Source organism: Siphonobacter sp. SORGH_AS_1065 (assembly GCF_030818595.1).
GTDB lineage: Bacteria > Bacteroidota > Bacteroidia > Cytophagales > Spirosomataceae > Siphonobacter.
Genome location: NZ_JAUTAM010000007.1, coordinates 1 through 57,671, shown reverse-complemented (window position 1 = coordinate 57,671; position 57,671 = coordinate 1). Strand labels below are relative to the sequence as shown.

Genomic DNA, 57,671 nt, shown 5'->3' with positions numbered 1-57,671 from the left:
TGCTTTTTGGGCATTGAACTCACTCGAATCAAAATACATTTTAATCAAGAAAATCAAAAAGCGTGGGCAAAAAAGAAAAGGGAAGTTAGGCCGAGAACTAAATTATTAGTTTATTCTTTCTAAGTTTGATTAACCCTAAGCGTAGGAGGAGATGCTTTATTTCTTCCATAAATCGTTCCTAAGGCCTTTTCTATACTATTCATAGGAATTAGGCCGCCAACACAAGTTATGCTGAATCTGAGAGGAAATTTTAAGGCCCTTGCTTCTAAGATAAAAACTAGTTTGCCAACCAAACCACATTTTATTATTCGAGTTTCAGATGGAATGACTTGGAATTATAATGTTCGGCTAACTTTAACCTATTGATAGACAGGAGACTCTGATAATCAAAGCCAATCACCAACCAAAATACATTTAATTACTAACTTAATCCATTAGCTTAGAAGTAAAAGGATCTGATAATCAGCAATTTAATTACTATACTCTGTACTCCAGATCAACACCAATCAAAATACATTTAATTACTGCTTGCTCATCAGATTTACTGATCGTTTTAACTCAATACCGACCAAACCACATTTTATTAATGCTCTTTTTGTAAAGAATACTGATACTGAGAAGTAAAAGCACCAACCAAACCACATTTTATCAAATTCCTCTCTTGAATAAATTTTACCAATCAAACTACATTTTATTGAATCAACTTTTATCAATAAACCCCTCTCTATCTGATCATTGCCTTAGTTAAACCGAAAAACTGATAGTAAAATTAAATGTACTTTGGTTGGTAAAACTCAGCCCTATGTCATAAGCCCACTTCGACGGCATTATCATAAGAAATTCTACTACCAACGAAAATACATTTAATTCACCTTATTCATATTTAAGTATCTGGTATACAGTGTACTGCAATCAATAAATAAAGTAAAGCTTTAGCATCACGATTGTAAAGTTGATCAGCAATATGTTATTCCCCAAAGCACACTAACCAAAGTACATTTTATTAGGGATACCTTCTGAGAAACGTCCAATCAACGTATAATAACTATGGGTAGTTGTTTCAAGTCCGAATTGCTAGGATGATCCTAAGCATTTTCTGCCCATTTAGGATTTTTATTTAATGTATTTTGGTAGATGGGACACGTTGACGCGTGAGCTCCGGGTAGATAACCAATACTCATTAGAAAGGAATGTACAATCTCGCCACCCGTAAAACGAAACGTCTTTTTAAACAGCTTTACCCACTCTTCCTTCTTTTTGGGATGATGTGACGCTAGCCAATTTTCAAAGGAACCAAACTCTTTTTGAAGCTGAAGAATCGTTTTCGCATTTTCGATGGCAGCATTAATCTTCAATCGATTACGAATAATGCCCGCATCACCCATCAATCTTTCCCGATCCGACTCAGTATAGGCAGCCACTACTTCAAGATTGTAATGATCATAGGCTTTCCGAAAATTAGACTCTTTCTTCAAAATGGTTTCCCAGCTCAGTCCTGCCTGATTGATTTCCAGTAGCAGTCGACCAAAAAGTTCGTTATCATCATGGATTGGAAACCCGTAATGATGGTCGTGATAGGTTTTATGCAGAGCCTTTTTTTCGCCGTCCAGGTTTTCGATATACGTACAGTAAGACATAGGGAATATTCTATAAATGGTTTGAACGTATAAAACAGAAAAGGAAAGAAGGGTTCCTCCTTTCCTTTTGCTAATTGTAAATGAAGCTCCCTATTTCGTATCAATGTTCATAGACATCGCAACCGCAGGGCTTACTTCAACACCCGGTGGAACCTCAGCATTTTTACCTTTCATAGTCAGAAACAGGATACAAATAAACACGCCTAGCACGATGGATAAGGTCTGTTTATCTTCTCCTTCGTTATAAAGATTTCCTCCGGTAAGAAAAATTTCCTGACCATCAACGGCTTGCACAGATTTAATCTGGATTTCAACGAAACCTTCTTTACCTAAGCCTTTTGCTTTCTGAGCACGCATTACCTGACCTTTCGCGATGGTACCAGCCGCAATGACTACCTTATCGTCTGATTTCACATCATACCGTACCCGAAAGTCGATCACCTGGCCGGGAATAACCTGATCGGAACGAATGAGTGAAATGGTCTCCAGCGGAATCACAGTTCCGGCATTGAGTGGGACTCCATTCCCTCGCATTTGGAATGACATACAGGTAACAGCCACCACTAATACTAAAGCGATGTGCTTTACATACGTTGATTTACAGATAGAATTGATCATTGGTTTGTATTTAAAGGTGAGAATTGAATTCGAGTTTATTAATCAGTTGTTGGGTTTGCTGCTCGTTGTAACGTTTCGCACTTTTAGCAGCCCCTGTCATATTACCCAAGTAAAAACTCAGGTTAAATACACCAGTTAAGGCAGTCATTCCATAGGTTTCCTTCTTAATATTTGAATAGGTAGCGAAGCCTAATAATCCATTGATTAAAAAGGAAGTAACTGCCGTTTGCTTATGCCCTGTGTACCAATAACCGGCCCCGGGAATAATGGAAAGGGCACCTGCTACTAAAGGGTTCTTCTTTTTTTGATTATTAACTTTGGTAATGAGCCGAATAGCCGAATTAGATAGAGCCGTATAATTCTGAAAAGCAGAAAGTTCCCGATAACTTTGGACAGCTAGATCCCAGTTTTTCTGTTTAGAGTAAAGTAGAGCCTGTAAGTTAAGTAGCTTAGGTTTGGTTGGACTTGAATCAGCCTGTTGAAGGGTACGTGAAATCAATTGAATCGCCTGCTCGTTATTATGTAACTTATCCTGAATCAATGCTATTTGATAGACAAGTTCAGGTTCTTTTTTGAGGGATTCAGGTACTTTGGTTTCATACTCAAAAATTGCTTTCTCGTAATCATTGGTGGCTTTTAGACAGATTATTTTATTAATAATTAATTCATAACTAGGGGTATTATATTGATTTTCAATGCGATGTATTTCCAGTAGAGCTTCATGATAATAAGCGTTATTAATTAATTTCTTGACCAGTTTAAGCGTAGAATCAGGAGCGGTAAGGTTTGTAAAGGCGAAAGAATAACCATTTTTAGTGTAATACAAATTTTCAGGAACAGGATCATAATCAGGATAATCGATGTATTTAAAGCCTGAATTACTGAGCGTCAACGCATAATAGTTCTGATCATGGCCGCATCTTAAAAGGCGATCTGAAGTCAGTAAAAATGCATTAACAAAAGAGGTTTCCCTGAAAACTTTTAAACCATAATTAGAACAACTAGGGTACATTGGACACTGGTGTCCACGAATACCACTTATATAGGTTTGATATACCCCGATGTAATCACTAACGGCTGATTTTTTGCCAACGTTCTGCTTATAAAACGATTGATTACTAGTCAGCGTCTGACCATCAGATTGGTAAGTAAACGTCTGGGCACTACAGTAATAAGAAAAAAGCTGGAGTGCTAAAAAATATAAAAAATGATTCATACTAATCACTTACTCATGTACCCTTCAAATGTATATGCTAGTAAGTAACGAAGTGGCATCTAAAAGCTTAAAGAAAGTTAAATTATATAATAAATTTTTTTAATTTATGGGAGTGAAGGATTCCTGATCTAAGCAGATTCTACCATCTATTTAAAGCCCTGCAAGTTGGATTGGGGAAGTCTGTCTACCTAATAAACTACTTTTAGAATGGGACAGCGGAAGCTTTGCATTACCTTCCAGTATGTTCGTCTTTAAGAAGAAAGCAGATTGCTATAAAAGAAAATGAATACAAACAGGTTGATTACAGGCAAATGCAGGAAGTAATACGTCTGTTAATCTCACTATTAATCCCTTATACTTATAGGGATCATTAATGCTTAAACCCGGTAAACATTCAATAACGATTCGAGAATTTATAAGGGTACTCTTTTTCCTTAACTAATATATTCTTACCTTAAAAAAGAGCTCGGGCCACTAGTCTCCGTCTAGGAAACTAGTGGCCCGAGTTCTAATAAAACTATTTCAAGTACTACGAACGAGAAGGCTTATACCCAATGAATCCGTAGAATGCAATGTATACGTAGCAAATCAGCGGTAACAGGAAGGACAATTGTAGGTTGTGTGTAACGTCCGCGAAAGCTCCCTGCAAAGGAGGAATAATGGCTCCACCCACGATTGCCATTACCAGTAGAGAAGACCCCTGGCTGGTGTGAATACCCAGATTTTTAATCGCTAAATCGAAAATGGTGGGGAACATGATGGAGTTGAATAACCCGATGGAAATCACTGCCCACATGGCCACCGAACCCTGACCGAAGATGGCAACGGCTAATAAAGCCACTGTAATCGATGCAAAAAGCCCTAAAGAACGGCTGGGATTGGAGGCTCCTAAAATGAAGGCGAAGATGTTGAAAGCCATTAATCCCAGTACAATCATTGCAATGGCGGGATCGTACAAGGTGTACACCAACCCGAAAGCTACCAGCCCAATAACAGCCATGATGCCGTATTTAGTAACGGCTGACTGATACTGAGCTAAAGCGACGGCTCCGAAGAAACGGCCTACCATGGCTCCACCCCAGAAAAAGGAAAGGTAATACGTAGCCTGAGCTTCATTATAGCCAGCAATGTTAGGCAATTCGAGAAAACCAATAATGCTGGAACCGATGGACACCTCACCGCCTACATAAGCGAAAATACAGACGATACCGAGTACTAAATGACGATACTTCAAAGCACCCGCATCACTAACAATGGTGCCTTCGCTACCTACTTTGGGCAGGGGAGAAATTTTAATAATTCCGGCAATGAGCAACAACATCACGGCCAGGGCCACATAAGGTACCCGAACCGAGTCAGCTCCCGAAGAAGCATTAGCTCCGGCAAAAATCAGATAACCGCCAATAATGGGGGCTACCGTGGTGCCCAGAGCGTTCAGGGCCTGCGTCAGGTTCATCCGGCTGGACGAACTTTCTGGTGGCCCCAGGATGGACACGTAAGGGTTAGCCGTGATTTGAAGCAGCGTGATTCCCGAAGCCAAAACGAATAGAGCCAGTAAGAAGAAACCGTAGCTTTCCAGACTAGCGGCGGGCAAAAACAGTACACATCCAACGGCCGCGATTAACAATCCGAGGATGATTCCGTTTTTATAACCAATCCGCATGATGGGATCACCTTTGGTTACGGACAGAATAAAATAGATGAGAGATACGATAAAGTAAGCCCCAAAGAACGCTGTTTGAATCAGCATGGCCTGCCAGTGCTGAAGATCAAACACCTGCTTCATTTTCGGAATCAGAATGTCGTTGAGACAGGTAATTAACCCCCACATGAAAAAAAGAAGCGTGACGGTAATGAGCGGCCCACGGTAATTAGCTCCGGCGGAGGAGACATCACTACGGGCGGCCGATGTAGAAGAAACGGGTACTCCAGCCATATTTAATAATTCAGTAATGTGTTGAAATGGAAAGAATGTGATGGTTACGCCGATGTCAGTCCTACGATGGGTTCCCCGCTTGTAACGCTGAAAGAAGAAAATGATGGGCAGGAAGATGTAATAAAAACTTCGTAACCTACTTCAAATCAGTATCTTATGGGGTTTCGAAGCAAGTCCGAACACCAGAAATAGTTTTCATGTGGGTCATTGACCATCAATCAACTATATAGCATAATCCTTTAAAAGTATGACTGTTTTACGTCTTAAGTCAAGCTTTTACTTGAAAGTTAATGTGTGTCAACGGGCCAAACAGTTACTAAAATGGCTTTCCAGACCTCTAATACTTTCCCTAAGCTATTGAACAAAAGGAATGAATTTTCGTATATTTTCTACGATTCACGACACCATAAAATTGACTTCATGTTCAGGAAACAAGGCATGACTATCTTCGGAAAGTGGTCTGTGTAGAACCTCCCCTAAATCAACCCATGAAATGGCCTCAATCTCTAAAAGTCAGTTAACCGAAATATTTGAGCGTTACCAGGAAATTCAGAATCAAACCTTTCTGCCCCTGGAGCCGGAATTAACCACCGCCCGACTTCAGGTGATGGTGGAAAACTCGCTAGATAAGCCGCAGGAAGCTCTGGAGAAAATTCGGGGAACGAATAACCTTACTTCGGTAGCGACTTTTCTGCGGGGTTTTGAAGTGAGCATGTCCGTGGGCCTAATCTATGATCGCCGAAAACCGGATATAGATCGTGCGGCCATCGGCACCGGGTTCCTGGTGGCTCCAGGCGTGTTAATTACCAACCATCACGTCGTCGCTTCAAAAGAAGAAGCTCAGCAGTTTGGTGTTTTGATGAATTACCAGCGAAATCTCGAAGGTAACCTTTCCACTTCCTACGCATATGCCTTTGCTCCCGATGAGCTTTTTTACACCCATGCTCATCTGGATTTCACGGTAGTAAAAGTGGTGACCCAGGAATTGAAACAAGCCAGAAAGCCCATTACTGATTTTGGCTATTTACGATTGATAGAAGAAAGTGGCAAGATTACCAGGGGTGAATTTGCTGCCCTGATTGAGCATCCCAATGGCAAACCCAAGCAGGTTGTGTTGTTCGAAAACGCCATTTTGTATGACCGCCATCCCGACTTTTTATTATACAGCACCGATACCGACGAAGGAGCTTCCGGTTCTCCGGTTTTCAATTACGAATGGGTTGTGGTGGCCTTGCATCACGCGGGCGTTCCTTCTTCACTGGATGATTTACAGCAACTGGGTAAGGGCGAGATTGACGAAAATGAATACCCTAAAGCCGCTAATGAAGGAATTCGGATCAGTGCAATCATGAAGCATTTGAAGGAAAATCATTCACTGGCGTATGAATTAATTACTAAGGCGGCCCTGGCTCCCTTAACCGAAAGCATTCCCGTCCAGCCTTTTCTGGATGCCCGTCCGCTGGCGGCTCCGCTTCCTTCACTGGAATCACTAAAAGAAACCAAACCTATGTCAGAAAACAAAGAGTCTATTCCTTCGGTGACGAATGCATCTTCCGAAACAGTGATTCGTCTGAATATTCCCCTGGAAATCAAAATAGGACTGCCTCAGGTGGTTAATGCCGAAGCCATAGTCGTTTCTAATGAACTAGAGAAAAAAACGGCTGTGGTGAGTGATTCGGTAAATCGAAATATCAAAAATCGGGAAGGGTATAAAGCCGATTTTCTGGAAGGGTTCCCCATTCTTCTTGAAAGTCTCTATAAACCTTTTGCCGATAAAAAACTGATTGCCCCAACGCTCCAGGAAGAATCGGAGCTTAAGTATGTGCACTTTAGCGTAGTCATGCACAAAGTTCGCCGGATGTGTCTGTTGACGGCGGTGAATATGGATGGACAGAAAATGGTAAAAGTGCCGCGTAATGATAATTGGCAACTGGATGGCCGAATGGATGTGAAGTATCAGTTGGGCAATGCCGTGTATGCGAATAATGATCTGGATCGCGGGCACATGGTTCGGCGAGAAGACCCTAACTGGGGCCCTGATGCAAAAACAGCCAATGACGATACCTTTCATTACACCAACTCCTGTCCGCAGCATAAAGATCTGAATCAGAAAACCTGGTTGAATCTGGAGGATTATGTATTAAACAGTGCAAAAGCCCACCAACTGAAAGTATCCGTTTTTACAGGGCCGGTTTTAGATGAAAACTATGTGCATTACCGCGAAGCTTTGGTTCCTGCCCAATTTTATAAAATCGTGGCAATGGTGAAAACTGACGGAACGCCTTCGGTCACGGGGTACATTTTGACACAAAAAGAAATGATTAGCGGGCTGGAGCGGGTGATGACAGACTTCGTTTTTGGAGCATTCAAAACCTATCAGATTTCTCTTGAAAAGCTGGAAGAAATCACGGGTCTGGATTTGTCTTCGGTGAAAGCTTACGATCCTTTAAATAAAGCTCTGGAAAGCGTTCCGAGGGAAATTGAAGAAACAGGGGATTTAGTTTTATAGCTTCTTTACCTTGTTATAGCTACTACACCTTCCTGAAAGCTTTAGAGTTTTCAGGAAGGTGTAGTAGCGAGACAAAATGAATGCCTCCCGGCAAAGTCATCATTTCTTATGTTGTCCTTTCTACTGAAGTGTGACTCTGTTACCCTAGTAAACGAGTTTCATCCCCCGGCCAGACGCGATGAAGTTACGTCTCTACCTTTTGACGGCTCTAATCCTATCATCTCGAATGTAGTGAGAAACCTTGCTTAGCGAGTGGTAAAATGGAGTTACAGCAAAGTTAGCTGGCTCAAGAGGTTATGAAATGATGGTAGAGTTTTTCATAGAAGGCTCAATGGCTTCGCAGCCCAAAGTCTCACTTGATTTAGCATTTGAGTCATTTAGTTGAATTCCAGAATATAGTCCTTCCAATGATCGGGCTTGTGATTACCCTCCAACTGCGGATTATCTGAATCGTGAATATGATAGTCATCTTCAGGAATTTGGTAACTATCTTCCCAATAACTCTGCATGAAATTGATCAATCTCGAAAAGAGATACAACTGATATTTTTCTGCGTCTTCACCGTTTTCGGGCTTTGTTCCAATGATATGAATTTGACGCTCATGGCCCTGATCGCCATCGAGGCTGATGTAGGTAAAAGTTAGTTCGTATTCTTCCGTAGAAGAAGCTTCGCAGGCAGTAAATTGATAACGCGGCATAAATACGCAGGTTTTAGCGACTTTCTAAAAATAAGAGTTAAATAAAAGGCTCTCCTTACTTCGGGAGAACTATTAAAGGTTCATGCTTCAGTCTATGATCGAGAGCAAAGTTGCTAGCTTCCCCGGATGAAATCCGGGGACACGGTTGGTATTTAAGGCTATTTCATACTTACAATAACCGCTAACTATTATATTATCAGCGTCTGTCATCCAGAGTGAAGCGAATCTTATGACCTTTTGCGAGCTTGCTGGCTCATGCGGTAACTTAACTAAGCCCGTCCTATTCCACAGAAGGTCTCTCCCTGCGTTCGAGATGACAGAGGGAGGGTTGCTATTTACCCGCAGTCGCTCGGCTCTAGCCGAGTGACCACCTAGCTCTAGGCCTCTGGCCGGTAGGATGCAAACCCATATCTGATTAGAAACATCTTACCCCAACAAAAACAGACTTGCTAATCCCGGCCAGAGGCCTACCAGACTACCTCGTCACTCGGCTAGAGCCGAGCGACTGCGAGGGAAGTGGGTTCATACCCCATCTGCCGTTATCGCTCAGGGTTTCAAAAGCTCTGATTACATGAAGGTTTTCGCTTATAAATTTCAGACAGGCTCTTATAATCCTTACGATTTCTGTTCCTACCAAAAGTCTATGCCTGCCTTTTAAATGTAAAACGCCGTTACTGTATGTCGCATCAAAATTTTATAAGAGACATTTCAAAATAAGAGAGGTGTACGCTTAAGTATAAAAAAAGCGAGGCTCTGGATTCACCCAGAGCCTCGCTTTTTGAAAAGAGCCTATTAGTTGAGCACCGACCCTTCGGGCATAAGTTTCCAGTTGTTATCAAATAAACCAGCCATTTTTACGCCTTTACTACCCGATTGAAGCATATCCAGGCTAAAAATCATGTAGTCAGGAAAGCCACTGGCTCCGGCGAAATACTGGTTGGCCGAAGAGGCCTTGAAACCTTTAATCCCTGTACCCGTAATAACAGATACCGAGGCCTGAGCAGAACCCCGTAAGGGCCATACGAAGTAAGCCGCCAGATCGTCCCCGTTCCAGTTTTGGGTTCCTGCTTTTATCCCGTTTCGATCTACCTGAATCGGACAGTCAGCCAGCAGGGCTTTCCAGGCCCCGTTGGTGCTTGCGTTTCCGTACAACACCACACCCCGGTTAGCGTATTTCTGTAAAGCGTATTCTTTATCCGAAATAACATCAACGGCACCGTTGCCACGATAATACCAGGTTTCCGCATCAAAGCGGGCTTTTTCCACACTCCACTGATTTTCCTCTGTTGTACCCTGCGTTCCATACACGAAGATCATCCGGTGATTAAACCCATCCTTGAAAGTACCATAGCGATGCGGACCTTTTTCCTGAAGTGAAGGAGCCTGTACCTTCGTCCAGCTGCTGGCTTCCCGCCGCAAGTAAATGCTGTCCTGAGCCGATGCGGTGGTAACAGTAAGCGAGGGAAGGCTATCCAGTGTAATGCTTACCTTCGCATTTGAGCCAAAGGCATGAAGAGCCAGTTTTAACAAGTGCACGTTTTCGGTTTTACCCGTAATGGCTTTCTCTGATCGTTGCAGTTGAATACGGCTGTATTCCAGTGGTTTTATTTGTTGCTGAATCCCTGCCCAGTAATAAGACGCAGAAACACCCGGATTAGAAGTAATGAAATCAATGGAATGAACGGTAGAGTCCGCCGGACGCTGGTGCCATTTGAAAAAATCGAATAGGGGTTTCCAGTCTACACTGTGATCTCCGAACCAGTGAGAACCGCCGGGGTACTCATAGTAACTGAGGTCGGGATGAAAACCACCGAGTGCTTTTCGCATTTGTCGGGCATAAGTAACCGGAACGGTCCGATCCGCATCGCCGTGAAAAACGTAGACGCCCAGAGGTTTGTAGTTAGTTACCAGTTTTAAGACATCGCTTTGATTGCCCGAACGCAGCAGCATTTGTTCCATCGGAACTTCGCTGCTCGCAGGAATAAGACCATCGGCAGAACCGTACTCTTTCAAAGTAGGATAACCCGCACAGGGAGCAATAGCCGCCCATTTATCGGGGTACGTAGCTCCAAGAAACCAGGTTCCATGACCCCCCATGGAATGACCGGTCAAGTACACCCGTTGCGGGTCAGGATTGAAACGGGTTTTCGCTAAAGTTAATACTTCCAGGGCATCCAGCCGCCCCCAGTCTTCCCAGTTGAATCCACGGGGACGGCGGTTAGTGGCCGCCACCAGCGTACCCCAGTCTTTGGCTTTATAAGCCCGTGCCTGACCGCTGGCTTCTACGCCAGCCCCGTGTACGGACAAAAACAGAGCTGACTGAGCAGTGGGAGTAGTAGATTGCGGCGTAACTGCATAGTATTGCAAGCTTCCGTCGATGCTGCTGATGAATGTGTTGCTGTAAGATTCGCCCGGAGCAACAGCCTCCAGAGCAATCGTAGCCTGATCAACGGATTTACCCTTGCGAATTAAGCTGAGCGTACCCTCCGTTTTACCCTTGGAGGTGATACCACTGGCATCTAGTGTAAAAGGCACTTTCCGGGTAGTCAGAGCCGGAATGGGCGGTAAGTTTGTCAAAACTTCCTTGCCCTGAAAACTACTCTTTAGTTGTAAATCCGTCAGAGCATTGCTAGATGTATTAATGACGACCACGCCCGCCTGCAACGATTGATTAGCTCCGCCAACGATGGGTTGGGGTAAGGTCAAGTCCTGCGTTTGCAGGAGTATAGGTTTTGTAGGGAAAGTCAGGCTGGCAATAATCGAAGTTCCTCGGACGTAAAAGGTGTTTAGGCCTTTTTTAAGTTTCACGGGAACGTCCATATACCCCATACTATAGGCATCGCCCATGTGCAGTTCCTCGTTTACATACACATGACTGTTCCCTTTGATGTTCAGAATAGCTACTTGTTCTTTAGGAGAATGATAGCTCAGATAAATATAAGCTCCCGTTCCTGCAAGGCCACCCCTCATGCTTCCGGGATTAATACCGGGTCCGGCAGGCCCGCCGGAACTGCTTCGAAAACCAAAACGTCCCCGTAGACGGTGCAGACTATCGGCAGTAATGGTCTGCCACTTGAGTTCATCTCCTTGCTCGCTTTTTCCGAAAACGGAGCCTTCCGCGGGCGTTTTGAGCGTGTGCGTGTACAGTTGATACGCCAGCTGATCAGTATAGATGGCTTCCCGGCCGTATCGCTGTGGCACACTGGTCATCAATCCCTTATCAAAGTAATGAATCTGTTGAGCCTGTACGACCTGACTAAAAGTAGTGATGAGTAATCCTAAAGCACCAAGGCTGGCACGCATAAAGTTGAGGTTTAAGTCAAATGAGAGTTTAATGGTGAGAATAGAAATTAAAAGTAACGTTGAACACACAAAAATGGCCTGAATTGCGATGAAAGACGGATTAGGGACGATTAGAAAAAGGTTTTTGCAAATGCATGGTTATTCCTTCAAGGAATAATAAAAAAGTCGCCAACCTGCGGGTTGGCGACTTATAGTCCAGAAATAAAAACCATTCAGAACGATAGTGAAAGAAAAGTGGAGCGTTACTCAAATACCGCTACCGCTCGAACGGGTGAACCCGTGCCGCCGCGAATTTTCAGGGGTAGGGCAATGAACCGAAACCGCCCCCGACCTACCAGCAAATGCAGATTTATCAGGTTTTCGTAATGCGTAAATCCCATCTCGCCGCAAATGCGGTGAACTTCATTATTCGAAACTTTCGGTACGCCTGGGGACATCATCTCCACACCAAAAGCCGCAATACCCTGGTTACCCAACCAACGAGTGGCTTCAGCGGTTAATCCGGGCCCATTTGCCCAGTTTTCGGTGTGATAAGCCTTACGGTAATGATCTGTGTAGATTAATACGGTATCCCCCTTTTGAATGGTTAATGCCTGGTTCTGGCACGCCTCTTCCAATTCCTCTGCTTTGATAAGCTCTTTAAAACTTTTGTGAGAAAAGTCCAGACAAATGCCTTCGGTATAGAACATGGAAAGCGGCATGGTATCAATGGATTGACCAACAAACTCCCGGCCCATGTGATTAAGAGCATCCACGTGCGTGCCGGTATGTTCGCTCATGTTCAGGTTCAGAACACTGGGGGTTACAGTTTGGGTATCGGTTAGTCCGTCCCACTGCTCGTGCGTGGCATGAATGCCGATATGGACGGGAGGCAAACTCTTGTAGACGGGCATTCCCGCATAAATTTCCTGACTCAGATCAATGATTTCAGGCATGGGAGTTAGTTGGTTGAATGATGTTGTCTTAAAGATTAGAATCCACAATTAGTTCCTGAAAGTTAAAAGCAGCCATAGCATCAGTTACCGCTGCCAGTTTTTTCGCTGGCAACATGACTTTGAGACAACAAGTAACACATGCTGCCAGCGAAAAAACTGGCAGCGGACTTGATAGCTTCTCCTGTTTCCTAGAATAAGACAATGTTTGGCTATAGGAAAGTTTGCTAGCTCAAGAAAGTGACACGATCTCCAGCAAGGTTTTTCCCTCTACCTTGAAGAACAGGCAGGAAGTAGAAAATATGGAATTATGAAAGTTATAGTCGCTGTGCAGTAGCAGGCCTGTGTAATACTTTAACGACTAAGGTGAAAGCAATATATAAAATGGGACCGATGAAAGGAGTAACTAGTAATACAAGAGCTACCGCCCCTTTCAACAACGGAGAGAGCCCTTTTTCTCTTATGACTAGCAGAAAACTCAGTAGATACAACAAAGCATAAATTCCCAGAATTAATGACCAGAGAAAAAGGTTGGAGGAAGGGGTTGTCAAATCCATAGCTACATAAGATTATCAGGAAGTAATGATAGAGCTTTACTGCGGTAAATCAAAGGGATTCATCTTTTGCGAAGGAACCGAAATAGCTTTGAGAAAAGCTTCTAGCTGTAATTGCTCCGGTTTGGTTAGATGAAGTTTCCGCAAGATCGGCGAAGTTACCGGACGAAGCCGCTCATCCACTAGGACCCGCTTCTGAATAGGAGAGGGGTTACCCAGATTGTAATACTCCACCACATCACGAAGGGTGGGAAAGTTACCGTGGTGCATCCAGGGGCCGGTTCGGAACACTTCCCGCAGCGAAGGCGTTCGAAATTTCCCTACATCCTCTGGGTTACCCGTTTGCAGATATTTACCAAAATCCTGCTGGGAAGAACCGTATAAGGTCTGTCCGTCGTTGTGAAATTGGTTATCCGAGAATAGCGGCGAGTTATGGCAGTTAATGCAGCGGGCTTTGGTGCGGAAAAGGTGTAGCCCCATCACTTCATCGTCAGACAAAGCCTTTGCGTTTCCCTGAACAAATCGGTCAAACCGACTCGGCGGACTCACAATGGTTCGCTCAAACGTGGCAATGGCCTGCTGAATTCGTTCGATGGTTACCTGATCGGTGCCAAAGGCTTCCTTAAAGTAAGGTCGATACCCTTTCACCTTTCGAACGTTCCGCTGCATAGTCCTGAGATTTTGAGCCATTTCTTTAGGATCCTGCACCGGAAAGCTTACCTGCTCTTCCAGACTTGCCGCCCGGCCATCCCAGAACAGCGTTTTGTAATGAGCAGTATTTAAAATGGTCATGGCATTGCGTTTGCCATTCTGACGATTATGCCCAAAGGACAAATGCCGACCATCGCCCCAGCCTAACTCTGGATCGTGGCAATTGGCACAGGAAATCTGTTTGGAGGCGGATAATCGGGGATCAAAAAACAGGAGTTTTCCCAGCTTTGCTTTCGCTTCCGAATAGGGGTTATGGGCCGGGAATTCGGCTTTTCCCAGCACACCAATTTCCTGAAAGGTCTTTACCACCGAAGTATCCAGATCGGGTTTGGGCCAGCGGGAAACGTCTCCGCTGCTGTATAATTCCCGAAGTTCTTCGATGCTATATTCCTTCTGAAAAGCAGTAATGATCAGGAAAAAGGCCAGCGAAAGCAGTAATGAAATTCTCATGTGTTTTGCTCTGATTCAACTTCCCGAAAGTGTGGAGCTTTCGGGAAGTTATGGTATTCGTAATCAATCAGTTAAGCGTTAATGCATTGACGCTTAGTTTGTATGTGTGGGAAACCTTTGCTTTTCCACCGATAGCCGTTTCATTAAAATTGACGATCAGGTCAATTACCTTCGTATTCGCATCGTAAGTACCTTCGCCACTAATACCAATTTTAAACGTTGTGCCCACGCTCCGGGTGATGGTGATATCCTGAGTTAGCACTTTGACTTTACCTTTGGTTGAACCTACCTCGTCCGGGAAAAACTGAAGCACTTTTTCCGCGTTAATTTTAGCTGTTTTGATGTTGTTAGATCCAATCTCTGATGTGTATAAGGTTACCATCCCAAACAGATTGACTCCACTATCAACCACGTTGGGGTTGGTAAAACCGATATAGGTTGGATCATCCGCCGGAATGGTTGAAAAATGAGAACCAATCCGGTTTGTCCACTTCGTAGCGGTTGAATCATAGCGGTAGACGTACATCTGATAATACTGTTCAGATTTGTGAAATACGTTAATAACTTCGGTGGAAGCGGCGGCCTCTTCGGGTTCCGGTTCAACGGTCTTATTATCTTTGGAACAGCTGTTCAGCATTAAGACTCCGGCAAGGAAGAAAGGAAGTAATCGCAGCATTTTCATGATAGAAATAATTGGAATGAATAGTTCAACAAATGGGTAATCAGGGGATTAATAGCCTGGGTTTTGTGCTATAAAGGGGTTCACCAAAACCGTTTTGGCGGGTAGGGGCAGAATGAAATAATCCGAAGGGTAGGTTAAACTACAGCGGATTCCCTGACAATCCTGCCGATTCAGGTTTTGCTTGGTTCGGGCGAGGTCCAGCATCAGAAAGCCTTCGAAACAAAGCTCCTTGCGACGTTCCAGATAAATCAGATTCAGTAATTCCTGCTGATTAGTACCCGATAAAGCAGTAGCCGAAGGATCGGCTCGCTGACGAATGGTATTTAAGTCCTGGTAGGCCTGAGTGAAGTTATTCAGGTGAGCTTCAGCCTCAGCCCGAATTAGATACATTTCGGATAAGCGAATCACTTTGATGCCCGTCGAATTCTCATTGCCCCGGTTATACTTGTTGCAAAAAGAATAGACTGTATTCGCAAGCGTGGTAGTCGTATACAAACTTGACTTATTGCGAACGTCAGTCGCTGCGTATAAATCAAGCAGATCATTGGTGGCGGCCATTTGAAGGAAATTATTACTGGCTCCGGCTGAAGTAACATCGAAAAAGCTACCGAGGCTGGTCGTATTGTAATTCGATGGAACAGAAACCTCAAAAATGGCTTCGCTCGTATTTTTCTGCGTCCAGGAACTTACGTAATTCTGGTTGGTGTACAGACTAAACACGTTACTGGTAATGATCGTGTTAGCGTACGTATAAGCCTGTTGCCAGTCGCCTTGATTCAAGTAAACCCGAGCCAGTAATGCCTGAACTACGGATGGGTTCATGTAATTCTTCGTACTTCCCGAACTCCAGATGGCCGTGCTATTTTCAAACAACACCAGTGCTTGATTCAGGTCTTCGATGATCGCTTCATAACATTCCGCTACCGTCTGGCGTGGGCGTTGCGACTCACTGACCAGAATGGGTTTTAGGTTCAGGATAATGCCGGGATGCGAGGCATCCGAAGTATACGTATAGGGCTGAGCGTAGAGTAAAACCAAATCAAAATGAATCATGGCCCGCAGAGCGGTTGCTTCCGCCACTAGCCGTGTACGCGTGCGTGCCGTGCCGTTGGTAATCGCAGGAACTTTGGTAATGATGTTGTTGAGATTATTGAGAATGGAGTATAACTGAGAATAAGTACTGTTCATCCCACCCGAAGACGAACTGGTTTCGGTATCTTCATTACCGGGATCAGCGGCCAGATTATACACATCCAGTAATCGGGCATTGCTCAGCGTTGCATGTTTGATATTACCACCCGCAACGTCTGGATACAGCAGGCGATTGCCATTTAGGTAACTCAAATCAAACAGCGACCGATACGCTCCACTCAAGGCTACGGTTGCCGATTCAATGTCCTGAAAGGTTTCTTCCAGAGAAATCTTATTCTGTGGTTCTTTGTCAAGTAAGGCCTGGCAGTTAGTCAAAAAAATCATCAAACACAGAAGGCTCAGTTTCAAACCTCTGCTTTTGGTCAAGGAAACAGTCATGATTCGTTATAAGCTAAGGTTTAAACCTGCACTAATGGTCCGGGCTTCCGGGAACGTAAAGCGGGTTTCCCGGATACCATTCCGTCCAGCGGGACTTTTTTCCTTATACCAGTAGGCCACATTCGTTGCGTTGACAAAAGCAGAAACCCCCTGCATGCGAAGACGTTTGGTAAGGCTACCCGGTAAGGAATAGTGGAGTGTAATATTTGAAAGCTTTAGATTAGTCAGGTCTCGCAGGTAACGGGATGAATTAGTTACCAGTCCCTTTTTAATTGACAATCTGGACACCTGAGTTACATCACCCGGCTGCTGCCAGCGATCCAGCAGATTGACACTCATGTTGGAATGTTCCAGATTCTTTCCATCGGCAAGAAACCGGGTGGATTCCATCATATTTCCACCGATGTTGTAAAGGAGATTAATGCTCAGGGATACGTTTTTGTAGGATAAGGAGTTAATCCACCCGCCCTGAACTGTGGGTAATCGATCCCCCAGCACGACGTAACTGGAACGGGGATACGCACGAATGGCTGTACGAGTGACTAGGTTACCATCCGGGGCATAGAATTGCTCTTCGCCCGTTTCAGGATTAACACCACCCCACAGAATACCCCAAATGGCCGTAGTACTATAACCTTCCCTTATGGCAGCATTTGCCTCTGCCGTGGTAGTAGCAGGATCATTAAAAATGGAAGTGTAGCCCCCGTTATAGCGTAGAACCTTATTACGATTTAAACCCGCGGTAAAAGTGGACTGCCAGCGAAAGGATTGCTTCTGGAGGATGTCCATTTTTAGCGTCACGTCAACTCCCTGATTTCGCATTTTAGCCGTATTTACCGAAATGGAGCTATAACCCGTTTCCAGCGGAACTTCTACACTAGAGATTAGATCATGAATGGTGTTGTTGTAATATTCCGCAGTGAGCGAGAGCCGATTAAAAAGCGTAGCGTCAATGCCCAAATTCAGCTTGATATTTCTTTCCCATCCTAGATTAGGATTGGAGGCGGAAGCAGATTCAGGAATGGCGGCAACGTAGCCATTGTAGTTACCGTAGCCAAAATTATATAAACCTCGGGCCGCATAAGAACCAATCCGCGAGTTTCCGGTTGAGCCATAGCTGGTTCGGATTTTCAGGAAGTTGATCGTAGAATGATCCTGTAGAAAGGACTCTTTGCTGACAATCCAGCTAAAGCCAACCGCTGAATTAAGAGCCAGACTGAAATCACTGCCAAACATGGAAGACTGATCGGCTCGTAAGCTTGTGGTGAATAGGTACTTCTTTCTGAAGTCATAGTTTCCCTGCGTGTAATAGGAAACAGTGGCATTTTCCTGTCTGGAAGAAGAAGTGGTTCGGTTAGTGGCCTGTCCAAGCTCCCGAATCCGATCATAGGTGAAGTTAGAACCCGAGCCCGCCAGTAATACGGTGCTCTGGTCCTGAGCTTCCATTCCGGCAATGATGTGTATCGAATGATTTTCGAGGAACGTTTTAGAATAATTACCCTGGATATATCCTAACCAGCCGAGGGTTTGACGGTCGAAAATCTGTAAGCGTCCGCCGACGGTACTGCCCGTAGCGTTTTTGGCCGAAAAATATTTAACCTGCTTCCCCTGCGAGAAATTAGTCCCAATCGTTCCCGACAGCGTGAAGGATGGCGTGAGGGCGTAATGAATATTCGAGTTACCATTGAAACTAATGGTATGATTAACATTCTCATTCTGAGCTAATACTGCCAGCGGATTAGGGACTCCCAAAAACGTAGTAAAGTTTCCGTCCGAGTCATAGGGGTTGAGATTGGGAGGTAAATAAGCGTTATTCTCGAAATTATCTATTCCATTCTTTTTGGAGAAAGTAGGCGATAACGTAATGCCAAACTTCAACTTCTTATTCAGGACGCTGTTAACCTTCAAACTCAGATTAACTTGCTGCATATCGTTACTCATGGCACTGGCTTGCTGGTAACGATAGCCCGTCGAAAACCGATAATTTAAACCTTCTTTTCCTCCAGAAACATCCGCGTTGACAGCTGTGTAAGAGGCATTACGTGTCGTTAATCCAAGCCAGTCCGTATTTATGGTCGAACTGCCTGCTTGGGTACTGGCCTGAGATTCTGAAAAACCATCGTTAATCAGAGCTTCTCGTTTAAGCATGTAAAACTCAGGGCCGCTTAATAACTTCATCCGATTAATAAAGCTGGATACCCCCCGCGAGATGGAAACATGGGCAGCCGTTCGCCCTGCTGAGCCAGACTTCGTAGTAATGATGATAACGCCATTGGCTGCATTTGCTCCATAAATCGTAGTAGCGGAAGCATCTTTCAAAATGGAAATCGACGCAATGTCGTGAGGGTTAATCCCGGCAATGGGATTGATAAGCGTTTCGCCATTAAAAATGCTTGCGGCATCCCCACGTTCCTGTTCCATGATGGGTATTCCATCGATCACGTATAAAGGTTGCGTAGAGGTGGTCCTGCCGCCACCAACGGGTATTAACGTACCCTGCCCGCGAATGTTAATTTTTACCGGAGTACCGAGCTGCGTATTAGGTTCGACGTACACGCCAGCGGCTAAGCCTTCCAGCATTTTGTCAATGCTTTCGATGGGGCGATAAGGTTGTAACTCTTTGGCGGTTACCTGAGAAATACTACCGATGACTTCTTCCTTTGGCGTGCCGTTGGTATAGGCGTTTGTAACTACCAGTTCGTTCATCTGCTGGAAGTCAGACTCCATTTCTACGTTAATCGTGCTTTGAGAACCCAGGGGTTTGGATACAACGGGCTTCATGCCCACCATCCGAAATTCGAGCTGGGTATTTTCAAGGTCTGATGCGGCTACAATCGATGAATAATACCCTTCGGCATTCGTAACACCGATGACTTTTCCATGGAGAGATCGAACCGAAACGCCAGGAAGCGGTTTTTTATCCGCTTGGTCCAGCACCGTTCCGGTTACGCGACGCACGCTTTGCGGACGAACCAGAATACGATTTCCTTCCTTGCGGAACGAGAGGCTGGTCAATGCCGACAAATCCCGCAGAATGACGGGCAGGGGTCCTCGACTAACAAACGTATACCGGCGGGTAGCGTGAATATCCTGGGTGTCGTAGTTGAATTGTACACCCGCCTGTTTTTCAATTTCCGAGAAAATACTCGTTAGCCCCGCCTGCTTTAACTGGAAAGAAAGTTGTTGAGCCTCCGTTTTTTGCATAAAACCGAGACCAACCCAAAAGGCTAGGAGTAGCCCTGTTAATCTAACATTCATTTCTCCGCACTTAAATAAATCTTACGATGATGGATGGTATAAGTCAGGTGTTTAGAGAAGGAGATATTTTCAATGACCCGTTGCATTTCTTCGCGGAAGAAGCTACCCGTGTAATGCCAGGTTGGGTTGGGGTTTTTAAGGATTACTTCGTAGCCGTACATTCGCTCAATGGCCTGAGCTACGGTTTTGAAGTCAGCATTTTTGAAGACCAGATACCCCTCTTTCCAGCCACTAACGGCCAGAGAATCGAAGGATGTTCGGGTTAATTTCTGAGTAGTCGTTTGAAAAATCGCCTGCTGACCGGGCATTAATACGAGTCGCTGCCGAAGTGCATTCTCAACCTGAACCTTTCCCCGATGTAGCGAAACGGTAACCTGATCAGCAGGGGAATAAGCCGAAACGTTGAATTCCGTGCCTAATACGCTCGTCGATAACTCGCCCGTCTGTACGATGAAAGGTTTAGTGGAGTCGTGAGCGACGGAGAAAAAAGCTTCTCCTTCCAGCCTAATTTCCCGAACATTCGAATGGAAAGTTTTAGGGTAATGAATTGTACTGGCTGCATTCAGAATAACCGTACTTCCGTCCGATAAAGTAAGTCGTGTTTTCTTACCGTTCGGGTTCGAATGATGAACCCACTCCACTTTTGCAGGAGGTACGGACGGATTGCTACGATTGAAATAGAGTAGTCCGCCTACCAGTCCCAGTATAAGTAATACCGAGGCTGCCGCCAGCCAGGGTTTGCGGCTGGAACGCTGTATGTGCGGAATGACGGGCGTATCTAGGTATTGACGCATCCGTTCTTTTTCCTGCTCAAATTCTTCACTAGGGAGTCGCAGAGCGAGCAAATCCAGCAGATTTTCGGCAGCGACGATTTCATCCAGTTTTTCAGGATGCGTACGAATCCAGTGCTCCCAGAAAGCGACGGCTTCGGGATCTGACTTCAGGTAATACGCAATGAATGACGCTTCGGCTGCAAAATCTTCCGCCTGGTAATGTTCCATGAATATACTCGTTTGCTTACCAGTGCAGAAAAGCGGCTTTTTTTACCGACTAAATTCAATCTTTTTTATAATTAATTTTTAATGGATTGATAATCAGTGAAATAATAAATTTTTTTCTTAGGGAAGGTTTAACCATAAACGTTAAATAAAAGAAAGGAAGCCTCTTTCCGCTTGGGAGATCGTTGGAACAAGGGCTTAGCAACTCTCTGTCGTCGAGAGCGAAGCGTGAATGTCCCCGGATTTCATCCGGGGCTATCCGTATTGAACCCCTCCGGGGTCATTGGTCGTAACCCTATTGTAACAATCTTAACAACAACCCCAGCGGGGTTGAATATGAATAGCCCCAGGCTGGATAGCCCTGGATGAAATCCGGGGACATCGCGGGGACACGGTTGGTCATGACAATTATCTCCTACCTAAAGGATACATCATTACGTAATCATCCGCATCTGTCATCCAGAGCGAAGCGAAGGATCTGATGATCTTTGTCGAGCTGGTTGGGGCAGGTAGTAACTGGATGAAGCTAGTCCCTTCCACCCAGGGTCCGATTCGCGTGCAGGTCTTCATTCTAGATGTCAGACCGGTTTTTAACGAACGAAGATAAAAAGCAACAGGCTGCTCAACACCTGAATATGCTTACGGAGGGTTTTTAGGGCTTCCGAAACCTGATTATACACGGTTCGGGGTTGAAGCTGTAGGCGTTGAGCAATAGCTTCGTAACTTAATTGTTCATAATACTTGAGTCGAATCATTTCCAACTGACCCGGCGTAAGCTTACTTAACAAGTGCTGCACCCGGCGTTTGTTATCGTCATCCGACTGCATCTCCACCAGCGTTTCTTCGTAAGAACGCTCGACGGGCCCTGCCGTTGTATCACTCAGTGAGGCAAAAACATCCTGATTTTCTCTGAGTAATTTTCGCTTGAGAGAAGTGAAGAGATAGGCCTTGACATTGTCAACTTCAGGCAGACGCGAACGCCGATCCCAGAGTTCACAGAAGAGTTCGTGGATGGTATCTTTCACTAACTCGCGGTCGGCAATAACCCGGCAGCCAAAGGCAAATAAAGCCTGATAATGAGATTCGTAGAGAAACATGAATGCCTCCCGATCGCCCATTTTCAAGTGTTGCCAATGTATTTGTTCCGTGCTTGCTGCCATAAGAGGGCACAAAGGTAAATTAATTATTTATAATCATTATAAATAATTTCACTGAATAGTACTCAGCTCCTGGTAATTGATGAATGAACAGGAGTGAGCGTAAGGTTGGCTAGAAGCCTTGAAGTTATCCACGTATAGCCCATGAAAGAAAAGGCAACGTAACTAAATACTAGGCGGGTTACAGAAACGATGAGTAGAAGAGAAAGAATTTTTAGAAGCGGTCTAACCGTTAGATTGAACACTTTCATGCAAATCGGACCTTGGGTGGAAGGGCCTAGCTTCATCCAGTTACCACCTGCCCCAACCAGCTCGACAAAGATCATCAGATCCTTCGCTTCGCTCTGGATGACAGATGCGGATGATTACGTAATGATGTATCCTTTAGGTAGGAGATAATTGTCATGACCAACCGTGTCCCCGCGATGTCCCCGGATTTCATCCGGGGCTACTCATAATTCAACCCCGCTGGGGTTGTTGTTAAAAGGTTTATGACAAAACCCCAGCGGGGTTCAATACGGATAGCCCCGGATGAAATCCGGGGACATTCTTCGCTCTCGACGCAGATGGCTGCGTAAACCCTTGTTCCAATGGTCCTCCAAGCGGGAAGAGGCTTCCTTCCCCTTCTTCAACACTCATGGGTAGCCTTTCGCTAAAATTTTTTTATTCTCTATTGAATTGTAAATCAGTACATTAATAAAATCTTATTAGTCTATCAAATAAATAGATTTAGTAGACTATTGTTTTTAAAAAATACATCCTCTTTCTTTGAACCGTCATTCAAATCTGCGGCTATGTTAGAGAACTACGAATGGGTTTTAATTAACCTCCGGCTTCGCTCCTCTTTGTGTTGTAAATAACCTGCTTTTCTCGATTAAGTACCCTAATCAGCTCTTTCTCAGCGAATAGAGTCGGGGAAGTATTGTTTCTTATCAATTCAAAATCAGGAAATCATGAGTCAGACATTCGTTTTCAATAAAGCTTTAACCGAAGAACAGCGTCAGTATTTTAAAACCCACGGCATCATTCAATTCAAGCAGTTTGTAGACCGGGCTACGGTGCAGGAATTCATTCGGGAAGTAAACCGCGTAGAACAGCATTTACTAAAAACTAACACTGAAAAAGTAAACGGTATTCCCTTGAAATTCGGCGAAAACGAACGCGGTGACCGGATGATTCAACGGTTGGCCTTTACCTCACACTATAGCCAGAAGCTACGTGATTTCCTGAGAGATCCTCGTTTTCAATTATTACTGGAATTACTCGGTCCTTATGAGGGTCGCATTGGAGAGAATGAAAAAGATGGTTTAGTCGTCAACCATTACGTCAATACGCCCACCAGCCAGTTCAAGCAACTAGGCTGGCACACGGATAGCCCCCGCGATTTATTTTTAGGAACTCGAATTCAACCCATGTTGAATGTGGGTCTGCACCTGGATGATTGCTCGCAGGCCAATGGTGGGTTGCGAGTGCTGACGGGCACCCATGAGCAGAGCATCTGGAAGTTACTGTTCCGTAAAAAATACTTCATTGATAATAATCCCGATCCCAAAGAAACAGGCTTTGAAATCGAGGCAGGCGACCTCACCATCCACGATGGCCGCCTTTGGCATCGCGTGCAGCAATCCCCCTTTATCGGTGAAAAAAGCCGCCGCCGGGTTATGTACATCCCGATTATTACGGGAGAATACAGTCCCAAACACGCCGAAAGTCCAACACCGTTTTACCATAAACTAGGCAGTATCAAGCTACCGAAACCCTCTTTATCCGGCTGGTTGAATAAAAACTGGCAACCCGGAATTGCTCGCTTTTTAAGTTAATCCGTTAACGGTCCTTGCTTCTGGCAAGGACTGCTTTTCTTTTCACTCTAGACGTTTTTCATATGCCATACGCCCTAGTTACCGGGGCCGCTCAGGGAATAGGACGGTCGCTGGCTGAGCAGCTTGCTCAGCGAAAGTATGATTTGTTACTAGTTGATTTTCAGGAAGAAAAGCTCTATCAGACGGCTGACTACCTGCGAAATACGTATGCCCGGAACGTCCATGTCTTGACCATTGATTTAGCCCTGCCGGGATTTTTGCGGGTTGTCACCATCTGGCAAAAACAAATCACACCGAATCTGGAAGTGCTGGTGAACAATGCCGGATTTGGGCTGAATGGCAGCTTCGAAGACCTCGACATCAATGAACAACTTGATATAGTCAATGTCAACGTGCGGGCGGTCATGCAGATTACCCACGCGTTTTTACCCACCTTACGTAAACAGGAAAAAGCCTATTTGCTCAATGTCTGTAGCACCACGGCTTATCAAACGGTGCCTTACCTGACCGTCTACGCGGCTTCCAAGGCCTTCGTTCTTTCGTTTACGCGGGGCCTGCGACATGAGTTACGCGGTTCAAACGTGAGTGTAACTATGCTGAGTCCGGGCAGCACGGACACGGGTTTCGTAGATCGGGCTCGCATGGGAGAATCGCTTAAACAGACTGCCAGCAAGGTTCACATGAATCCCGATGTAGTGGCTGAAATCGCCATAAAAGCGTTGTTTTCGGGTAGAGCTGAAGTAGTCCCGGGTTTCCTCAACCAGGTCGGAGCGTGGTTACCCCGAATAGTTCCTATGCGTCTGATTGAACGGGTCGTTGGGAATCTGTATAAGCCCAAAACGGAAAGAACGCTGGTGACAGTATTGTAATTATTCTGATTATCAAAAACGTAACGGTATGTCCATGTTTCAAATACACGCTCCGCCCGGGCCTTGCCTTTCTTAATCTTCCCTTCTCAGTAAATTATTGAATGTAATTATGAATCAACTTTTAATAAAAAACGTCCTGCTTCTGGCAGGATTGCTATTTTTTCAGCCTCTCTTTGCTCAGCAACGCCAGCTTAAAGGCCGCGTTCTTACGCCCGATCAGGAACCTTTAGTGGGAGCTACCGTCCAGATTTCCGGCACTTCAAATGCCACCTTGACGGATGCCAGCGGTTTTTTTCAGTTAACCCTTTCATCAGGAAACAAAACCCTGCGAATCAGTTACATTGGGTACGAAACGCAGGAGGTTCCCATTACTTCCCAGACCAACCTTACCGTACAGCTTCAGCCGGATAGTAAAGTACTGAATGATGTAGTGATTACGGGTTACAGTACGCAGAATCGCAAGGAAATTGTCGGTTCTGTAGCTAAAATCAATGGTGATGATTTGAAAAATATTCCGGCGGCGGCAGGGTTCAATCAGCTTTTGCAGGGAAAACTGACGGGTGTTCAGGTAAATTCCAATTCGGGTGTTCCCGGTGGCGGTATCACTTTTCGTATTCGCGGCAATAACTCCATCAATGCCTCGGTTGATCCTTTATATGTGATTGATGGTGTATTTGTTAGTAACTCCGAACCCATTCGAACCAGTATTGGTCAGCAACAACAGTCAAATCCGCTGGCGGACATTAATCCCGCTGATATTGAGAGCATTCAGGTGTTAAAAGATGCCAATGCAACCGCTATTTATGGGTCGCTCGGAGCGAATGGCGTGGTAATTGTAACGACCAAACGCGGTCGACTGAATACCAAAGCAAAAATCACCGCCAATGTTTCACACGGCTGGTCTTCGGCGGCAAAGAAATTCCAGGCCACGACCGGGCCAGAAACGGCTACGCTGGTAAACGAGTCGGTTCGAAATACAGCGATTGATCGTGGCCTAGATCCTTCGACGGTGACCTTACCTTTCCCAGACCCCAGCAACGTTCCAACGTATGATCGCATCAGCGATATTTTTAGAGTAGCTTCTACGGCTAACTATGATTTATCCGCTCAGGGAGGCTCTGCTCAGAGTACCTACTTTGCGGGTTTAAGTTATACCAATCAGGAATCGATTGTGAAACCATCAGGTTTTGAGCGGTATACCCTTCGCTTCAACTACGACAATTACCTGACAAGTAAACTCAAACTGGGGAATAGCATTAACATTTCCCGGACGTATCGGAACGTCAGTAGTAACGATAATAACCCGACGGGCGTCATTAACTCGGCGATTTTTCCGCGTTCATATCTGCCGATTTATAACGAAGACGGCACCTACGCTCGTTCGGGAAGTTTCGATAATCACATTGCCCTCATCAAGAATCTGAATAACAATGCCGTGGGATGGCGGACGATTGGGAATGTTTTTGCTGAACTGACCATTCTGCCCGAACTGGTCTTGCGTAGTAGCTGGAGCGTGGATAACAGTGATATGTATGAGAATAATTACAGCAACACGCTCATTGCGGCAGGCATTGCATCGAAGGGTTCTGCTTCTTCCTATGAAACCAAAAACCTGATTTTAACGAACGAGCAGGTACTGACGTATATCAAGTCCTTCGGAGAGAAACACCGCATCAATGCCCTGATTGGGAACACGTTTAATACCGTTCGTTATGAAGGAACCAGTGCCTTTGGTCAGAATTTTGCCAGTAACGATCTGACCAGTATTGACGTGGCAGCAACCACGACGGGTTCGTCCAGCCGGAATAAAAATAAGCTGGTTTCTTTCTTTGGAAAAGCGACCTATACCTACGACGGTCGATTCACGTTTGATGCCAGTTTGCGGGCCGACGCTTCATCTAAGTTTGGAGCAGATCGTCGTTGGGGTTACTTCCCCTCCGGCGGATTTGCCTGGAATGCAGGTAACGAAGCTTTCCTGAAAAACCAGAATGTATTGAGTGATCTGAAATTCCGGGCCAGTTGGGGCCTAAGCGGTAATCAGAACGGCATTGGTTCCTACGCGGCTCAGGGCCTGTGGTCTTCGGGTTTCAATTACCTGGATGCAGCGGGGATTGCCCCTTCGCAGCTCGAGAACCGTCGCTTAACCTGGGAAACCACCCGTCAGATAGACATCGGAACGGAGTTTAGTTTCCTGCAAAATCGACTGAGTTTTATCTTTGATTACTATAATAAGTACACCTACGACTTACTCCTGAACGTACCCGTTCCTTCGCGTTCCGGTTTCACGACTTATTTGCAGAACTACGGAGCCGTCAGTAATAAGGGTGTGGAATTCTCGATTCATTCCGAAAATTTTGCGGGTAAAGACTTCCGTTGGTCAACGGATTTCAATATTTCCTTCAACCGCAACCGGATTGAAAAACTGGCTTCGGATATTGCTCAGGGAGCTTCCGGGCGAAACATCTCGATTTTACGTCAGGGCTATTCCGTCAACTCTTTCCAGTTATACAAGCAGTTATACGTCGATCCGCAAACGGGTAATGCCGTGTATGAGGACGTGAACAAAGACGGCATTATTACCTCCGCCGACCGTCAGATTGTAGGGAATGCTCTGCCAAAATTCAGTGGAGGTTTGACGAATACACTTTCCTACAAACGATTTGATCTGAACTTCCTTTTCTACTTCCAGCAGGGTAATAAGATTATGAGCATGCACGATTTCTTCCTGGTGCACGGCGGAACGCAGAACTTCATCGGCTTCATTCCCCGACAACTGGAACGCTGGCAAAACCCCGGTGACGTAACGGACATTCCACGGCTGACAACCTACAGCGGTAACCCAACGGTTAACGGTGGGGCCTCCAATAATTACGGGGGTAATGTAGCCAACCAGAGTTCGCGGTATCTGCTCGACGGTTCCTTCATTCGTCTGCGGAATGTGGCTTTGAACTATAACCTGCCCACTAGTCTGGTTCAGAAAGCCCGTCTTTCATCTGCCCGGATATACGTGCAGGGAGCTAACTTGTTAACCTTCACCAAATTCACCGGGCTCGATCCCGAAGTAAGCTCGCAGAGTAATAACCAGAATACGGCTGGTTACGACTGGGCCACGGTGCCTCAACCCCGTACCTTTTTGGTGGGCTTAAGTCTTACTCTTTAATTGATGCCTTGATGAAAAAGTTATATAAACCCTGGAGTAAACTCGCGGTTGTTTTTACTTTGCTGAGCTTTACTTCCTGCCAGAAATACCTGGAAGAGTATCCTAGTAATGCCCTGCCCGCAGCTAGTGCTATTACCGACGCCGGAACAGCCCGGGCGGCCATCAATGGTGCCTATGCACGCGTGCAAAGTTACTACGCCAGCAGTTATCCGACGTTAGGTACCATCACGACCGATAACGTGGTTTTCAATGGAACGCTAAGCCAATACCTGCAACTGGACCAGAACGCCGTTACCCCCGATAATGCCATTACGCTGGATGTGTATCAGAGTATATACCGGGCAGTAAATACGGCTAACAGCATCATTACCTACGTTCCGCAAGTAAGCGACCCGAACCTGAGTGCGACCGAGAAAAATACCATTGTGGGGGAAGCCTATTTCATTCGAGCTCTAGGTTATTTTGATCTGGCTCGGGGTTGGGGTGGTGTGCAGTTACAGCTTAAACCTACCCTGAATCTGGACGATTTGAAAGGCATTAAACGCTCGACGCTCGAACAGACCTACGATCAGGTATTGGCCGATTTAATCAAAGCTGAAGAGTTATTACCCGAAGATGCCGCCACCCGAAACCGGGCTCAGAAAAGTGTGGCCCGGGCCTTGCGTGCCCGCTTGCACTTGTATCGCAAACAGTGGACCGATGCCGAAACCTATGCTTCGCAAGTGATTGATAACCGAAAGTATAGCCTGGTTAAGCCGTATAAAAACTTTTTTACGTCGCCGTTTTTAAGTCAGGAATCGGTTTTTGAACTTAGTTTCTCCATTAATAACCGAAATTCATACTGGAACCTGTGGTACCCCAGCTCCCTGGGCGGACAGTATACGCTGAAGCCATCCCCTACGCTGATTGCAAAGCTGACTAACCCCAACCAGGGCGGTAGCCGCAGTGCCTTGCTGGCGGGAACGGGTAACAACGTGTACGGCGTTTTATACAACACGTCCAGTACGAGTACCGACCCGGCTTATCTCATTCGGATTGCCGAGTTATACCTGATTCGAGCCGAAGCCAGAGCCCAGCAAAACAAGCTGAGTCAGGCGTTGTCGGATTTGAATACGGTGCGGGCCCGGGTCGATGTGCCGGCTTCAACCGTCGCCACGCAGGCCGAGTTATTATTAGCCATTGAAGAAGAGAATAATCTGGAATTTGCCTTTGAGGCTCACCGCTGGTTTGACCTCGTGCGAACGGGTCGGGTCGGAGCGGTGCTCGGGCTTGCCAATACCAATTACTGGGTATTTCCTTTTCCTTACCAGGACGTACTTTCTGATCCAGATCTGGAACAAAACCCTGGCTATTAACCTGTTGTAACCTTTTCCCAAATGAAAAAACGGAATCTCTTTACCTTCCTTCTGGTATTAACCAGTCCGCTACTCTGGGCCCAGCAAAACTACTTTTTCCCGAAATCCGGGAATTTTGACCCGAAAGTACCTTCACCCGAGCAGTTTCTGGGATATCCCATTGGAACACATTATACCCGTCACGATCAGATTGTGGCTTACTTCAGAGAGCTGGAACGTACGTCGGGGGGGAAAGCTCACGTCGAGGTAATCGGGAAAACCTACGAAGAACGTCCACAGATTATTCTGACGATCACTTCCCCCGAAAACTACGGGAAACTCGAACAGATTCGACAGAAACACCTCACCGTACTGGATCCCTCCAAACCCAATCTGGACAAGAACGATCCGGTGGTGGTATTATTAGGATACAGCGTTCACGGAGCCGAGACTTCGGGTGGTGAAACGGCTTTGTTAACGGCCTATTACCTCGCAGCCAATCAAAGTCAGCAAACGGCTAATTACCTGAAAGAAGCGGTGATTTTGATTGACCCTTCGCAAAACCCTGACGGTCGGGATCGGGCGGCCAACTGGCATAATGCCTATAAATCGTTTCCACCGGTGAGTGACCCTGCCGATCTGGAACATAATCAGGCTTTTCCGGGAGGCCGGGTGAACCATTATTTCACCGATCTGAACCGCGACTGGCTGAGTGCCGAGCAGATCGAAAGCAAAAATCGCGTTGATTTCTCGCATCGCTGGTATCCTAATGTGCACATTGACTTTCACGAAATGGGAACGAACAGCACGTATTATTTCGAGCCTACTCCGGCGGGTCATGAGAGCCCCTTATTACCCCGGGCTTCGTATGATTTCAATGCGACACTGGCGAAATACCACGCCGAAGCACTGGATGAAATTGGTTCGCTGTATTTTACGAAAGAGGCTTTCGATAACCTGTCGCCCATTTACGGTTCAACCTATCCCGACTTTTTCGGGGCGGTCGGCGTTACCTTCGAACAGGGCAGCTCGCGGGGCTTGGTGCAGGAAAGTACATCCGGCCCGGTTACGTTTGCCTTTACCGTACGCAACCATTTAGTAACCGGACTCGCCACGCTGAAAGGAGCATTAGCCGAGAAAGAAAACCTATTCAAACTGCAAAAGGATTTCTTCAAATCCGCCGTGACGCAGGGGAAAGCAAATCCCGCGAAGGGTTTTGTTTTTGGGGATAGCCGGGATGTGAGTTTGACCAACAAGTTACTTTCCCTTGTGCTTCGTCACCGCCTGAAAGTGTATCCTCTGAACTCAGATTTAACCGTAGAAGGCAAGAAATTTGAAAAAGGACATGCCTATGTTGTTCCTTCCGAGCAGCCTTTTTTCCGAATCGTTCACTCTTTATTTGAAGAAACCCCCAAACTCAAAGACAGTGTCTTTTATGATAACACGTCCTGGTCGGTGGCTCATGCCTATGGCTTGGCATACGCTAAACTAACCTCAGTTCCTTCGCTGAGTGAAGCCGTTACAGCCGTTCCTGACGTAAAAGGAAGCGTGGCGGGGGGGAAAGCTTCGCTGGCGTATTTGCTGAACTGGTCGGAATATAATGCTTCGCGGGCTTTGTATTATTTGGTATCGAAAGGGGTATTGGTAAAAACGGCTCTCAAGCCTTTTACCAGTAAAACTACGACTGGAAATCAGAAATTTGCGTATGGATCACTCGTGATTCCCGTGGCTGGACAAACCATTAGTCCCGACAGCCTCTATGCTTTGGTCAGCGAAGCCGCGACGAAAGCACAGGTAACTTTTGCCGGAACGACGACGGGTTTCAGTGTGGAAGGGATTGATCTGGGCAGTAATAACATTGTTCCCATTCGTAAACCCGAAGTAGCCCTGATTACCGGAAGTACGGGTGGACTGGCCGAAGCCGGACAAGTCTGGTTTTTGCTGAATGAACACTTGCAGTTACCTGTTTCCAAACTGGATGTCAATGCGTTGGGCCGGGTTTCGCTGGATCGTTATAATGTACTGGTGTTACCGAATGGAAACTACCGGGAACTCAGTAAACCGACCGCCGACGCTATTAAAAGCTGGGTAGCCCGTGGAGGAACACTGATTACGTTCCGCACGGCTTCAGAATGGGCCATTACTCAGGGACTGCTTCACGAACGGGCTTACGTTGATTCCTCAGCTACGAAAAAAGGAGTAACTACTCGCGTGGATTATGCCTTAAAATCAGAAACGGATGCACCGAAACGAATCAATGGTGGTATTTTCCTGGCTGATATTGACATCTCAAACCCCGTAGCTTTTGGCTTAAGTAATCGCAAAATCTACTTCACTAAAACGGGAACTACGATTCTGTTACCCAGCAAGGACAAATATGCTACGGTGGCTCAATACCTGCCTTCGTCGTACATCAGCGGGTACATTACGAAGGATAACATCGCCAAAATCAATAACACGGCTTCCATTCTCATTGGTCAGAGTGGACAGGGGAAGGTCATTGCTTTTGCGGAAGATCCCACGTATCGCCATTACTGGCACGGCACGAATCGACTTTTCCTGAACGCTATTTTCTACGGAAATTTGATTCAGTTACAATCCGGTTTTCAGGGAGCAGAAGAGAAATAATAACACGATAATGCCAAACATAAAAAGGTTACTTTCACTACGAGAGTAACCTTTTATGTTTGACGTTAAAAACTGAAACGCTTCTACATAAAAATGTCTGGTGAAGACACCAGCCATGGGAACCCATTACCAATCGCCGTGGTTGGTGTCCTCACCAACCAAAACTACTTTCCAATAAAAAACTTGCTTCCAAAAAGGTCTGGTGATGACACCAGCCATGGGAAACGATGTTAGCCTGCCACCCTGGTTGGTGTCCTCATCAACCAAAACTACTTTTCAATATAAAACTTGCTTCCAAAAAGGTCTGGTGATGACACCAGCCATGGGAAACGATGTTAGCCTGCCACCCTGGTTGGTGTCTTTATCAACTATAACTACTTTCCGTTACAAAACTTGCTTCTTAGAAAAATGGCTGGTGTCCTCACCAGCCATGGGAAAAAACGGGTTTGCATTAGTTAATAATAGAAAATAGATGGAATAGTATTCGTCAATATAAAAATACTTGAGTTAAAGTAAATAGTATAAATCTTAGAATAGTTTGGCTCGTTTAGTAAGCTTCACAATTGCATAATATTTACGTTTCCTTCAGATAATATACCCCTTGTTTCTTTGCAGAAGAATGAAGGAGTATGAGCATTACATTACGCATTGTTTTCCTGGGATTACTCGCTCACATAAGTTATAGTCAGCCATCCGTAACCGTGACGCGTTCATTTACGACTGATTCGCTGGGAGCTTGTCAGGGCGTAAGTTGCCTGAATGAGAAGGTGTATTTGTACGGAGATCGGGAGGTGGGAATGATTCGGGAATATGACTGGATCGATGATTCTCTGCGGTACACGAACCGGGAAGTTCGGTTAACAGAGGAGGGAAAGGACGTAATAAATCACCCTACCGGCATTGCTTATCAACCGAATTTACCCGTTTTTATAGGGAACAGCATTCGGCTCAATAAAGAAGGAACCATCTGGAAAGCAGTAATTTATGCCATTGATTGGGAGGGCCTCTGGAAGACCGGAACGCTGGATGGGAATTTGATTCGAACCATTGAAGACGATGCCTGCATTCAGGGTACTCGTCCGCAATACGTGGAGTATCAGGGAAATTGGGTAGTTGCCACCGCCGATTACGGTAGTAAAAATAATAAAGTCCGGCTTTACGATCCTGAGCGGTTAAAGAATGCGTCGAAAACTTCCGAGCCAGGCGTTGTTCTCAAAAAATTCAAATGTTCGCCCTTGGTTCAGAATCTGCACTGGATTCCCGAAAAGAGACAGTTAGTCCTCATTCAAAACCAGACGGAAGGCCGAAAATGGCGATTAACTTTTCTGGATTTTGATCGCTCCGTTGAGCAGGGAAGCGAGGTAGTTTTAAAAGTAATAGATTTCAATAATGCGGATGAGTTAGAAGGTTTTTCCATACTTTCTCAGAAAAATAAAGGTTTAATCGTCACTTCTTCAAAAGCCTTAAATACGCATATGGTAGCACTAGAATAAGTAAAAATAGGCGATACCAATCAGGTTAATTAAGGTTACTTCAAAATCTAATACTCATTCGATCTATAGTTCGTCAATTCCTGGCAGACGTCTGTCAGGCAGGAATTGCTTTACCCTGTTTCTAACCATATTTCAACATTTTTTTTCATGCAAAAACGTCTATTAAAAACGATTCGAAAGACCTCGCTTACCGTGGCTTCGCTGTCGGTACTGGCGGGTGCAACCGTAGAAGTAGCAGTGGCGAATGTTCATCCTCTGCTGGAAGGCATTCACCAGCCTCGTGCCTTAATCCGCGTGACGGGTATTGTTCGGGATGAAAAAAATGAGCCAATTCCCGGGGTGACCGTTTCAAACAAAGGCACCAATCGCGGAACCATTACCGATGCTATTGGAAAATATACGCTAGAGGTAGAGCCTAACAGCAAACTGGTTTTCTCCTTCATTGGGTACGAATCACAGGAAATATCGGTTGGAAATCAGCAGATTATTGATGTCATTCTTCAGGAAAGTGCCAGTCAGTTGAACGAAGTTGTGGCGGTGGGTTACCAAACCGTTCGAAAAAGCGACGTAACCGGGGCTATTTCCAGTGTCAAGGCCAAAGAACTCAACCTCAGCACGCCAACCGTTGGACAGGCTCTGGTGGGTAAAGTAGCAGGCGTTCAGATTTCACAGGTGAGCGGTGCTCCTTACAATAGCACGAAAATTCGGGTGCGTGGGGTCGGTTCAATCAACGCCAGCTCTGATCCTCTATACGTCATTGACGGCTATCCGGCGGGGAATGACGTGTTCATTAACCCCAATGATATTGAATCGATTGACATTCTGAAAGATGCCGCGTCGGCGGCCATTTATGGTTCACGGGCTTCAGGTGGGGTTGTACTGATTACGACCAAACGCGGGAAGGAAGGCAAAGGTCGCCTGGATTATGATTTCCAGTATGGTCTGAATCAGTTGAGCAAGAAAGTGAAATTGCTTAACAGTGAAGAGTTTGCTCAACTGTTGATTGACGGTCGAAACAATACCTATCGGGATCTGATCCGTAATGCGGGTAAATCCTGGAATGATGGCATGTTTTCGGATGATAATGCTACGCGTATCACGAAAGTAGGAAGCGGCAGTAACTCCAACACGTTCAGCATTCCGACGGATCTTTATGACTTTGCCAGTCAGACGATGATTAAGCCCAAGTATAACACCGACTGGCAGGACGAGCTGTATCGACTGGCTTCCGTACAACGCCATAACCTGACGTTTTCGGGCGGAACCAAAGACGTGCGTTATGCCATCAGCGGCGGTTACATGAACCAGCAGGGAATTATCGTAACTACGGGTCAGGAACGACTGAACTTACGTACGAATGTGGATGCTCAGTTAAATAAGCGTCTGAAAGTAGGAGTGAACCTGGCTTTGACTTCCAACCAAAACCGGGAAGTTCAGGAAGGGCGGTTCAACCAGGGACCTATTTTAGGGGCTCTTATCTACATGCCTATTTTCAAGGCGTATAATGAAGACGGCTCTTTCTCCAAATTTGAAGCTTCGTCTCAGGCTCCTTTGTACGCCTATCAGACGATCGAAAACCCGGTGGCTCTGGCGTCCGAGACGATCATTCGTCGCAAGGGTTTACGTAGTACGTATAATGGGAATGCGACGTACGAAATTCTGCCGGGCTTCAATGCCAAGATTAACCTGGGCATGCTGACCTATAATGAGAAGTACGAGTTTTACCTGCCCACGAGCTTAAGTAGCGGCAACTATGCTCCCGGTTCGCCCCAGGCTATGGCAGCAGCTACAGCCACGGCTCAAACACTGACGCAGGTGGATCGGCTAGCCGAGTTTACGCTGAACTACAGCAAGAAAATAGGAAAACATAGCATCGACGCTTTGGCGGGTTATACGGCTCAAAAGTTTCAGAGTGACCAGATTAGCCTGACGGCCCGAGGTTTCCAGAATGACCGCATTCAGGAAATTACGGGCAAGGGAGCCGATCCTTCACTCTTTACCCTGAACTCCAGTTCTGGTAAGTACACCTGGACGCTGCTTTCGTACCTGGCTCGTGTGGGCTATAACTTCGACGAAAAGTATTTCTTAACGGGGTCATTCCGTCAGGACGGTTCTTCCCGTTTTGGTCCGCTGAACAAATGGGGCGTGTTCCCCTCAGTATCCGGTGGCTGGAATATCTCGAAAGAGACTTTCTATGACAACTGGTTAGGAGCGAATTCTTCGCTGAAATTACGGGCAAGCTGGGGTCTGAGCGGTAACAACAACATTGGTAACTACAGCTTCCAGCAGGTGATGAATAGTCCGGGTGGCGTAGTGTTTGGAAATAATACCATCGAATCAGCCATCTGGTCCAATGCCATTCGGGATGCCCGTCTGGGTTGGGAATCGACTTCGCAGTATAACCTCGGGCTAGATGCCGGGTTGTTCAATAACCGACTCTTCGTTATCGCGAACTATTACGTGAGCCGTTCGTTCAACCTGCTTTTCAATCAGCCCCTATCGGCGGTTTCGGGTGCCGCTACGATGTTAACCAACCTTCGGGATTCCCGCGTGCAGAACAAAGGCTGGGATTTTCAACTGGATGCCCGCCTGATTTCTACGCCTGATTTCAAGCTGAACGCTAGTGGTAACATCTCCATTAACCGCAACAAAGTATTGAACATGGGCGGTGCCAGTACGATTATTACCAACGGAGCTGAGCGTTCGTACCTGACCCACATTACGCAGGAAGGGCAGCCCATCGGGATGTTCTACGGATTCAAGGTAAAGGGTATGGTGCGTGAGTCGGACATGGAAAATCTGGCGGCTGATAATGCTCAGTATAATTCCGCTACGCAGTCTTTCCCCGCTGGTTATCAGATCAAAGGCCCGGCTCGTTCTACGGCTTCCAGCAACCCGTTGCAACCCGGCGATTTATACTTCGAAGATGTTAACGGCGATGGTGTCGTGAACGATGCGGATAAAACCGTCATTGGTACGCCTTACCCGAAGTTTACCTATGGTTTTGCGATCAGTGCGACTTACAAAAGCTTTGATTTTAGCTCTTCTTTCAACGGTTCATACGGTAACCAGGTGCTTGACGGTCAGGATTATTACCTGTTCAATATGGAAGGTTCAGGTAATCAGTATTCCGTTGTGAAAGATCGGTACCGTTCGGAAGCTCAGCCGGGGAATGGTCAGGTATACCGGGCCGCTCGCGGAGGTACCCAAAGTAACAGTACGCGTCTGTCTACTTTCTATTTACAGGACGGTTCATTCCTGCGTTGTACAAACCTGATGCTGGGGTATACTTTACCTGCTAAATGGTTCACTGAACGTGGGTTAAGCAATGCCCGCGTGTATGTTTCGGTGGATAATGCCTTTACACTGACGAAGTACAAAGGCTATAACCCGGAAGTGGACTACAACAACGGAGCTAACCTGACGCCCGGTGTAGATTACGGCAAGTACCCACTGGTTCGTGGGTATAACGTGGGGGTAAAACTGAGCTTCTAATTCCGAAAAAGACAGGCTCTTTTTCTTAACGAACGACAATCATGAATAAACGATTTATACAGATGGCCAGTCTGGTGACCTTATTGTCACTGGGCTCGTGTACTAAAAATTTTGTGGTGGAATACGATCCCAATGCGATTCCAACCGAGATTTATTTCCAGTCTGAAAACGACGTAAAACTGGCCGTGAACGGGGTGTATCAATCCCTTCGCAGCTCGAATACAGTAGGAGAAAACAGTGGTTTATTTACCGACGAACGCTCCGACGATACCGGACGAAATGATAGCCAGTCGAACGCCGGAGAACCCTTTCAGTTCAACGATTTCTCGCTGTTACCCAGTAATACCTATCTGAAAAACCACTGGCTGGCTTTATACGAGGCTATTTCCCGCTGTAACCTAGTGCTGGATAACGTCGATAAAGTAAGCTATTCCGATCCGGCCACGAAGGTGAATTACCAGGCGGAAGTAAGATTCGTGCGGGCATTTCTTTACTTTCAACTGGTTCGTAAATGGGGAGATGTTCCTCTGGTGTTACGTCAGTTGAAAACCAAGGCGGAGGTGGATGAACATACCTTCCGTGAAAAAAAAGAGAAAGTCTACGAGCAAATCGTTAGTGATTTGAAGGATGCGGCAGGCAGCACATTGCCCGATCATCAGCCGTCGTCTTCCAAAGGCCATACGTCTAAAGTAGCAATTAATGCTTTGTTGGGTAAAGTATATCTGACCATGGCAACAACGCTGGATCAGACCAACCGTACCACGAATCTGAACTTGGCGAAGACGTATTTGATGGAAGCCTATAACAAAAAAGCGTTCAGCCAACTGAAGGATATTCCTTATACGGATGTGTTTGACGTAGCAAAAAAGTCTACCAATTCCGAGATTATCTGGCAGATTGTAAACCGTCAGGGAGATGTTACCTATTCTTCCAGCATTGCGGCTAATAACCAGGCGAAAGGTGAGACGATTAACTCTCTGAAACCCGGCACGGGCGTTGGAGGAAATGTGACAATGGATTTAGTGAAGGAATACGAAGAGGGCGATCTTCGGAAAGATTTTTCCATAAAATTTGCCAATGATGCTTCGGTCAAAGACTGGTTCATCACCAAGTATCGCGATGCCAGTTCGGCGGCAAGTACGTTGGGGTACGGTGGTAACGACTGGATTTTACTACGTTACGCCGATGTAATTCTAATGCTGGCGGAAGTGCATCAATACCTGGGTGACGAGGCTACCGCGATTCAGTACCTGAACATGGTGCGGGAACGGGCGGGCCGTCCGACGTATCAGAACATGCAGAACGATGCGACGTATAAGTCAAAATATCCGACATTGAAATGGGCCATTTTGCACGAACGTCGGGTAGAATTAGCCTTTGAACACCAACGCTGGTTTGATCTGCTTCGCACCTTTACTGCTCAGGAACTGGTTAGTTACATGAAAAGCAAGTCGCAGGCTGATTTTGGTATTGCCAAGCTTTCCAACTTCGGAACAAAGGATATATATTACCCTATTCCTTTCGACGAAAACAAGTTGAATCCTGAGAAAATGTACCAAAATCCAGGGTATAATTAATTTTTAAGATTTAATAATAGAAAAAACACCCGCTGAGTAATCAGCGGGTGTTTTTTCTTATTCTAAGTTTTTCTTCCAAAACATCCCATGAGCTATGCATGGATGGGGGGCTAAGTGAATTGCTCTACTAGTGAGGGAACCCTCAAGGTTTAAATCGTTCTGCTTCCTCTACAATTGCGTGATTTTTTGGCGATGATTCTTCCCCCATTCTCCCAGCACGTTTACAAGCTCTTTCAGCGTCCCGGCGTATTCAGTGGGTTGGTATTCAACAATGACCGGTATGTTTTCTGCATGCACGACTCGTTTTACTAATCCATTTTGTTCCAGAGCCTTCAATTCACTGGAAAGGACCGTAGCCGAAATGCCCTTGATGGTTCGTTGTAATTCATTGAATCGGGTGTATCCGCTTACCAAAGCGATAATGATGCGGAGTTTCCACTTGCCACCTAATACATAAATAGCATCTTCTACGGCCGCTAAATTCTGGGCACACTGTGTTTCGGAGTAAAATATTAGGGGATCGTTCATCTTCTTTTCAGATAGTATAGTAATATAAACCTTACTGCTAAGGTTTTGTTTAGTACTAGTTTTTGCGTAGTTAATATAAATACATTTGCGATCATCATATAATTCGAAGCAAATGAAAAATATACTGCATATTATTTCCAGTCCTCAGGATGAAGCCTCAGTCAGTCGAAAACTGGGAGCTGCTATTTTGAAAGAGGTTCAGGAAAAATATCCAATCAATCAGGTAAAGGTTCGCGATTTATATAAAGAACCCGCTCCTCATCTGGATGAATCGCATATTAATGCCTTTTTTACGCCTAAAGAAAATCTCTCACCGGAGCAGGAGCAATGCATCAAGTATTCGGATGATGCCGTTGCGGAATTAATGGAAAGTGACGTTATTATTATGGAAGCTCCCATGTATAATTTCAACATCACGTCTACATTAAAGGCCTATTTTGATCACATAACCAGAGCCGGAATCACGTTCCACTACACGGGTAATGGTTTACTTCCCGAAGGACTTCTGAAAAACAAAAAGGCTTATCTGGCCATTACCTCGGGAGGTGTTTATTCCAAAGGAGAACTCAAGCCGTATGATTTCATTGATACGTACGTGCGTTTCTTTTTAACATCAATTGGCATTGAAGTGATGGGCGTTTTTCGAGCAGAAGGGCAGGCCATTGTCGGAAAAGAAGTTGCTTTGGAAGAGGGTATTAAAAGCATTACTATCCATTGATGGGTAGTTTTCGTCGCTGCTTTTTCGAATGGATCAAGAACTTGCTTGAGGATATAAATTTGTAATTTAGGAAGTTGAGTTAGTTTCTTTGGCCCCCGCCAAGAAATGGGCGGGGGTTTTGCTTATTCTTTAGAATGATAGCTTAGAATGTGCCTCAGCACGATGTTTCTTTTCTTCTGAGACGTTACGCTAATTGCCTGTTATCTCGAACGTAATTAGTGGTATAGCACGACAATAACCAAGCTGTTTACTGATAAGAAAGCATTCAAAAGGTAAGTAAGGGCATTCGTTTCGCTATGGATAACAGGTATTTGGGACAATGATATTGAAAAGAAAAGCTGGCAGCAACATTCACTCGTGTCCTGTTTAGTGTGCAGTGAAGTGTCAACAACTATTGCTCCGTTTGCTTCAATAAAGCCTTTCGCTTTTTGTGCTCTTCCACATTCCAGTTAAATCCATAGGCCTTTGTATACACATCCAGTGGCGGTAAGCCAACGCTTTTTCTGCGTTCATCTACCCGCTCGGGCTCTATTAACGGTTCTACATACCACTCCTTCGTAAGTGTATCCATACCAATCTGAGTTCCATAGATTTGTTCGCCGCCGCTTTCGAAAGCAACGCGATCTTCTAATAGAGCCAGATCAAATGATTCTGCTTTCCTTTCCCTGACCGCCTTCCGCATAATAGGTAGATAATGCTTCATGTTCGGTAAATTCGAATGCTGGATCACGAGGAAAAGGGTCTGGTTGGCTTCTTTACCAATCTGCTTTCTACTCAACCAGCCGTATCTATTTAATATAGTCCTTACTTCCTGCATATGAAGGGAGTCTTTGAGGGCTGCCTCTTTCCAAAAGGTTTTAGCCTGAGGAGATTCATAGCCATATTTTTCAGCAATAGGAATGTATGCTTCTCTACATTGCTGATCTTCCACCCGAATTTCAAGCAGTCGATTTTTGACGGACGTTAAGTTAGTTTGAGCGTAGGAAAGGGCAGGGAGTAATAGAAATAAAGAAAGTAACTTCATCAGAAAGGTGTATTAAAGTCACAAATCAAATACACCTTTTCTAAAATGCGGTCTAAAATTTATAATCGAAGGCCTTATTGTCAATCACGGCGTATTCCCTTCGCATGTGGATGCTAGGTTTGAGGGATAACGGCAGGTGGAACCTGCCTTGTGGTAAGAACGAGAAGGAATCTTGCACCAGTAAGTTCGGGGTTTAAACTAGACCCCTCATCTGCCATCTCGAACGAAGTAAGAAACCTTCTGTCGAATGGGGCGGGTTTAGTAAAGTTACCGCATGGCCCAACAAACTCGAAAAGGTCATAAGATCCTTCGCTTCGCTCTGGATGACAGACGCTGATGTAAAGTAGTGAGGAGTCATTTAAGTGTCCCCGGATGAAATCCGGGGCTATCCAGCCTGGATCTGTCCAGACCGGGTTCATCCAGACCGGAGCTACTCATCCAGACCGGAGCTACTCATATTGAATCCCGCTGGGGTTGTTGTTATAAATAGCCTTACGACAAATAACCCCGGAGGGGTTAAACATGAGTAGCCCCGGATGAAATCCGGGGACACTTAAATGACAGATGTTTGGAGCATTTGTTAAAAAAGAAAAGCTGCCAACTCTTATGCTGATAGCTTTTCTTCGAAGATGTTTTCAAACTAGGAATGCTTTACGAAGCCAGACTAACTTCTTCAGTCTGATACAATTCACTAAGGATAGACAAGACTTCGTTGATTTCTTCAAACGTATTATCCGCTCCGAAGGAGAAACGAACGTTTTCTTTCCCAAAACTGGTGGGAATTTCCTGTAGTACGTGCGAGCCTCCGGCGAGATTGGAACAGGCACTACCACCGGAGACGGCAATGCCGCGAGCATCCAGGGCTTCTACCAATGAGCAGGGGCCGTCGAGAATAGGGAAGGCGACGTTAATTAATCCGGGTAAACTTTCTTCGATGCTTTGACATCGACCATTAAACAAAACCCCGGGAATTTGCCGTTGGATTTCGTCGATGAACTGTTGTTTCAATGAATTCAGATGGGCGATGTTTTGCGTTTGATGGGTTATCGCCAGCTCCAGAGCCTTAGTTAATCCCACAATGCCGGGAATATTTTCGGTTCCTCCGCGTTGCCCCCCTTCCTGTCCGCCGCCGCTGATAAAGGCGGGCAATCGGTGTCCCTGACGGGCAAACAAAAATCCTACGCCTTTAGGACCACGGAATTTATGGGCCGAAGCCGTCGCAAAATCAACCGCATGAAGGTTTACGGGCACTTTACCGATGCTTTGAACGGTATCCGTATGGAAATAAGCTCCGTAGTGTTGAGTTAACGAATGCACTTCTTCCAAATCCAAAAGCGTACCTAGTTCGTTATTGGCATGCATGAGGCTGACGAGTCCGTTGGGATGTTTCTCCAGCCATTGGGTTAAATCAGGAATGGATACCCGACCCTGCTCGTCTAACTGGACGTAATGAACTTGAATAAGCCCCGCCTGTTCCAACTGTTTCAGCGGCAAAAGCACGGCTTTATGTTCAATCTTCGAAGTAAGGACATGGCGGATGTTAAAGTGCTGAATGCTACTTTTTAAAGCAAAATTATCGGCTTCGGTGCCGCCAGAAGTAAAGATAATTTCTTCGGGAGTAATGTTCAGTAAATCAGCAATTTGCCGACGACTCGATTGAATTACTTTTTTCGCTTCCCGGCCCGCCCAATGATTCGAAGAGGCGTTGCCAAAATGTTGCGTAAAATAGGGTATGATGGCTTCCAGAACAGCAGGAGACAAAGCGGTAGTCGCGGAGTTATCTAAATAAATACTCATGGTATAAAAGAGCTGATGAAGGGTGAATGAATGGACACGTAAGGAGCACAGGTATCAAATAAACCTGAGCGATGCTTGGTAATGAAAGTGAATCTCGTGACAAACGAGAGAAAGGCTTAACTCATCAGTAATGAGCAGGCCGATCGGTTCCTTAGATTGGGGAGGAATGACATGGCATATGGGGTTTATAGTTCCTAAAAATGTTAGGCAGGTTAGCACTGATTCCGCGTCGGAAAGTTGCTAAGGATTCGTCGAGCCTGTCTCTCCTCCTTTCTGTATAAGCCCCAACTACCAATGGTAATTGAAGACAATGCAAAGTAAAGTAGTGGAATTTAATAAAACAAATAAAATCTATAGAAATAGTAGATTAATAATACTATTAACACTTCTTGTTGTGCTATTTGTCTGTAAAATAGATGGTTACTAAAATTGTTTTTTCTAAAATTAACTTACTACTAGTAAAATAGTCATTGCTATGATTCATTACGTAGGTTTAGGCAACCGAAAAAACTAGTTACCTATGAAGTCATTGCTGAGAATCATTACGCTTTTCTTCTGTTTTCCGACCTTGGTATTCTCCCAAACAAGTGCATTGGAAAATGCTACGCTACTTCGTGCTAGGGAAGGGTTACCTTTCTTTTTTGAAAAAATAAAAGCTGGAAAGCCGATCATGGTAGGATACCTCGGTGGTAGCATTACCGAAGCCGGAAAAGGCTGGCGGGAGCAGTCACTGAGTTGGTTACAGAAAACCTATCCGCAGGTTCCCTTTCGGCAGATTAATGCGGGAGTTGGCGGAACGGGCTCGGATTTAGGTGTTTTTCGGGTGCAAACTCAGGTGCTCGATCAGAATCCTGATTTGGTTTTCGTAGAATTTGCTGTAAACGATAACGGTAAAAAGCCAGAGCAGATTTACAAAGCCATGGAAGGAATCGTTCGAAAAACCTGGCGGCAAAATCCTCATACCGATCTCTGTTTCGTATACACCTTAACGGCAGATCTGGCCCCAACTTACCAGCAGGGAAAACTGCCAGCTTCGGCTTTAGCCATGGAACAAATTGCGGAATATTATGGAATTCCCAGCATTTGTCTGGGGCTGGAGGTGGCAGCTTTGGCCCAGCAAGGTAAGCTGATTTTCAAAGGCAAACCCGAAGATGCACCGGACAAAATTGTGTTTTCAGTCGATAACGTGCATCCTTATCCCGAAACAGGGCATCGGTTGTATACGGAAGCCCTGGCGAAAGCTTTGAAGCAAATGGCGGACCTGAAAGTAACGCCACAAAAGCGGGTTTTAGCTAAACCTTTCGTGAATGATAACTGGGAAGCGGCCCGTATGATCGCAGTGGATGAATTGAAAAAACAAGGGAACTGGACGACAATTACTCCTAATACGGATTCCGTGACTTTGGCTTTGCAGCAGCGGTTTTCGAGCTTAATAAAATCCAGCACGCCGGGAGATTATCTGGAAGTAAAAATGAAAGGTCTGGCTTGCGGGTTGTATGATGTCATGGGTCCGGGAACGGGTCAGTATAGTATGGAAGTGGATCAGGACTTCAAACAAACCATTGCCCGGTTCGATGCTTATTGTACAGATTATCGCTCGAATTTCTTCGTTGTCCCTACATCGCCGAATCAGACGCATGTGATTCGATTTAAAGTTTCGGACGAAAAAGTGGATAAAGCCGCCATTCTTAAGACCCGAAACCAGGTTATGAATGATCCGTCACGCTTTCAGGAAAATGCCTGTTATGCAGGGAAGTTATTACTGGTGGGTGAAATAGTGCCGTAATGGAAATAACCGTTACATAAGCGAAACGCGAGAGAAGTATTCAAATAAATTCACAAGGAAGTCATTCCTGCTGACATAAGGCTGTCATGGATGGGGTAGACCTTTGGATCCATTCTCACTAAAACGCAAATGGATATGTCTATCAAAATGAACGCCGGAATTATTACTTCCCGCTTAGCCGAGACGAAACGTTTTTATCAGGAAGTTTTTCAGTTTGGGATTACGTTCGAAAACGATTTTTTCGTGCTTATGCATACGCCTGACCGCAAAGCCGAAATCAGCTTTATGTTACCGGAGCATCCTTCGCAACATCCTTTATTTCATCCTGAATTTGACGGTAAAGGTATTTTCCTAACACTGGAAGTGCCTAACGTAGACGAAGCATACGAGAAAATCAAAGATCTGAAGATCCCGATTGTTATTGAGTTGCGAGACGAACCCTGGGGTGACCGTCACTTTGCCTTTACGGATCCCAATGGAATTGGAATTGATGTTGTCACTTATACGCAGTTGAATATATTTTAAATAAAAAACCTCTTCTAAAGCTCAGAAGAGGTTTTTATGGGTGTTTAATCTTTAATGATTCGGAATGTTTGGCTTCGGTCCTTATCGATAAATCGGAGCAGATAGGTTCCGACTGGCAACGGTCGAACATCCATATCGTAAATAGATTCGTCGAAGTACTCTTCTGAAAGCAAACTTCCCGAAATATTATAGAGCTGGATTCGGTAATTACCTCGTTGGCCTACTTTTATTCTAATCCGTTCGGTTACAGGATTTGGGAAAACTTCAATGGCTGTAGAAACTGGATTCTCTACTGAAGTAACCAGTTCAATTCGCAATTGAGAAGGTTCAATGATACGTCCAAGTCCGCAATTGTTAACAACGCTGCTTAATTTGTAAACCATACTCTCTCCTTCTCGATCAAATTTTAGGGTGTCCACTGGAAGTTGCAGATTGAAACTAAGTGAAGAAAATTCATTTTTTAATACCACATACCAAGTGGGATCACCCGTCAACTCAATGGGAACGGATAGTCGCTGTCCGGGAAGAGCATAGGCCGTTTGGGAAAGCAGGCGAGCCGTGGGTTTACTATAAACAGCCAGAGGAATGGGGGAAGCCGCACTGGACGTATTAGGATCAGAGGCTACAACCATGACCCGGTAAGCTGATGCTTTGGGAAAATTCTCCGCAATGGGAACTTTGAATTGCTGATTACCCCAACTGATGGCATTAACCGTTTTGAAGTTGGTTCCCGTTGAATCCGACATTTGAACGGAAAATCGATTATTTGCTGAAAATGACCCCGAAGTTGTGTACGAAATGTATAAAGTATCACCCGAGCAGATTTGACCATAATTGTAGGCATTTGCCGCATTCACTACAGAAATGGAACGCTCGGTAGCTGGGTTAACTATGACTGTTGCAGAGCCCATTCCCCTACCTTTACCACAGCTGTTGGAAATTTCTTTGATGGTATAAGTAGTAGTCTGACTTGGTTTTACAAAGGCATATGTGCTAGAAGAATAAAAAAGGCCAGCAGAATTATCCGATAAGGTGTACGACACCAATTCACCTGTTTGTACAGGACTCAAAAACTGCAATGTAGCGGATTGCCCGGCGTTTATTGTGGTACTGCCCACCAGTCGATAGTCGGGAATAGCCTGAATATAGATGATCGTGGAGGCACGAATGACCGGGTGGGTGGATGATATTTCAAGGGTATAGATGCCAGGTGTAAAATTATGGGAAATGGATAGGGTGAAAGGACTGGAACCACTTGCGGCCGAATCCAGCCTAATGGCTTTTCGGGTATGAATATCAATGAGTGAAAGGACAAAATGGTTGGAGCTTTCGTAGTCACCTAAGATGGAGTATCCTACCTTCAATGTATTGCCTTGGCATATTTCGTAAGTACTTAGTGCATTCAAGCTCAGGCTTGGTTTTACTCGGACGGAGACTTGCCCAGAGGCTATGCCGTAACCGCACTCGTTGGAAACGGAGAGAATTTTATATGTATTACCTTTCTGTACAGTTACCTCGCGGGAGCCAGACGTAACTACTCCATCAGACCAATAAATTTGACCATAATTTGAATTTTTATAGGTAACATCCAGAGTTATATTTTGTCCCGGAGAAACCAAGTGATTTTGGGAAGCTAGTGTAACCTGAGGTGGAATTAAACTATTAAAAAGCAGTGTATCCGAGTAAGTACCCGGGTTAGAGACCATTATGCGGAAAGCTAGAAAGCTAGCAGTGCTGTTATATGGCCATTCAAAATCAAAATAGTCGGCTTGTCGGCTTTGAGCTACATCCACAAAATTCATAGGAGCGTCATGCCGCTCACGTGCACTGACCTGCAAGGTAAACGTCGTATTGGCGTTACTCGTTCCGCGAATCAGAAAAGGAAGCCGGATTTTTCCCTGAAAACAAGGACTTTTCTGGTAATAAGTCGAACGTAAATGCCGGGGCCAACTCACTCTCAGGGAATCCTGGGTGTAAACCGTTACTTTAAACATGGTATTGGGAAGGCTAACGGTACCGCATATATTACTGATGGATTTTAATTGATATGTGGTTGATTTGTAAGGAGTTAAGTCGGCATAAAGCGAATTGTAGACATCATTTGTATAGGTCTTATCATTTTTTCCATCCGAAATGACCATAGATAGAGGAGGATAGGCATTCTTTAGATAGGGACGATAATTGACTGTATGACCAGCGTCTATTTCCCTGGTGAAATTTTCAGACAGCAAGGCTATCTTTCCTGCATTACTGATGGGAAAGGATTGACTGGTTTTTGCTGGTGACGTAGAAATGATACGCACAGATATGCCTCCTTTTTGTAAGAACTCATCAGGAAATGTAAGAGAATAAGTACCTCCCTTGCTAACTGTACCGGCTTCAAATTCCTTATAGGTTGGATAGTCTGAATAATCAGCAGAATACTGAATTTTAAAAACATTTCCCGGCTTAAAGTCCCCGAACGTATCAAAATCAATTGTTAATTTCTGATCGTGGCATGCAAAAAGATGCGGTTTTTTCAGGATTATACCTTGCTCATTGGATTGTTCTACCGTAACTAAACAATCATCTTTTAATGTAGTACTGTAGCAAACATTTTCTACTTTTACGATGGAATACGTACTAGTTTTCTGCATGAAAAAGCTCTGAACTCCTGTATTACTGTTGTCAGATTGAGAACCATCTGAGAACGTTACCCGATTATCCGGGCTACCAAAGGTGACAAAAGAAAGATTGTAGACCTCAGGAACTTTGAGGGTAATACTTTTACTATCGTTCCGAAAACGGGCCGAAGGCTTGCCGTGAATGGGCATTTTGAAAAGCTCCGGGGATTGATAGTCTCCAAAATCCAGCGATACTGCTACATACCTTACTTCCTGTTTATATGAGTCAAGGAAGGAGTTAGGGATAAAACTAACCCAGTTCTGACTGACTGTGCCCTGTATCACGTGAGAGGGCAGACCCGTTCCAGGATTGATATTAAAGCGAACTTTAACTGGACCATCCAGATTATAATTGGACTTAATTCGGAAGCGATAAACTTGTCCTTCGCAAGCTTCTTTACTAGGAATAGAATCAGCGACGACACCTTTAGTTACTGTAATATTAAGTGGATTTCCCTGTATTTTAGCTGCTCCACAACCCGTCTGAACGGAGGAAAGACTATAGGTTTGGTTTTGATATAAAGGACCTGTGTGTTTAACCAGAAATGAATTTTCTGTCTTTAAAGAATAATAATCTTCATTTACGACTTGAGATCCATCCGAAAGGTTGATTCGGTAAGCGGGAATGCCTTTAATATAAGCTGAAAAATACATTCCAGTACCGTATGGAATAGAGGTAGAATTCATCGTATACAGTTCTGCCGTAGGAGAAGGAGCCACCGTTAACCATAAGTTACTGAAAGGACTTATAGTTATGGGATTACTACTCAGGATTCGTATCGAATAATGGCTTGTAGGAGATTTGCCCGCTAAGGCAGGAACGATAAACTTCAAGGTGCCATTCTCCAACGTCGCCTCCGTATCTATGTATAGATTAGGCATTTCTTCTTCAAAATTTTGCTCAGGAATCAGGCGAATTTTAAAGACATTTCCTGTTGCCCAGTTTCCTCCTTCCTTATTAAAACTTACATAAGCTGTACTGCCTTCGCAGACAGCTAAAGGTGTTATCAGACTAGGATAAATGCTAATGGGATTAATTTTTACGCGTATGAAACCCTTCCCAGTACTGACTCCACAAGTATTCTGAATACTTTTTACGTAGTAACTAACGGGCTTGTCAAACGTCAGTTTTTGCCGCCCAAGTTTGTTGAATAAATCGTAGTCATTATTATAGAAACGAAATTGTAAGGTATCCCGACTGATGCTATCCTGTAAAGTAATGGTCATATGATCACTAGCCATATAAGGAATAGACACCTGCCCATATCGGTTTAACTGTAAGGAATGTTCTCCTAGGAATAAGAGAGGAAAAGCTGCCGACCCTCCATAGTCTGACCAGTTACTGATGAAAGTCGGAGCACTACTGACGGCTCGCAATCGAAAGCTAACATAACTTTTTAAATTACTAAAGGCATTCTGACTTAGCCGAATTCGTAAAGTAGTAGGATTAATGAGCTGAGCTGGAAATTCTGAATATTCATAAGTGCCGTACTCTATGCCGATGCTAAATTGATTCGTGCTGGAAAATGTGCCAGTAATTTTAACCGTAACGTCTATATCACTTCCAAAACAAAGGATAGAAGGAGCTTTTTCAATGGTAATGGACTGAGCATGCAATTGATACACCCCAATCCATAAAAATAGGAAAAATACTAAGGAGAATTTCATAATTTTTAATACGAAAAGTTATAGTGGAAGCGGCTTGCTTAAGAACTAATAAGTAAGTTTCTGGTGGAATGAACGCGATATTTAAAACCTCTTGTGAAGAATTAGCTTTGGCTTGCCAGATTAATTAGCCCGCTTGGTTCAGCAGTTTAATCGTATGGGCGATAAGCTTCCACCGGAAGTTGAAAAGTTAACTACCGCTTTATTGCCTGTACACGATTCAAGTGGGCTTACGGAATTTGTGCGTAGAAAAAATGGGTTAACTTTAATGGAAACAGTCCCGGTCCCGACACCTATACCACACTGATTAGAAACAGATTCTACCCTATAAATTCTGTTTTGGTCCGCAGTAATGAACTCACTTCTACTACTGCTAAGACCGGAATAAGTGGAGACTGTTACCCGAAGCGTATCGTTAGTTAGCTGATCTCTCAACAACGCTGTAATTATACTACTACCAAAGGAAGAAAACTCAAGGGGAACCTGGCTATTCTGGTTAACCTGATGAGAGCGATATTTTAAAGTGACATTAGGTAAGAATGAGGAGTAAAAATAATCGTTACTCCATTCACTAACAGTCGAAGGATTAGTACTCTTAACTCTTAGATACAAGGCTGAAGAAAGCTGGTACTCTTTAAATTCTGAAGGTAAACTTAATCGAAAACTGATTTTTCCATTTGAGTAAGTAGCAGGGATTTGATGAACAGTATTTTTATAATACGTATCACTTAATTCAACAGTAAAGGTGGCAGAAGCGGGAAAGTTACCTTCTAGTGTAACCGGATACTCTATGATAGAGCCAATGCAAAAATTAGAGTTAGGTTTATTTCCAATTAGAATGCGTTCGTTCTGAGCTATAGCCTGATAACTCATCAGGCATAACCATACTCCCCAAAAGAATTTCATAAATTAAATAAAGGACAACCGATAGATAGGTAGTTAGGAAAATTAAATACGGGTCTAATTATGCAATTAAAATCGATAATAATAAGTCTAACAGAATTTTTAACAAAAGTTTGTAATGAATTTATCAAAGTTCAATAGATTGAGCAATCATAGTTGATATCCACTATTTTAATATGAAAAAAGGAGTAAAAGCCATCAATAGGCCTTTACTCCCAGTCAAGATTAATCTATTAAAATTACTTGGGTAAGAACACGCGAAACGTAGAACCCTGCTCTAATTGACTTTTGGCAGTAATGGCACCGCCGTGGTTGGCGGCTACTTTTTCGCAAATGGCTAAGCCCACTCCAGTACCCGCGAATTCAGTCTTGCCGTGTAAACGTTGGAAAACCTGGAAAATTCGCTTCACGTATTTCTCATCGAAACCTATCCCGTTATCAGTAATATCGATGCAGTAGTAATGAGAGGTATGTTTGGTCGGTTTAATAAGAGTCGGTAGCTCGGTATGGTCAATTACCTTTGAATGAACATGGATCTGCGGATAAACGTCGTCCTTACGGAATTTGATGCCATTAGATAACAGGTTCTGAAAAAGCTGATGCAGTTGGGACGCATCTCCCATAACGGTTGGAAGACTCGAAACGTGTATCTGGGCAGAGGCTTCCTGAATGGTAACTTCGAGATCATTGATAACCGTTTGCAGAACCTCATTCAAAGGTACCGGATGGGCTGAAATCTGCTGGGTCGTGATTTGCGAGAAACTCAATAAATCCCGGATCAGCGTGGACATACGTCCCGCTGCGGTTTGCATTCGATCCAGGTAGATGATGCTGTTGCCTAAATCTTCACTATGCTGTAATTTTAATAAGGTACTGAACGACTGTATTTTACGAAGGGGTTCCTGTAAGTCGTGCGAAGCGATGTAGGCAAATTGCTGTAATTGTTCGTTCGACCGTTGTAAATCATACACGGATTCCTGCAATTCTTTCGTTCGTTGCTGTACCTGCTCGTCGAGTTCGTTCGATAAGTCACGATAGCGGGCTTCGCTGGCCTGTAAAGCCCGGTTAATCAATACAATATCCGTTACTTCCGTACAAACTTCCAGCACACCCGTTTGTCGATTACCTTCGTAATAGGGTGACAACAGAAGGTTGAAATAACGAACCTCAAGCATTCCATTTTTTAATAAAGGAATTTCCAGAGCATAGGCCTGATCGGGTTCGCCGGTTTGATAAACTTTCCGACAGCGTTCCACAAAATCCTGCCCTTTTAGTTCGGGCAGGGCTTCCAGCAGGGGTTGACCAATTAAATCATTCTCCCGCTGAATGAGCGAAAGCATGGTTTGATTGATCAGTTCAATGGTTAATTCTTCGCCTTTGACCAGCATCATCGCCACCGGAGCCTGCTGAACGAGGTTACGTAAACGAATTTCGATCTGGCGACGAGACTGATTAAGGTTAATCTGGGCTCTAACCTTGGTCAATAATTCCTGACCCGAGAAAGGCTTGACCAGGTAATCATCTGCTCCGGCTTCCAGTCCGTCGATGCGGGCTTCCTGACCCGCCCGGGCTGAGAGGAAAATCAGCGGAATATGAGCCGTTGATGCATTCTTTTTCAGTTTTTCCAGCAACTCTTTCCCGTCCATGACGGGCATCATGATGTCACTAAGGATCAGGTCTGGCTGTAAGGAGTAACTTAATTTTTCAAGGGCATCGGCTCCGTTGAAAGCGGTATGAATGGTGAAATAAGGCTCTAGTAACCGTGTCAGATACGCTCGCATGTCGGCATTATCATCGACAATCAGAATTTGCGTGTTTTTATCAACGTCGGTTGAGTTCGCTTCTAAACCTTCTCTTGCGGGTTTGTCATCTTCAAGCATGGTGCTGGCTTCCTTCACGAAGGAATCGGCCAGATGACTGATCCCTACGATAGAGCTTTCTTCGACGATCTGATCGGTGGGCAAATGATTTTTACCCAGCGGAATTCGAACGGTGAAGGTAGTTCCCTGACCTTCCACACTGGTTAAGCCGATCGTTCCTCCGTGCAAACGTACGAGTTCATGCACCAGCGAAAGCCCAATTCCGCTGCCTTCGTAGGTACGTCCACCGGCATTTTCCACGCGGTGGAATCGTTCAAACATGTGCGGTAACTCTTTTTCAGGAATACCTACGCCCGTGTCTGTTACGTGTAAAACGGCTTGGTTGCCTTCAGTGGTTAAGACTACGCTGACGCTACCTTCAAGCGTATACTTAAACGCATTAGAGAGCAGGTTCAGAACAATTTTCTCCCACATTTCTGCATCCGCATACACGGGAGCGGGCATGGGGTCCGTATGAACGTCGAACGTTAATCCCGCTCGCTCAATCAGGGATCGGAAACTGCTCGATAAATCGGTAGTTAACGCGACCAGATCAACGGGTCGGTAAGTGGCCTGCACCCGATTTGCTTCAATCCGGCTGAAATCCAGCAGGTTATTGACAAGTTTGAGTAAACGTAACGCATTCCGATGGGTGGCTTCTACGGGAGCTTTGTAAGGGGATTCGAGTACCTTTTCGTCCCTAAGTAACTCTTCCAGCGGACCCAGCATCAGGGTTAAGGGCGTACGGAATTCGTGACTAATGTTGCTAAAAAAAGCCGTTTTAGCCCGATCAATGGCCGCCAGAGCTTCTGCTTTTTTCTGTTCTTCCTGGTAGGCATTAACGTTAGAGAACGCCGTATTAATGGTATTGGCCAGCAGAGCGTAGAAGTTAAGGTAATCCTGATCGATGGCCCGGTGTGGGCTAACCCCGGCTAATAAAAATCCAACGGGTTGTTCTTTCGTGGAAATGAAAATCGGAAGCCGGATCAGGGTGTGCGGAGCAGCCTCATAAGGACCGCCTTCAATAAGACTCAGGCGTTCGGCAACGTTTTCAATTGTCAGCGTTTGTGATAAATCCAGTAACCATTCCGTAGCCGAGAGGTCTAATTCTAATAATTCTTCAGGAAGTTGATAATGGGATTTCAAACCAGTGGTCTGCTTTAAACTAGCTTTTCCTGCTTCAGAATCAAGCTCATAAAAAAGCAAATAGGGCAAATCCAGGCTAAAATCTTCCTGAATGGAGGCAATGCTGCTGTAGATGTCCTCATTTTCTTTTGCCTGGGCCGTTGCGGCGGCTACGTCTCGAAGTACCTGCGTGCGGCGGGCACTCAACATTTTGTCGGTGGTTTCAGTAATGGGGTGAAAGATGCCACCTACCTCGCCGGATTCGTCCCGAATGGGAGCAAACGAAAAAGTCATGAACGATTCTTCCAGATAACCATACCGATCCAGGAACATCCGTTGATCCTTGATGTAAGTCCCTTCGCCCTGTTGGCCCCGGGTAAACTTATCACCTACAACGGGCAGGGCCGTTTCCCAGCAAATCCTGAAATTCTGACCCATGGATTCCGGGTGCTTGGCTCCGCAGATGGGTCTATAGCTATCATTATAAATCTGAATAGTTTCGGGTCCCCAGGCAATTAAAATAGGGAAGGTCGAGGAGAGGCATAAACTCACCGAAGTTCGAAGACTTTGGGGCCAGCTTTCAACGGGTCCCAAAGGCGTTTTCGACCAGTCCATAGACCGGATTAATTGACCCATTTCGCCACCACCGGCTAAAAACTGCTCTGAGGATTCGGTCTCAGTCATAATAATAGTGTCCCTTGAAATTAAATGGAATGGGTGTTAAGTATTAAGAAATGGAAAGGTTCATTTCTTAACTTACAGCTCGTATGTTTAATCGTAATTCCATCAAATTGTTTTAAATCTACCAGAAGGTTATCCCTTATTAATCAAAGTTTTTGTAGAATCGGGTAGGAAATGACTAATAAGTATCTGTTATTATCAATAATCAAAAATTGTTATTATTTATGAAAAGCACCATCCGATTAATCTTTCTTATAGGTTACTGTTTCCTATTCCCAAGCGTATCGGAGGCTCAGCCTTTACCTAAAGGCGTTAGCCGGGTGCTTTTCCTGGGAAATAGCATAACGTACGACGGCAGATATGTGAATGATGTGATCGCTTATGTGCGTATGCATTACCCAAAAAGTAATTATACGTTTATCAATATAGGATTGCCCAGTGAAACGGTTTCGGGTTTGTCTGAGCCCAATCATGCGGATGGAAAATTTCCCCGTCCCGACCTGCACGAACGGCTTGAGCGGGTATTAACTCAAATCAAACCCGATTTGGTTTTTGCCTGCTATGGAATGAATGATGGTATTTATATGCCTTTCGATTCCTCCCGATTCAAGGCTTTTCAGTCGAGAATGGAGTGGTTGCATCAGGAAGTAGAAAAGGCCGGGGCCAGAATCATCCACAGCACACCGCCCTTATACGATGATGGTAGAGGAGGAGCAACGGGTTATGCTCAAGTGTTAGATGATTACTCGGACTGGTTGATTAACCAGCGAGAGCGACAACATTGGGAAGTAATCGACCTCCATTTTCCGATGAAGGCGTTTCTCGAACAACAGAAAAAACGGGATTCTACTTTTTACCTGGCCCAAGATGGCGTACATCCCGGAGCTTTGGGGCATTGGTTAATGGCCAGAGAAATGCTGAGGTACCTCGTGAAAGACGATTCCGAAAAACTAAGCAGAACTGAGTCTTTATCTGAAGCATTAGGCGATAAAAAGAACGCTGATGAACTAGTAAAACTAATAACGGAACAGCAGCAAATAGTAAGGAACGCCTGGCTTTCGGCAACAGGTCACAAACGCCCCGGCTTACCATCCGGGTTACCCCTGGATCAGGCACAAAAACAGGCCAGGAGTCTGGAAAAGAAGATACGAAAGCTGCTGTAATGCACGCCGCTTCGCTCAAAATGACAAAAGGGAGGGTTGTTAATATGGCTCAGTTTATTTTGTCAGCAAGGTAAATAAAAGAGCTTGTCTAGATGCCGGATGAATGATAAAAAGCAGTCGTGTAACTCACGACTGCTTTTTATCATTTGATCTGGAAAACCTAACCTATCGTCAGATTAGAACCCGAACTGAATACCTGTTTGGAAACCCGGTCAAAGGTAAAGTCCAGGCGGCCCAGGTTAATACCTCCAAACCCTACCTGATTGACAATGACGGGTTTGCTATCCAGGTTTTTGTAAGTCTTCGGTTCTGGTAAAAACGTGTGCGTATGACCGCCAATGATTAAATCAATATTACGAGATTGTGCCGCTAGTACCGGATCAATAATCTCCGAAGCGTTGCCTTTAAATCCCAGATGCGAAAGGCAAATGACGAGGCTGCATTTCTCTTCATTACGTAAAAAAGCGGCTACTTCGTTGGCCTTCTGAAGCGGATCAAGATAGACGGTATCGCCGAATAGTTTTGAGGGAATCAAACCTTTGGGCTGAATGCCTAATCCGAAAACACCCACCCGTAAGCCCTTTACTTTGAATAGTTTGTAGGGTTTGACGATATCCTTTAGAGGCGTATTCGTAAAATCATAATTTGCTACCAGTACCGGAAAAGTCGCATGATCACGAATCTGGCGAGCAAATAATTCCATGCCGCCGTCAAAATCGTGATTGCCCATGGTAATGGCATCGTAACCCAGCATGCTTAAGCTCTGCACTTCCGGCTCGCCGTGAAAAAGATTAAAGTAAGGCGTTCCCTGAAAAATATCTCCGGCATCAAAAAGGAGAACGTTCTCTTCCTGCTGACGAATTTGGCTCAGCAACCGGGCCCGGTTTACTACACCGCCCTTACCCGCATTGCGGTCGCCCGGCGGAAAAGGATCGAGGTGACTGTGGGTATCATTGGTATGTAAAATGGTTAATTTAACCGAAGATGCTTCCGTTTCAGCCCAGCTATCAAAGGACGTGCCGCTCAGCATCATAGCTCCGCCCAGGCCCGTAAGCTGGCGAAAAAAATGGCGACGATTTGAGATCATGAAGAGGTGTTTTGAGTTTTGAGTTTAGGGTTTTGTGTTAGGATGAGTGATTCAACTCTAAACACAAAACCCTAAAACCAAGACTTATTTTAACGTCACCCTGCCGTCGATTTGCGGGTTTAGGGTTTCGTGATTTTTGCCTTTTTGTTCAAAATAGTTGCGGATCGCATCCCGCATGAGGTAATGAAGGGGCTCGGATTTTAGGCAGTTTTTCAGGAAAGAAGCACTGTCACCGCCCGTTGCTACGTAATCGCTGACGAGAATGCGATACGTTTTTTGGGGATCAAAAGGTTTGCCCTGAATGAGAATCTCAAGGGGCTTTCGGGTTTCTTTGTCGACCACCAGTCTCATGCCCGATTCTGCATCCTGATGAACAATGGTATAGTCGATGAATTGCCGCATGGTTTCGCCCGAAAGGGTTAGTACAACCAGATCGTTATCGAAAGGCATGATTTCGTAGACGTTACTTAACGTGACGTTACCCTGCGGAATTTCGGCCCGGATGCCGCCACTATTCATTTGGGCTACGTCAATCGGAGCTCCGTAGCGTTTTTGACCTTCTTCGAGAAACAAATCAGCTAATAAATTGCCTAATTCTGATTCAGGACCACCCTTTTGCAAATGTTTAGCCGAAGTAACCAAAACCTGATTCATGGAACGGGCCAGACTATCCTGATAAGGTTTCAGGTAACGGGCAATCGGTTCTGCAGAGCGGGTAGCCTGCATCCGGGCAGTCGTATCCGTAACGGGGATAAGGGCCGAATGAGTAGAATGGGCTGAGTAATACTTAGTGCCGGAACAGGCTGATAATAAGGTTAATCCTAAAAGAAAACCCCAGGAATAGTTGGCCATACGAGTTGCTTGATGAAGTATGGATTTGAATGAAACACGTAAACGGATCATTCTGCTGATGAACTGTTACCAACAAAGGTACGCAGCTTTTGGCCTGAGATGATGAAAGGAAGTTGAAGAGACGGTCTAAAATTTATAATCGCTGGATTTTAATGTAAATCATGGCTTTTGGAGCCTTTGTTCGTCTGCGACGTTCAGCGTTACCAACGCTTTTTCACAAATCCGCGTTGTAAATGCGGATTAACAGGGTTTGGTTTGCCAAGTACATTACGCAAACGTAATAAGGTCCTTCGCTTCGCTCTGGATGACAGGATCTGATGATCAAGTGCCCCCGGATTTCATCCGAGACTATCCAGCCCGGATTTCATCCGGGGCTATTCATAATTTAACCCCGCTGGGGTTTTGTTACAATAGGTGGTTTATGAAGAATAACCCCGGAGGGGTTAAACACGAATAGCCCCGGATGAAATCCGGGGAAACAACAAAAATTTCCCAAACCTACACTTTCCACAAAAACGAGCCTTAAAATGACCTAAAATGAAACTGCCAGCTTTGCGGCTGGCAGTCCTACTAAAAACTTATTTCAAACCCTTCCACTTTTCAATCAGTCGATTAGCGATAATCTCGTACCCTTGATCGGAAGGATGTAAACCGTCGTAGGTTAAGGCAATGGATTCGATGGGGTAAGGGTAATCATCGTTTTTAGCATCAAATGGAATGTCAATGTAAG

The 57,671-nt window shown here is 45.0% G+C and carries 34 protein-coding genes and 1 riboswitch; of the genes, 13 read left to right on the top strand and 21 right to left on the bottom strand.

What is annotated here, in order from left to right; all coding sequences use genetic code 11:
- Window positions 1-1,085: 1,085 nt before the first annotated feature.
- From QE390_RS21975 to QE390_RS21960, 4 genes are all read right to left on the bottom strand, one after another.
- On the bottom strand, window positions 1,086-1,637 hold the full coding sequence (locus QE390_RS21975) for a DNA-3-methyladenine glycosylase I (protein ID WP_307143881.1): 552 nt from the start codon (window positions 1,635-1,637) through the stop codon (window positions 1,086-1,088).
- A gap of 90 nt (window positions 1,638-1,727) precedes the next feature.
- Window positions 1,728-2,255 carry a hypothetical protein gene (locus QE390_RS21970; RefSeq protein WP_307143880.1) on the bottom strand — a complete coding sequence of 176 codons (528 nt, stop codon included), beginning with the start codon at window positions 2,253-2,255 and terminating at the stop codon, window positions 1,728-1,730.
- A 10-nt stretch (window positions 2,256-2,265) separates the two neighbouring features.
- Window positions 2,266-3,471, bottom strand: a complete 1,206-nt coding sequence (gene yidD / locus QE390_RS21965) for a membrane protein insertion efficiency factor YidD (protein ID WP_307143879.1) — start codon at window positions 3,469-3,471, stop codon at window positions 2,266-2,268.
- A gap of 529 nt (window positions 3,472-4,000) precedes the next feature.
- Window positions 4,001-5,407, bottom strand: coding sequence for a sugar MFS transporter (locus QE390_RS21960; protein ID WP_307143878.1), 1,407 nt, complete (start codon window positions 5,405-5,407; stop codon window positions 4,001-4,003).
- 493 nt (window positions 5,408-5,900) lie between these two features.
- Between QE390_RS21960 and QE390_RS21955 the strand changes: the two genes are divergently transcribed.
- The gene (locus QE390_RS21955) at window positions 5,901-7,916 is read left to right on the top strand and encodes a DNA/RNA non-specific endonuclease (protein ID WP_307143877.1); all 2,016 of its coding nucleotides are present in this window, start codon (window positions 5,901-5,903) and stop codon (window positions 7,914-7,916) included.
- A gap of 377 nt (window positions 7,917-8,293) precedes the next feature.
- Here the strand turns inward: QE390_RS21955 and QE390_RS21950 are convergent, their stop codons facing one another.
- The 9 genes from QE390_RS21950 to QE390_RS21910 form a co-directional block, all read right to left on the bottom strand.
- A complete protein-coding gene (locus QE390_RS21950; protein WP_307143876.1) occupies window positions 8,294-8,614 on the bottom strand; it encodes a hypothetical protein in 321 nt (106 codons plus the stop codon).
- Window positions 8,615-9,406: 792 nt separating this feature from the next.
- Window positions 9,407-11,917: a prolyl oligopeptidase family serine peptidase gene (locus QE390_RS21945; RefSeq protein ID WP_307143875.1), complete on the bottom strand. Its 2,511-nt coding sequence runs from the start codon at window positions 11,915-11,917 to the stop codon at window positions 9,407-9,409.
- 242 nt (window positions 11,918-12,159) lie between these two features.
- The gene (locus QE390_RS21940) at window positions 12,160-12,852 is read right to left on the bottom strand and encodes a cyclase family protein (RefSeq protein ID WP_307143874.1); all 693 of its coding nucleotides are present in this window, start codon (window positions 12,850-12,852) and stop codon (window positions 12,160-12,162) included.
- Window positions 12,853-13,442: 590 nt separating this feature from the next.
- The gene (locus QE390_RS21935; RefSeq protein ID WP_307143873.1) at window positions 13,443-14,564 is read right to left on the bottom strand and encodes a cytochrome-c peroxidase; all 1,122 of its coding nucleotides are present in this window, start codon (window positions 14,562-14,564) and stop codon (window positions 13,443-13,445) included.
- 67 nt (window positions 14,565-14,631) lie between these two features.
- Window positions 14,632-15,246: a hypothetical protein gene (locus tag QE390_RS21930; protein ID WP_307143872.1), complete on the bottom strand. Its 615-nt coding sequence runs from the start codon at window positions 15,244-15,246 to the stop codon at window positions 14,632-14,634.
- 48 nt (window positions 15,247-15,294) lie between these two features.
- A complete protein-coding gene (locus QE390_RS21925; RefSeq protein ID WP_307144008.1) occupies window positions 15,295-16,722 on the bottom strand; it encodes a RagB/SusD family nutrient uptake outer membrane protein in 1,428 nt (475 codons plus the stop codon).
- A 60-nt stretch (window positions 16,723-16,782) separates the two neighbouring features.
- The gene (locus QE390_RS21920) at window positions 16,783-19,980 is read right to left on the bottom strand and encodes a SusC/RagA family TonB-linked outer membrane protein (protein WP_307143871.1); all 3,198 of its coding nucleotides are present in this window, start codon (window positions 19,978-19,980) and stop codon (window positions 16,783-16,785) included.
- Window positions 19,981-20,030: 50 nt separating this feature from the next.
- Entirely contained in the window at window positions 20,031-21,035 is a 1,005-nt protein-coding gene (locus tag QE390_RS21915) for a FecR family protein (protein WP_307143870.1), read from the bottom strand.
- A 587-nt stretch (window positions 21,036-21,622) separates the two neighbouring features.
- Entirely contained in the window at window positions 21,623-22,192 is a 570-nt protein-coding gene (locus QE390_RS21910) for an RNA polymerase sigma factor (RefSeq protein WP_307143869.1), read from the bottom strand.
- A 950-nt stretch (window positions 22,193-23,142) separates the two neighbouring features.
- On the opposite strand from QE390_RS21910, the gene QE390_RS21905 reads away from it, so the two are divergent.
- The 8 genes from QE390_RS21905 to QE390_RS21870 all read left to right on the top strand — a co-directional run bounded on the left by QE390_RS21905 (window position 23,143) and on the right by QE390_RS21870 (window position 38,565).
- Entirely contained in the window at window positions 23,143-24,009 is an 867-nt protein-coding gene (locus QE390_RS21905) for a phytanoyl-CoA dioxygenase family protein (protein WP_307143868.1), read from the top strand.
- Window positions 24,010-24,071: 62 nt separating this feature from the next.
- Window positions 24,072-24,878, top strand: coding sequence for an SDR family oxidoreductase (locus QE390_RS21900; protein ID WP_307143867.1), 807 nt, complete (start codon window positions 24,072-24,074; stop codon window positions 24,876-24,878).
- Between the two features lie 109 nt (window positions 24,879-24,987).
- Window positions 24,988-28,038, top strand: coding sequence for a TonB-dependent receptor (locus QE390_RS21895; protein ID WP_307143866.1), 3,051 nt, complete (start codon window positions 24,988-24,990; stop codon window positions 28,036-28,038).
- Window positions 28,039-28,049: 11 nt separating this feature from the next.
- Complete coding sequence (locus tag QE390_RS21890) at window positions 28,050-29,393, top strand: RagB/SusD family nutrient uptake outer membrane protein (RefSeq protein ID WP_307143865.1); 1,344 nt, start codon at window positions 28,050-28,052, stop codon at window positions 29,391-29,393.
- A 21-nt stretch (window positions 29,394-29,414) separates the two neighbouring features.
- Window positions 29,415-32,000, top strand: coding sequence for a M14 family metallopeptidase (locus QE390_RS21885; RefSeq protein ID WP_307143864.1), 2,586 nt, complete (start codon window positions 29,415-29,417; stop codon window positions 31,998-32,000).
- A 629-nt stretch (window positions 32,001-32,629) separates the two neighbouring features.
- Window positions 32,630-33,493: a hypothetical protein gene (locus QE390_RS21880; RefSeq protein WP_307143863.1), complete on the top strand. Its 864-nt coding sequence runs from the start codon at window positions 32,630-32,632 to the stop codon at window positions 33,491-33,493.
- 147 nt (window positions 33,494-33,640) lie between these two features.
- Complete coding sequence (locus tag QE390_RS21875; protein ID WP_307143862.1) at window positions 33,641-36,988, top strand: TonB-dependent receptor; 3,348 nt, start codon at window positions 33,641-33,643, stop codon at window positions 36,986-36,988.
- A gap of 41 nt (window positions 36,989-37,029) precedes the next feature.
- Entirely contained in the window at window positions 37,030-38,565 is a 1,536-nt protein-coding gene (locus tag QE390_RS21870) for a RagB/SusD family nutrient uptake outer membrane protein (protein ID WP_307143861.1), read from the top strand.
- Between the two features lie 168 nt (window positions 38,566-38,733).
- On the opposite strand, the gene QE390_RS21865 is transcribed toward QE390_RS21870, so the two are convergent.
- Window positions 38,734-39,093, bottom strand: coding sequence for a helix-turn-helix domain-containing protein (locus tag QE390_RS21865; protein WP_307143860.1), 360 nt, complete (start codon window positions 39,091-39,093; stop codon window positions 38,734-38,736).
- Between the two features lie 112 nt (window positions 39,094-39,205).
- Between QE390_RS21865 and QE390_RS21860 the strand changes: the two genes are divergently transcribed.
- Window positions 39,206-39,811, top strand: a complete 606-nt coding sequence (locus QE390_RS21860) for an FMN-dependent NADH-azoreductase (RefSeq protein WP_307143859.1) — start codon at window positions 39,206-39,208, stop codon at window positions 39,809-39,811.
- Between the two features lie 391 nt (window positions 39,812-40,202).
- Here the strand turns inward: QE390_RS21860 and QE390_RS21855 are convergent, their stop codons facing one another.
- Both QE390_RS21855 and QE390_RS21850 read right to left on the bottom strand, forming a co-directional pair.
- Window positions 40,203-40,835, bottom strand: a complete 633-nt coding sequence (locus QE390_RS21855) for a DUF6624 domain-containing protein (protein ID WP_307143858.1) — start codon at window positions 40,833-40,835, stop codon at window positions 40,203-40,205.
- 651 nt (window positions 40,836-41,486) lie between these two features.
- Window positions 41,487-42,632: a cysteine desulfurase family protein gene (locus tag QE390_RS21850; protein ID WP_307143857.1), complete on the bottom strand. Its 1,146-nt coding sequence runs from the start codon at window positions 42,630-42,632 to the stop codon at window positions 41,487-41,489.
- Window positions 42,633-42,814: 182 nt separating this feature from the next.
- A riboswitch (SAM riboswitch) is annotated at window positions 42,815-42,916 on the bottom strand.
- Between the two features lie 236 nt (window positions 42,917-43,152).
- Between QE390_RS21850 and QE390_RS21845 the strand changes: the two genes are divergently transcribed.
- Window positions 43,153-44,418: an SGNH/GDSL hydrolase family protein gene (locus QE390_RS21845; RefSeq protein ID WP_307143856.1), complete on the top strand. Its 1,266-nt coding sequence runs from the start codon at window positions 43,153-43,155 to the stop codon at window positions 44,416-44,418.
- Window positions 44,419-44,553: 135 nt separating this feature from the next.
- Window positions 44,554-44,943, top strand: coding sequence for a VOC family protein (locus QE390_RS21840; protein ID WP_307143855.1), 390 nt, complete (start codon window positions 44,554-44,556; stop codon window positions 44,941-44,943).
- Window positions 44,944-44,987: 44 nt separating this feature from the next.
- Here QE390_RS21840 and QE390_RS21835 read toward each other — a convergent pair whose 3' ends face one another.
- From QE390_RS21835 to QE390_RS21825, 3 genes are all read right to left on the bottom strand, one after another.
- On the bottom strand, window positions 44,988-49,274 hold the full coding sequence (locus QE390_RS21835) for a T9SS type A sorting domain-containing protein (protein WP_307143854.1): 4,287 nt from the start codon (window positions 49,272-49,274) through the stop codon (window positions 44,988-44,990).
- A 138-nt stretch (window positions 49,275-49,412) separates the two neighbouring features.
- Entirely contained in the window at window positions 49,413-50,177 is a 765-nt protein-coding gene (locus QE390_RS21830) for a hypothetical protein (protein WP_307143853.1), read from the bottom strand.
- A gap of 236 nt (window positions 50,178-50,413) precedes the next feature.
- Window positions 50,414-53,842 (bottom strand): ATP-binding protein, encoded by a 3,429-nt coding sequence (locus QE390_RS21825; RefSeq protein ID WP_307143852.1) that lies wholly within the window; start codon window positions 53,840-53,842, stop codon window positions 50,414-50,416.
- A gap of 221 nt (window positions 53,843-54,063) precedes the next feature.
- On the opposite strand from QE390_RS21825, the gene QE390_RS21820 reads away from it, so the two are divergent.
- Window positions 54,064-55,002: an SGNH/GDSL hydrolase family protein gene (locus QE390_RS21820; protein WP_307143851.1), complete on the top strand. Its 939-nt coding sequence runs from the start codon at window positions 54,064-54,066 to the stop codon at window positions 55,000-55,002.
- 160 nt (window positions 55,003-55,162) lie between these two features.
- Here the strand turns inward: QE390_RS21820 and QE390_RS21815 are convergent, their stop codons facing one another.
- Window positions 55,163-56,089: a bifunctional UDP-sugar hydrolase/5'-nucleotidase gene (locus QE390_RS21815; protein ID WP_307143850.1), complete on the bottom strand. Its 927-nt coding sequence runs from the start codon at window positions 56,087-56,089 to the stop codon at window positions 55,163-55,165.
- Window positions 56,090-56,173: 84 nt separating this feature from the next.
- A complete protein-coding gene (locus tag QE390_RS21810; protein ID WP_307143849.1) occupies window positions 56,174-56,941 on the bottom strand; it encodes a 5'-nucleotidase C-terminal domain-containing protein in 768 nt (255 codons plus the stop codon).
- Between the last annotated feature and the right edge of the window lie 730 nt (window positions 56,942-57,671).

Coding starts and splice junctions, on each gene's coding strand:
- QE390_RS21975 (WP_307143881.1), bottom strand. CDS start 1,637: ATGTCTTACTGTACGTATATCGAAAACCTGGACGGCGAAAAAAAGGCT.
- QE390_RS21970 (WP_307143880.1), bottom strand. CDS start 2,255: ATGATCAATTCTATCTGTAAATCAACGTATGTAAAGCACATCGCTTTA.
- yidD (WP_307143879.1), bottom strand. CDS start 3,471: ATGAATCATTTTTTATATTTTTTAGCACTCCAGCTTTTTTCTTATTAC.
- QE390_RS21960 (WP_307143878.1), bottom strand. CDS start 5,407: ATGGCTGGAGTACCCGTTTCTTCTACATCGGCCGCCCGTAGTGATGTC.
- QE390_RS21955 (WP_307143877.1), top strand. CDS start 5,901: ATGGCCTCAATCTCTAAAAGTCAGTTAACCGAAATATTTGAGCGTTAC.
- QE390_RS21950 (WP_307143876.1), bottom strand. CDS start 8,614: ATGCCGCGTTATCAATTTACTGCCTGCGAAGCTTCTTCTACGGAAGAA.
- QE390_RS21945 (WP_307143875.1), bottom strand. CDS start 11,917: ATGCGTGCCAGCCTTGGTGCTTTAGGATTACTCATCACTACTTTTAGT.
- QE390_RS21940 (WP_307143874.1), bottom strand. CDS start 12,852: ATGCCTGAAATCATTGATCTGAGTCAGGAAATTTATGCGGGAATGCCC.
- QE390_RS21935 (WP_307143873.1), bottom strand. CDS start 14,564: ATGAGAATTTCATTACTGCTTTCGCTGGCCTTTTTCCTGATCATTACT.
- QE390_RS21930 (WP_307143872.1), bottom strand. CDS start 15,246: ATGAAAATGCTGCGATTACTTCCTTTCTTCCTTGCCGGAGTCTTAATG.
- QE390_RS21925 (WP_307144008.1), bottom strand. CDS start 16,722: ATGATTTTTTTGACTAACTGCCAGGCCTTACTTGACAAAGAACCACAG.
- QE390_RS21920 (WP_307143871.1), bottom strand. CDS start 19,980: ATGCAAAAAACGGAGGCTCAACAACTTTCTTTCCAGTTAAAGCAGGCG.
- QE390_RS21915 (WP_307143870.1), bottom strand. CDS start 21,035: ATGGAACATTACCAGGCGGAAGATTTTGCAGCCGAAGCGTCATTCATT.
- QE390_RS21910 (WP_307143869.1), bottom strand. CDS start 22,192: ATGGCAGCAAGCACGGAACAAATACATTGGCAACACTTGAAAATGGGC.
- QE390_RS21905 (WP_307143868.1), top strand. CDS start 23,143: ATGAGTCAGACATTCGTTTTCAATAAAGCTTTAACCGAAGAACAGCGT.
- QE390_RS21900 (WP_307143867.1), top strand. CDS start 24,072: ATGCCATACGCCCTAGTTACCGGGGCCGCTCAGGGAATAGGACGGTCG.
- QE390_RS21895 (WP_307143866.1), top strand. CDS start 24,988: ATGAATCAACTTTTAATAAAAAACGTCCTGCTTCTGGCAGGATTGCTA.
- QE390_RS21890 (WP_307143865.1), top strand. CDS start 28,050: ATGAAAAAGTTATATAAACCCTGGAGTAAACTCGCGGTTGTTTTTACT.
- QE390_RS21885 (WP_307143864.1), top strand. CDS start 29,415: ATGAAAAAACGGAATCTCTTTACCTTCCTTCTGGTATTAACCAGTCCG.
- QE390_RS21880 (WP_307143863.1), top strand. CDS start 32,630: ATGAGCATTACATTACGCATTGTTTTCCTGGGATTACTCGCTCACATA.
- QE390_RS21875 (WP_307143862.1), top strand. CDS start 33,641: ATGCAAAAACGTCTATTAAAAACGATTCGAAAGACCTCGCTTACCGTG.
- QE390_RS21870 (WP_307143861.1), top strand. CDS start 37,030: ATGAATAAACGATTTATACAGATGGCCAGTCTGGTGACCTTATTGTCA.
- QE390_RS21865 (WP_307143860.1), bottom strand. CDS start 39,093: ATGAACGATCCCCTAATATTTTACTCCGAAACACAGTGTGCCCAGAAT.
- QE390_RS21860 (WP_307143859.1), top strand. CDS start 39,206: ATGAAAAATATACTGCATATTATTTCCAGTCCTCAGGATGAAGCCTCA.
- QE390_RS21855 (WP_307143858.1), bottom strand. CDS start 40,835: ATGAAGTTACTTTCTTTATTTCTATTACTCCCTGCCCTTTCCTACGCT.
- QE390_RS21850 (WP_307143857.1), bottom strand. CDS start 42,632: ATGAGTATTTATTTAGATAACTCCGCGACTACCGCTTTGTCTCCTGCT.
- QE390_RS21845 (WP_307143856.1), top strand. CDS start 43,153: ATGAAGTCATTGCTGAGAATCATTACGCTTTTCTTCTGTTTTCCGACC.
- QE390_RS21840 (WP_307143855.1), top strand. CDS start 44,554: ATGTCTATCAAAATGAACGCCGGAATTATTACTTCCCGCTTAGCCGAG.
- QE390_RS21835 (WP_307143854.1), bottom strand. CDS start 49,274: ATGAAATTCTCCTTAGTATTTTTCCTATTTTTATGGATTGGGGTGTAT.
- QE390_RS21830 (WP_307143853.1), bottom strand. CDS start 50,177: ATGAAATTCTTTTGGGGAGTATGGTTATGCCTGATGAGTTATCAGGCT.
- QE390_RS21825 (WP_307143852.1), bottom strand. CDS start 53,842: ATGACTGAGACCGAATCCTCAGAGCAGTTTTTAGCCGGTGGTGGCGAA.
- QE390_RS21820 (WP_307143851.1), top strand. CDS start 54,064: ATGAAAAGCACCATCCGATTAATCTTTCTTATAGGTTACTGTTTCCTA.
- QE390_RS21815 (WP_307143850.1), bottom strand. CDS start 56,089: ATGATCTCAAATCGTCGCCATTTTTTTCGCCAGCTTACGGGCCTGGGC.
- QE390_RS21810 (WP_307143849.1), bottom strand. CDS start 56,941: ATGGCCAACTATTCCTGGGGTTTTCTTTTAGGATTAACCTTATTATCA.